Origin of the sequence: Shinella sp. BE166 (genome assembly GCF_051201095.1) — a bacterium.
GTDB lineage: Bacteria > Pseudomonadota > Alphaproteobacteria > Rhizobiales > Rhizobiaceae > Shinella > Shinella lacus.
In genome coordinates this window covers 1-48,948 of record NZ_JBPEHL010000025.1, presented here as the reverse complement: position 1 = coordinate 48,948, position 48,948 = coordinate 1, and the positions used below count along the sequence as shown (strand labels likewise).

The 48,948-nt window shown below is 61.9% G+C and carries 47 protein-coding genes and 1 pseudogene; 37 read left to right on the top strand and 11 right to left on the bottom strand.

Annotated elements, in window-relative coordinates:
• Positions 1-204 (top strand): electron transfer flavoprotein subunit alpha/FixB family protein (locus J2Y63_RS32580; RefSeq protein WP_435269433.1); only part of this gene is annotated, 204 nt, incomplete at its 5' end.
• Between the two features lie 85 nt (positions 205-289).
• Here J2Y63_RS32580 and J2Y63_RS32575 read toward each other — a convergent pair.
• Together J2Y63_RS32575 and J2Y63_RS32570 are read right to left on the bottom strand one after the other, a co-directional pair.
• The gene (locus tag J2Y63_RS32575; protein WP_435269432.1) at positions 290-1,669 is read right to left on the bottom strand and encodes an MmgE/PrpD family protein; all 1,380 of its coding nucleotides are present in this window, start codon (positions 1,667-1,669) and stop codon (positions 290-292) included.
• Positions 1,666-2,838, bottom strand: a complete 1,173-nt coding sequence (locus J2Y63_RS32570; RefSeq protein WP_435269431.1) for a mandelate racemase/muconate lactonizing enzyme family protein — start codon at positions 2,836-2,838, stop codon at positions 1,666-1,668. The genes J2Y63_RS32575 and J2Y63_RS32570 overlap by 4 nt, the downstream gene beginning before the upstream one ends.
• A gap of 144 nt (positions 2,839-2,982) precedes the next feature.
• On the opposite strand from J2Y63_RS32570, the gene J2Y63_RS32565 reads away from it, so the two are divergent.
• The 9 genes and pseudogenes from J2Y63_RS32565 to J2Y63_RS32525 all read left to right on the top strand — a co-directional run bounded on the left by J2Y63_RS32565 (position 2,983) and on the right by J2Y63_RS32525 (position 10,950).
• Positions 2,983-4,089, top strand: a complete 1,107-nt coding sequence (locus tag J2Y63_RS32565; protein ID WP_435269430.1) for a hypothetical protein — start codon at positions 2,983-2,985, stop codon at positions 4,087-4,089.
• 97 nt (positions 4,090-4,186) lie between these two features.
• Positions 4,187-4,468: pseudogene (locus J2Y63_RS32560) on the top strand (glutathione ABC transporter ATP-binding protein GsiA); the annotation flags it as partial.
• Positions 4,469-4,864: 396 nt separating this feature from the next.
• Positions 4,865-6,223 carry an NAD(P)H-dependent oxidoreductase gene (locus tag J2Y63_RS32555; RefSeq protein WP_435269429.1) on the top strand — a complete coding sequence of 453 codons (1,359 nt, stop codon included), beginning with the start codon at positions 4,865-4,867 and terminating at the stop codon, positions 6,221-6,223.
• Positions 6,224-6,246: 23 nt separating this feature from the next.
• Positions 6,247-6,546, top strand: coding sequence for a putative quinol monooxygenase (locus J2Y63_RS32550; protein WP_435269428.1), 300 nt, complete (start codon positions 6,247-6,249; stop codon positions 6,544-6,546).
• A 12-nt stretch (positions 6,547-6,558) separates the two neighbouring features.
• Positions 6,559-7,464, top strand: a complete 906-nt coding sequence (locus J2Y63_RS32545) for an NAD(P)-dependent oxidoreductase (protein ID WP_435269427.1) — start codon at positions 6,559-6,561, stop codon at positions 7,462-7,464.
• Between the two features lie 25 nt (positions 7,465-7,489).
• Positions 7,490-8,485 carry a DctP family TRAP transporter solute-binding subunit gene (locus tag J2Y63_RS32540; RefSeq protein ID WP_435269426.1) on the top strand — a complete coding sequence of 332 codons (996 nt, stop codon included), beginning with the start codon at positions 7,490-7,492 and terminating at the stop codon, positions 8,483-8,485.
• Between the two features lie 75 nt (positions 8,486-8,560).
• A complete protein-coding gene (locus J2Y63_RS32535) occupies positions 8,561-9,112 on the top strand; it encodes a TRAP transporter small permease (protein WP_256120100.1) in 552 nt (183 codons plus the stop codon).
• 3 nt (positions 9,113-9,115) lie between these two features.
• Positions 9,116-10,396, top strand: a complete 1,281-nt coding sequence (locus J2Y63_RS32530) for a TRAP transporter large permease (RefSeq protein WP_435269425.1) — start codon at positions 9,116-9,118, stop codon at positions 10,394-10,396.
• Positions 10,397-10,398: 2 nt separating this feature from the next.
• Positions 10,399-10,950: a gluconokinase gene (locus J2Y63_RS32525; RefSeq protein WP_435269424.1), complete on the top strand. Its 552-nt coding sequence runs from the start codon at positions 10,399-10,401 to the stop codon at positions 10,948-10,950.
• A gap of 3 nt (positions 10,951-10,953) precedes the next feature.
• Here the strand turns inward: J2Y63_RS32525 and J2Y63_RS32520 are convergent, their stop codons facing one another.
• The 4 genes from J2Y63_RS32520 to J2Y63_RS32505 form a co-directional block, all read right to left on the bottom strand.
• Positions 10,954-11,844 (bottom strand): LysR substrate-binding domain-containing protein, encoded by an 891-nt coding sequence (locus J2Y63_RS32520; protein WP_256120103.1) that lies wholly within the window; start codon positions 11,842-11,844, stop codon positions 10,954-10,956.
• Between the two features lie 409 nt (positions 11,845-12,253).
• Positions 12,254-13,759, bottom strand: a complete 1,506-nt coding sequence (locus J2Y63_RS32515; RefSeq protein WP_435269423.1) for a DegQ family serine endoprotease — start codon at positions 13,757-13,759, stop codon at positions 12,254-12,256.
• A gap of 147 nt (positions 13,760-13,906) precedes the next feature.
• A complete protein-coding gene (locus tag J2Y63_RS32510) occupies positions 13,907-14,320 on the bottom strand; it encodes a hypothetical protein (RefSeq protein ID WP_435269422.1) in 414 nt (137 codons plus the stop codon).
• A 562-nt stretch (positions 14,321-14,882) separates the two neighbouring features.
• A complete protein-coding gene (locus J2Y63_RS32505; protein ID WP_256120106.1) occupies positions 14,883-15,563 on the bottom strand; it encodes a GntR family transcriptional regulator in 681 nt (226 codons plus the stop codon).
• Between the two features lie 137 nt (positions 15,564-15,700).
• Here J2Y63_RS32505 and J2Y63_RS32500 point away from each other — a divergent pair, with 137 nt between their 5' ends.
• The 11 genes from J2Y63_RS32500 to J2Y63_RS32450 all read left to right on the top strand — a co-directional run bounded on the left by J2Y63_RS32500 (position 15,701) and on the right by J2Y63_RS32450 (position 26,755).
• A complete protein-coding gene (locus J2Y63_RS32500; RefSeq protein WP_435269434.1) occupies positions 15,701-17,866 on the top strand; it encodes a N,N-dimethylformamidase beta subunit family domain-containing protein in 2,166 nt (721 codons plus the stop codon).
• Positions 17,859-18,893 (top strand): Ldh family oxidoreductase, encoded by a 1,035-nt coding sequence (locus J2Y63_RS32495; RefSeq protein ID WP_435269421.1) that lies wholly within the window; start codon positions 17,859-17,861, stop codon positions 18,891-18,893. The genes J2Y63_RS32500 and J2Y63_RS32495 overlap by 8 nt, the downstream gene beginning before the upstream one ends.
• Before the next feature lie 38 nt (positions 18,894-18,931).
• Entirely contained in the window at positions 18,932-19,360 is a 429-nt protein-coding gene (locus J2Y63_RS32490) for a GNAT family N-acetyltransferase (protein WP_435269420.1), read from the top strand.
• A 28-nt stretch (positions 19,361-19,388) separates the two neighbouring features.
• Positions 19,389-20,555: an N-methyl-L-tryptophan oxidase gene (gene solA, locus J2Y63_RS32485; protein ID WP_435269419.1), complete on the top strand. Its 1,167-nt coding sequence runs from the start codon at positions 19,389-19,391 to the stop codon at positions 20,553-20,555.
• Positions 20,556-20,669: 114 nt separating this feature from the next.
• Positions 20,670-21,677, top strand: a complete 1,008-nt coding sequence (gene lhpH, locus J2Y63_RS32480) for a trans-3-hydroxy-L-proline dehydratase (RefSeq protein WP_435269418.1) — start codon at positions 20,670-20,672, stop codon at positions 21,675-21,677.
• 2 nt (positions 21,678-21,679) lie between these two features.
• A complete protein-coding gene (gene lhpI / locus J2Y63_RS32475; RefSeq protein ID WP_435269417.1) occupies positions 21,680-22,603 on the top strand; it encodes a bifunctional Delta(1)-pyrroline-2-carboxylate/Delta(1)-piperideine-2-carboxylate reductase in 924 nt (307 codons plus the stop codon).
• A gap of 126 nt (positions 22,604-22,729) precedes the next feature.
• Positions 22,730-23,551 carry a transporter substrate-binding domain-containing protein gene (locus J2Y63_RS32470; RefSeq protein ID WP_435269416.1) on the top strand — a complete coding sequence of 274 codons (822 nt, stop codon included), beginning with the start codon at positions 22,730-22,732 and terminating at the stop codon, positions 23,549-23,551.
• Positions 23,552-23,662: 111 nt separating this feature from the next.
• Positions 23,663-24,325: an amino acid ABC transporter permease gene (locus tag J2Y63_RS32465; protein ID WP_435269415.1), complete on the top strand. Its 663-nt coding sequence runs from the start codon at positions 23,663-23,665 to the stop codon at positions 24,323-24,325.
• Positions 24,326-24,334: 9 nt separating this feature from the next.
• Positions 24,335-24,988, top strand: coding sequence for an amino acid ABC transporter permease (locus J2Y63_RS32460; protein ID WP_435269414.1), 654 nt, complete (start codon positions 24,335-24,337; stop codon positions 24,986-24,988).
• Positions 24,985-25,704, top strand: coding sequence for an amino acid ABC transporter ATP-binding protein (locus J2Y63_RS32455; protein WP_435269413.1), 720 nt, complete (start codon positions 24,985-24,987; stop codon positions 25,702-25,704). The genes J2Y63_RS32460 and J2Y63_RS32455 overlap by 4 nt, the downstream gene beginning before the upstream one ends.
• A 22-nt stretch (positions 25,705-25,726) precedes the next feature.
• The gene (locus J2Y63_RS32450) at positions 25,727-26,755 is read left to right on the top strand and encodes a trans-3-hydroxy-L-proline dehydratase (RefSeq protein ID WP_435269412.1); all 1,029 of its coding nucleotides are present in this window, start codon (positions 25,727-25,729) and stop codon (positions 26,753-26,755) included.
• Between the two features lie 211 nt (positions 26,756-26,966).
• On the opposite strand, the gene J2Y63_RS32445 is transcribed toward J2Y63_RS32450, so the two are convergent.
• The 3 genes from J2Y63_RS32445 to J2Y63_RS32435 form a co-directional block, all read right to left on the bottom strand.
• Complete coding sequence (locus J2Y63_RS32445; protein ID WP_256120116.1) at positions 26,967-28,007, bottom strand: glutamine synthetase beta-grasp domain-containing protein; 1,041 nt, start codon at positions 28,005-28,007, stop codon at positions 26,967-26,969.
• Positions 28,008-28,466: 459 nt separating this feature from the next.
• A complete protein-coding gene (locus J2Y63_RS32440; RefSeq protein ID WP_435269411.1) occupies positions 28,467-29,642 on the bottom strand; it encodes a CaiB/BaiF CoA transferase family protein in 1,176 nt (391 codons plus the stop codon).
• Positions 29,643-29,654: 12 nt separating this feature from the next.
• The gene (locus tag J2Y63_RS32435) at positions 29,655-30,797 is read right to left on the bottom strand and encodes a LacI family DNA-binding transcriptional regulator (RefSeq protein WP_435269410.1); all 1,143 of its coding nucleotides are present in this window, start codon (positions 30,795-30,797) and stop codon (positions 29,655-29,657) included.
• Between the two features lie 204 nt (positions 30,798-31,001).
• On the opposite strand from J2Y63_RS32435, the gene J2Y63_RS32430 reads away from it, so the two are divergent.
• The 4 genes from J2Y63_RS32430 to J2Y63_RS32415 are packed head-to-tail and all read left to right on the top strand — an operon-like array spanning position 31,002 to position 34,710.
• Positions 31,002-31,925, top strand: a complete 924-nt coding sequence (locus tag J2Y63_RS32430; protein WP_435269409.1) for a MaoC family dehydratase — start codon at positions 31,002-31,004, stop codon at positions 31,923-31,925.
• 10 nt (positions 31,926-31,935) lie between these two features.
• Positions 31,936-32,943, top strand: a complete 1,008-nt coding sequence (locus J2Y63_RS32425) for an ABC transporter permease (protein WP_435269408.1) — start codon at positions 31,936-31,938, stop codon at positions 32,941-32,943.
• 49 nt (positions 32,944-32,992) lie between these two features.
• The gene (locus J2Y63_RS32420; RefSeq protein ID WP_435269407.1) at positions 32,993-33,910 is read left to right on the top strand and encodes a substrate-binding domain-containing protein; all 918 of its coding nucleotides are present in this window, start codon (positions 32,993-32,995) and stop codon (positions 33,908-33,910) included.
• A 50-nt stretch (positions 33,911-33,960) separates the two neighbouring features.
• A complete protein-coding gene (locus J2Y63_RS32415; protein ID WP_435269406.1) occupies positions 33,961-34,710 on the top strand; it encodes an ATP-binding cassette domain-containing protein in 750 nt (249 codons plus the stop codon).
• 14 nt (positions 34,711-34,724) lie between these two features.
• Here the strand turns inward: J2Y63_RS32415 and J2Y63_RS32410 are convergent, their stop codons facing one another.
• Positions 34,725-35,516, bottom strand: coding sequence for a shikimate dehydrogenase family protein (locus J2Y63_RS32410; protein ID WP_435269405.1), 792 nt, complete (start codon positions 35,514-35,516; stop codon positions 34,725-34,727).
• Between the two features lie 23 nt (positions 35,517-35,539).
• On the opposite strand from J2Y63_RS32410, the gene J2Y63_RS32405 reads away from it, so the two are divergent.
• The 6 genes from J2Y63_RS32405 to J2Y63_RS32380 are packed head-to-tail and all read left to right on the top strand — an operon-like array spanning position 35,540 to position 41,938.
• Positions 35,540-36,547, top strand: a complete 1,008-nt coding sequence (locus tag J2Y63_RS32405; protein ID WP_435269404.1) for a CoA transferase subunit A — start codon at positions 35,540-35,542, stop codon at positions 36,545-36,547.
• Positions 36,548-36,550: 3 nt separating this feature from the next.
• The gene (locus J2Y63_RS32400) at positions 36,551-37,351 is read left to right on the top strand and encodes a CoA-transferase subunit beta (RefSeq protein WP_435269403.1); all 801 of its coding nucleotides are present in this window, start codon (positions 36,551-36,553) and stop codon (positions 37,349-37,351) included.
• 2 nt (positions 37,352-37,353) lie between these two features.
• Complete coding sequence (locus tag J2Y63_RS32395; protein WP_435269402.1) at positions 37,354-38,565, top strand: CaiB/BaiF CoA transferase family protein; 1,212 nt, start codon at positions 37,354-37,356, stop codon at positions 38,563-38,565.
• A gap of 43 nt (positions 38,566-38,608) precedes the next feature.
• A complete protein-coding gene (locus J2Y63_RS32390) occupies positions 38,609-40,321 on the top strand; it encodes an acetolactate synthase catalytic subunit (RefSeq protein ID WP_435269401.1) in 1,713 nt (570 codons plus the stop codon).
• Between the two features lie 13 nt (positions 40,322-40,334).
• Positions 40,335-41,336 (top strand): dihydroxyacetone kinase subunit DhaK, encoded by a 1,002-nt coding sequence (locus J2Y63_RS32385; RefSeq protein WP_256120128.1) that lies wholly within the window; start codon positions 40,335-40,337, stop codon positions 41,334-41,336.
• The gene (locus tag J2Y63_RS32380) at positions 41,333-41,938 is read left to right on the top strand and encodes a dihydroxyacetone kinase subunit L (protein ID WP_435269400.1); all 606 of its coding nucleotides are present in this window, start codon (positions 41,333-41,335) and stop codon (positions 41,936-41,938) included. Before J2Y63_RS32385 ends, J2Y63_RS32380 begins: the two co-directional genes overlap by 4 nt.
• A gap of 7 nt (positions 41,939-41,945) precedes the next feature.
• Here J2Y63_RS32380 and J2Y63_RS32375 read toward each other — a convergent pair whose 3' ends face one another.
• Positions 41,946-43,019 carry a LacI family DNA-binding transcriptional regulator gene (locus J2Y63_RS32375; protein ID WP_435269399.1) on the bottom strand — a complete coding sequence of 358 codons (1,074 nt, stop codon included), beginning with the start codon at positions 43,017-43,019 and terminating at the stop codon, positions 41,946-41,948.
• Positions 43,020-43,224: 205 nt separating this feature from the next.
• On the opposite strand from J2Y63_RS32375, the gene J2Y63_RS32370 reads away from it, so the two are divergent.
• The 6 genes from J2Y63_RS32370 (at position 43,225) to J2Y63_RS32345 (ending at position 48,816) form a co-directional block, all read left to right on the top strand.
• A complete protein-coding gene (locus tag J2Y63_RS32370; protein WP_435269398.1) occupies positions 43,225-44,292 on the top strand; it encodes a Gfo/Idh/MocA family oxidoreductase in 1,068 nt (355 codons plus the stop codon).
• Entirely contained in the window at positions 44,276-45,022 is a 747-nt protein-coding gene (locus tag J2Y63_RS32365) for an SDR family NAD(P)-dependent oxidoreductase (RefSeq protein WP_435269397.1), read from the top strand. The genes J2Y63_RS32370 and J2Y63_RS32365 overlap by 17 nt, the downstream gene beginning before the upstream one ends.
• Complete coding sequence (locus J2Y63_RS32360; protein WP_435269396.1) at positions 45,022-45,537, top strand: TRAP transporter small permease; 516 nt, start codon at positions 45,022-45,024, stop codon at positions 45,535-45,537. The genes J2Y63_RS32365 and J2Y63_RS32360 overlap by 1 nt, the downstream gene beginning before the upstream one ends.
• Positions 45,534-46,808 carry a TRAP transporter large permease gene (locus tag J2Y63_RS32355; protein WP_435269395.1) on the top strand — a complete coding sequence of 425 codons (1,275 nt, stop codon included), beginning with the start codon at positions 45,534-45,536 and terminating at the stop codon, positions 46,806-46,808. The genes J2Y63_RS32360 and J2Y63_RS32355 overlap by 4 nt, the downstream gene beginning before the upstream one ends.
• A gap of 32 nt (positions 46,809-46,840) precedes the next feature.
• On the top strand, positions 46,841-47,827 hold the full coding sequence (locus tag J2Y63_RS32350) for a TRAP transporter substrate-binding protein (protein ID WP_256120135.1): 987 nt from the start codon (positions 46,841-46,843) through the stop codon (positions 47,825-47,827).
• 62 nt (positions 47,828-47,889) lie between these two features.
• A complete protein-coding gene (locus J2Y63_RS32345) occupies positions 47,890-48,816 on the top strand; it encodes a MaoC/PaaZ C-terminal domain-containing protein (protein ID WP_435269394.1) in 927 nt (308 codons plus the stop codon).
• Positions 48,817-48,948: the final 132 nt, after the last annotated feature.

Here is a 48,948-nt window from a genome sequence, read left to right as displayed (position 1 = left end):
GGTCAGACGGGCAAGGTTGTCGCGCCGCAGCTCTACATCGCCTGCGGCATTTCCGGGGCCATCCAGCATCTGGCCGGCATGAAGGACTCCAAGGTCATCGTGGCGATCAACAAGGACGAGGAGGCGCCGATCTTCCAGGTCGCCGACTATGGCCTCGTCGCCGATCTCTTCGAGGCACTGCCGGAGTTGCAGAAGGCGCTCTGAACGGGCACGCATCGACTTTACCGTCATCACCCTGAGGCTTGAACCGAGGATGACGACGGTGAGGGAGCCCGCGAGTCGGCTCAGGCTAATGGGTAGCGGAGAGATGCCGGCCAAGTTCACGGAGGGTGGCCTGGGCATCCATCGTGGCAATCGTGGAGGCGATCGCGTGGGCTTGAGCGGGTGGCACGATGCCATCGCAGAGCGAGAAAAACTTCTGTTCAATCCTTTGCCGCCCGACAGGGCGTTCCGCGCTGCCCGTGCGATGGGGCACGTCCGTCTCGAGGACCCGGCCGTCCGTCATGCGTGCGACGGCGGTGACGCGATGACGGTTCGCGGCGCCGCCGGCGTCGAGCTCCGGCTCATGCCTGAATTCCATCTTCGCGATGAGCGTGAGCACGTCGGGATCGGCGAGGCGATCCTGCCTGTACTGCTTCACGAAGGCATCGCCTTCGAGCAGCTGAATCGCCGCGGCAAAAGATCCGTTCATCTGCGCTGAGACGATATCCACCGGCTGGTAGGGCCAGCCGACATTCATGGCGCCCTTCTTGCTGAGGCTGATGGTAAGGTGCTGGAGGTTATCGGCGCGAAGGCCTGCTGCTGTCAGCTCCCTGACCGCGTCTATCGTCGTGTGTGCGCTTGCGCATGCCGCGTAGAGCTTGAAGCCGACACGTCGGCATTCCCAGTTTTCCCCCAATCCTTCGAGTATTGTCTCGGGATCGAACTGTCCCTTCATCGTGCTCATGAAACCGCCGGACTGCGCCTCGATCCCATTGAGTGCGCCGGTAAATCCCTTGCGGGCCAAGAGGGCGGCGAGAACACCGCTTTCGGCGGCGCGGCCGGCGTGGAAGCGTTTGGCCATCGCGCCCTTGCGCGCCGCATAGAGGCCGCTTGCCTGCGTGGCGCCAAGCGCAATCGCATGTGCGCTCGCAGTCGCGTCGAGCTTGAGACAGGATGCGGCGGCCGCGGCCGCGGCGAACGTCCCGACCGTCCCAGTGACATGGAAGCCGCTGGTCGAGTGGCTGACGCCGGCGCAGATGCCAACGCGTATACCGATCTCATAGCCGGCCGCAAGTGCCAGGAGCAGGTCGCGTCCGCTGCGTCCTTCGGCTTCGGCCACTGCCAGGGCTGCGGGAATGGTGACGGCTGCCGGGTGCAGGGAGGACGAGACGTGCACGTCATCGATCTCGTAGCCATGTATGGCCGTGCCGTTTGCGAGCGCCGCATTGGGCGGGCTCGCCGTCTCGCCACGCCCGAAGAGTGTTACGCCGGGCCTGCCGCCGAGCTCCGAGGCGAGTCCCGACACCATCGACCCCCAGGGCTGGCGAGCGCCGAAGAGGCCGCAGCCGATGCCATCAAGCAGGCACAGCTTCATGTGCTCCACGACGTCGGACGGAAGATCCTCATAACGCAGTGAGCTCAGCCACGCGCCGAGCCGGGCGATAACCGTCGTTGACATGGTGTTCATGCGAGTACCTCGCGCCGCAGCGTCAGGCGCTCCAGCGCCGTCTCGTCGATGGTGATGCCGAAGCCGGGTCCGTTCGGCGCGCGGACGTGACCATCCCGGATCTGGAAGTCGTTTTCTGCAGCGATCGGATCCGGACCCATGACGCCGAGCCCGAAAATGAACTCGCCGGCGGGCATGACCTGCCGCGCGGGCCGGCTGGCATAGAAATGCGCGCCGGCGGCGGCCTCGAGCTGTGAGAGAACAGCAAGCCCCCCACAATTGATCTTGAGGTTTGCCGCTTCGGCGAGTGCCGCAATCTTGCGGGCCGGCGTGATGCCACCATGCTTGTAGAGCTTGATGCACAGCACATCGGCGGCGCCCGCAGCGATGATCGCATGCGCGTCCTTGATCGTCCCGCAGGCCTCGTCCGCCATCAGCGGCACGCCGCTTGCCGCGGCCCTGATCGCCGCCATGCCTCGCAGGTCATGCCGGTCGATTGGCTGTTCGAGGTAATCGAGGCGATAATCCTTCAGCGCCTCAAGGACGCTGAACGTGTCGCTACAACTCCAGCCGGTATTGGGATCCATGCCGAGCACGATGTCGAGCCCGATCGCCTCGCGGATCTTGCGGAAGGTTCGCACGTCCTCGCGCCAGCCGTTCGGATGGCCGGCCTTCATACATAGTACGGTGATGCCGAACTGCGAAACCGCGCGCTGTGCATCCTCGACCACGCGCGCAATGTCGCTTGCCATGCTGATCGACCATTCGAGCGGGATGAGCTCCTGACAGAGACCGCCGATCAGGTTGTAGACCGGCTGGCCGAGCGCCTTGCCCATGGCGTCGTATAGGGCGTGGTCGATGAGGGCGCGGGCATTGACGTTCTGCGGGCCGCGATTGTCGAACATCGCGTGGATCGCTTCCACGTCGAAAATCGACCGGCCGATCAAGTGAGGCCCGTACACCTCCTGGATCGCGGTAATGATGCTGGCATAGGTGTCGGGTATCGAGTGATGCGGCGAAAGCGGGCGGATCTGGCCGTAGCCGACAACACCTTCTGCAAAGATTTTCACCAGAACCGGCTTACCGAGCAGGTCGCCCGAGCGTCCCGTATCATAGGAGCCGGTGGAACGCATACGCTGCAGGCGCTGGGTCAGGTCGCTGACAATGATTTCGATCCGCTCGATTTTCATGATTCCCCCGTTTTTGAACACCGGGAGAACCCGGACGACGCTATGTGTAGCGCTTGAAATGCTATTCCATGGTGTGAAACATATTGATTTGACTCCCGGTGCGCAACCCAACTACGATAAATTTGTGGAACAACATTTCACATCATGAAACGGGAGGAGTTTATGAAACCTATCAAGAGTTTGGGTCGACTCATGGTCGCGGCTGCGGCCATGTGGGCGAGTGCAGCCTATGCGCAGTCAGCCGATTTCGGCGGAAAGCGTGTCGAGATCATCGTGCCCTACGAGGCTGGCGGGGGAACCGACCTTTATGCGCGCTATCTCGCCCCCTTTCTTTCGGCGAAGCTGCCCGGCAACCCCACGGTCATCGTCACGAATGTGGAAGGCGCTGGCGCGATTGCCGGCAGCAACCAGTTCCAGGAGCGTGCCAAGCCGGATGGGTTGTCGCTCATTGCGGTCGCGGCGTCGGTTACGTCAAACTATGTGTTCCGGGATGAACGGGTTCGCTACAAGCTCGACACCTGGATTCCGATCATCAGTTCGCCCGCCGGCACGGTGGTCTATGCTCGGCCGGATATTGGGCCGAAAACGCTCGGAGACATGGCGTCTCTCAAGGGCAAGCAACTGGTTATGGGGGCGAACAACCCTTCGGGCGGCGACATGCGCGTGCTGCTGAGCCTGGATCTGCTGGATCTCGACCTGAAGCCGATCTACGGCATCAACCGCGGCGATGCCCGGCCCGCTTTCGAGCGCGGCGAGTTCAACGTCAACTTCGACTCGACCCAAGCCTATCCGACACAGGTCAAGCCGCTGATCGAGGCGGGCGAGGCCGTGCCGCTCTTTGCCTTCGGCATTGCCGACGAAAACGGAAAGATCGTGCGTGATCCCACGGTCCCCGACCTGCCGACCTTTGTCGAAGTGTATCGCTCGATGTTCGGCAAGGACCCGGAAGGACCAGGCTTCGAGGCATGGAGAGCCGTCTTTAACCTCAATGTCATGGCCTCGAAGGCACTTGCGCTGCCAGCGGACACGCCGAGCGAAATCGTGGAGGCCTATAATACCGCGATGAAGGAGGTGCTCGTCGACCTGCGCAAGCCGGAAAACGTCGAGAAGTCCGACGAGATCGTCGGTCCTTATCCGCAAGCGCTCGGCGCACAAGCCGGCAGGATCCTGCGCGGCGCCGTGGCCTTCGACGACGCGACCTTTACTTGGCTTCAAGAATGGATCGCGAAGGAAACTGCGGGCCGGCAGTAATGGCTCGGGGTGCCGCACCGACAAAGCGCGGCACCCCTTGCATTTCGCTGATGCATAAAACCAAAGGCGTTGAAACGTGCTGATACGCGAATGCCCCGTCGCCGTGGTGGAGAAGGTGAGCCATCGGGTGGTAGTTATGCATCTCGCTGAGATCGTCGAGATTGGTCCGCGCCAGGCCGTGTTCGAGAATCCGCAGCATGCCTATACGCAAAAGCGGATGGCGGCAGTCCCTGTACCGAACCCGTCGCGGCGTAACATCAAACGGCCTGTGTCAACCGACGAGATTCGGAGCCCAATCCATCACATCGGCTACGAGCCGCCAAAGCGCTTGTACCAAGAGGTCTCAAAGGGGCACTTTGTGCAGGCGGGATCTCATTGAGCGTCCTCGCTGCCAGCAAGTTGCTATCGTCACCCTTGCCGCGTCGGTTCGTCCATAGTTGCGTCTGCGAAGCGCTGGCTGAATTTTCACCGGCAGGCGAAGCGGCGGCGCGCTTGGCGCGTTTGAACTGACCATATGCGGCATCGGATTGCTTAGAAAATCTAACAAATTCGCTCGACTTTCTAAATTGAGCTAAGCGCTTATCGGCCGTACCTTCCTTCCGAAGCTGCTCGGGAGGCGGCTGGGAGTGGCGGCGAATTCGCCCTCCTCGGAGGAGACCAAGCTCATTGCGACGATTGTGGCCGGTGAAGCGCATGCGCTTTGCCGTTCACTCGACGATGCGCGGACTTCGGCGGGGCACTCCTCACAATCATCCCCAAGCTGAGGACCCTGTCGATGAACCTTTATTCCCTTCTTTCCCTGCGTGCGGCCGAGGGCCGTCCCGTTCGTGTGGCACTGATCGGCGCCGGCAAGTTCGGTTCGATGGTCCTTGCTCAGGCCCAGCGCATTGACGGCTTGCACATGGTTGCCGTCGCCGACCTTGACGTCGCCAAGGCACGCGAATCCATGGAGCGGGTCGGCTGGACCAAGGAGCGCTACCAGGCACGGAGCTGCGGCGAGGCGCTGAAAACCGGCCAGACCTTCGTAACCAACGACGTCAACGCGATCTACGGCTGCGACGAGATCGAATGCGTCATCGAGGCAACCGGCCATCCGATCGCCGGTACGCGCCATGCGCTTGCTGCTATCGAAAGCCGCAAGCATGTTGTGATGGTCAATGTCGAGGCCGACGTCATGGTCGGTCCGATTCTGGCGGAGAAGGCCCGCGCGGCCGGCGTGATCTATTCCATGGCCTATGGCGACCAGCCGGCCTTGATCTGCGAGCTTGTCGACTGGGCTCGCGCCACCGGCTTCGAGGTCACCTCTGCCGGCAAGGGCATGAATTTCGAGCCGCGCTACCGTTATTCCACGCCGGACACGGTATGGGGACTGTTCGGCTGGACTGAAGAACAGGTTGCCGCAGACAATCTCAACCCGAAGCTCTACAACTCCTTCACGGACGGCACCAAGGCTGCAATCGAGATGGCCGCCGTTGCAAACGGCACGGGTCTCGATTGCCCGGATGATGGTCTTGCGTTTCCGCCCGCTGGTCTCCACGATCTCGCCCGCGTTTTCCGTCCGGTGAGCGACGGCGGTCGCATGGCCCGGTCCGGCCTCGTCGACATCGCGGCCAGCCAGGAGCCTGATGGCCGCGAGGTCTTCAACAATATCCGCTACGGCGTCTTCGTGACTTTCAAGGCGCACGACGAATATGCCCGCGCCTGCTTCAAGCAATATGGCCTCCTTACCGATCCGTCGGGCTGGTATGCCTCCATGTGGCGCCCCTTCCACATCATTGGCCTCGAAACTTCCATTAGCGTTTTGTCCGCAGTGCTCCGCAATGAACCGACCGGCACATCCAAGGAGTTCCGCGGCGACGCGGTTGCGACTGCCAAGAAGGACATGCAGCCCGGCGAAATGCTGGACGGTGAGGGCGGGTACGCCGTCTGGGCCAACGCCATCCCGGCGACGCGCAGCCTCGACCTGAAGGCTCTGCCGATCGGCCTTGCTCATAACGTCAAGCTCAAGCGGCCGATCAAGAAGGACCAGATCGTCAGCTTTGATGATGTCGAGATCGTCAACGACCTCGATGTCGTCACACTGCGCCAGGACATGGAAGCACGCTTCCGCCCCGGCCAGGAAGCGGCAGCCTGATCGCGCGGTAAGAGGACGGGAAGATGGAAGCTTTCGTCGTTGTTGCCGAGTTTCGCGTGTGGCCGGAGAGGCTTGCGGACTTTCTGGAGGCCGCGCGCGACGATGCGCAGCATTCGTTGGCGGATGAACCGGGATGCCGCCAGTTCGACGTCGCCCAGCCGCAAGGAGAAGACGGCACTGTCGTCTTCTACGAAGTCTACGACAGCCGCGCAGCGTTCGATGTCCATCTGCAAACGCCACATCTCAAGCGTTTCCGGGCGGCCTTCCCATCCTTCATCCTGGAGGAGCGGCCTGTCCGCTTCCTTCACCGCCACTATCCGTGAAGAGGGTGTGCCATGGCCGAAAGTGTGAAACGGATCGCCGTTATCGGAACGGGCATCATGGGCGGGCACATGGCCGGCCGGCTGGCTGATGCGGGTTTTCAGGTGGCTGCCTGGAACCGGACGCGGGACAAGGCCGATGTGCTGTCGTCCCGCGGCATCGCCGTCTCGGGCTCGGCGGCGGAGGCCGCCGCCGGCGCCGATGTGGTGATCTGCATGCTCAGCTCCGGCCCGGTCTGCGAGGACGTGCTTTTGGGCGCCGGCGGTGTCGTGGCCGCGATGAAAACGGCCGCCGCGCTCGTCGTGATGAGTTCCATTCCGGTGGAAACAGCGGTGCACATCGGCGAGCAGGTGGTCGGTCGCGGCCTTACCTATAGCGATGCCCCGGTTTCCGGCGGTGAGAAAGGCGCGCGGGATGGCACGCTTGCCATCATGGCGGGGGGCGTCGAGGCGGATGTTGCGGCACTTGCCGCCGTCTTCGCCTGCCTCGGACGGGTTACGCACGTCGGCCCTGCCGGCAGCGGCGCACTGACGAAACTCGCCAACCAGCTCATCGTCGCTTCGACAATCTGTGCGGTTGCCGAGGCTCTGACACTCGTAGAACGGGGCGGGGCAAATCCAGCCCGCGTTCGCGAGGCCTTGCTCGGTGGTTTCGCCGATTCCACCATCTTCCGTCAACACGGCCTGAGAATGGTCATGGGCGATTTCCAGCCGGGCGGTTCGGCGAAATACCAAGTGAAGGATACATCCACGGCCCTGGCATTTGCACATAGCCGGGGATTGAGGCTACCGGTCGGCGAGGAGGTCGACCGGCTCTACCAGGCCATGGTCGACAACGGCGATGGCGATCTGGATCATAGCGGCATCATTCTTGAACTTCGGCGCATGAACGATACCGCGCAACCGACGGCTTGTACCTGACATCAAATTCTTTGGGAGGAATGACATGAAACTCTTTACCATTCGCGGCCTCGTCGCGGCAGCAACGCTCTTCTCGGCCTCGTTCGCCGCGGCCGAAACCCTGACGCTTTCAACACCGGATGCCGATACGTCGGAAATCACCCTTGCCGCCAACAAATTCGCCGAGCTGGTCTCTGCCAAGACGAATGGCGAGCTGACAATCAAGGTATTTGCCAATGGCACGCTCTACGGCGGCGATCCATCGGCTGGCGTCAAGCAGCTTGCGGGTGGTTCGCTGGATATGCTCTTGAACTCCACATCGCTTTACGCAACTTTCAATCCAAAGTTCACGGCAATCGCTATCCCCTACCAGTTCCGGGACATTGAGCAGCTGCGCGCCTATCTTGACAGTGATCTCGGCAAGGAGCTCCAAGGCGATCTTAGCAATATCGGCATTCTCGGTCTTGATCTCTGGTCCCGACCACTGCGCCAGATTACCAATTCGAAGCTTCCGATCACCGCACCGACTGACCTCAAGGGCATGAAGCTACGCGTGCCGAACAATCCGCTCTGGGTTGAGTTCTTTGGCGCGATGGGTGCTGCGCCGACGCCAATGGCTTTCGCTGAAGTCTACAATGCGTTGCAGTTGAAGGTGGTCGACGGGCAAGAGAATCCGATCAACGTTCCAGTCAGCGCCCGCCTGTTCGAAGTGCAGAAATACGCAACGATCAGCAACCACATCGCCGACGCTTGGGTGCTGGGCATGAACCCGGCACGCTATGAAGGCTTGAGTGATGCCTTCAAGTCCGCGTTGCAGGATGCTGCCAAGGAAACCGAGGCCTGGAAGGCCGAGAACGACGCTGCGGATATCGCAAAGTCGCTGGAGACCCTCAAGGCAAAGGGCATGGAGGTCAACGAACTGACGGAAGAGCAGCGTCAGGAGTTCGTTGACGTCGCAGCCGGGCTGTCGGAGACGTTTGCCGCTCTCGTGAAGGACCAGTCCTTCTTCGATCGCACCCAGTCTTTCGCCAAGACGAACTGACGTTTGGGCCGACACCTTGTCTTGGGACAGGTGTCGGCCCAGGCTTCTGTTTCACTCCCGCGGAAAGGTATTTCCATGCGTGCTCCCCTGCGCTCCCCGCTCGGCACCTTCGTGAAGATCATCGCCGATGTCGCCGCCGGTGCTGCGTGCGCCGGCATCCTGGTCGTCGTGCTGATCCAAGTCGTCGGCCGTCTTGCCGGGCACCCGTTTCCGTGGACCGAGGAAGCGACGCGCTTTCTTTTCATCTGGATGGTGTTTCTCGGTCTCGCCGCCGGCTTCAGGACCGTCGAGAGTGCTCGCGTCGTTATTTTCCTCGTGCTTGCGCGCCGGCTCTTCCAGAATCTCGCCGTGCCGATCTATGTCCTGTCTTCCGTCCTTTTCTTTGCTTTGATGGGATGGACCGGGCTGACGCTGGTGCGTCAGCAGATCATGATGAACGAGACCGCCGCGACGCTGCCCATTCCCATGTGGGTGATCGGCATGGTGATGCCCGTCTCCGCGGCGATCGCGATCCTGGCGATCTTCGATTCCCTGCGCCGCCGCCGCGACCTCATCGCACTTCCAGAACTCGGCCTGCCGGCGGGTGAAAGTGCCCATGCCGACATCTCCATATCAGCGGGACATTGACCCATGTCGCTCTTTCTCCTCCTTTCCTTCTTCGGGCTGAGCATGCTCGGCATACCGCTTGCGGTAGCTCTAGCGCTCGCCGGTATCGCTACGCTCTGGCTGTTCACGTCCATGCCGATGGATCTCCTGTCACAGACGATGTTCTCGTCGATGAATTCGTTCCTGCTGGTGGCGGTGCCGCTCTTCATTCTGGTCGGGGCCGTGATGGAGCGCGGCCGGGTCGCCGAGCGCATTTTTGACTTCGCCGAGGCGATCGTCGGCTGGCTTCCGGGTGGTCTCGGCCATGTCAACGTGATTTCGTCGGTGATCTTTTCAGGCGTGTCCGGCTCCTCCGTCGCCGACATTGCCTCCGTTGGCGCCATCGAGATCAAGGCGATGGAGCGGCACGGCTTTCCGAAGGGTTATGCCGTCGGCATGACGCTCTGCACCGCCACGCTCTCCTCGATCATCCCACCGTCCATCCTCGTTGTCATCGCCGGCTCTATCGCCAACGTGTCGATCGGCACACTGCTGGTCGCCGGTCTCGTGCCGGGCCTGTTCATCGCCTTCGCCTTCCTGGTCTTCAACCATTTCTATTCGGTCTACTACGGCTACAATCCGCCGAAGCCCTTCAATTTTCGCCTCTTGGTGGTGACGGGCCTGCGCGCCATCCTGCCGATGCTGACGCCGCTGATCCTCATCATCGGTATTGCGAGCGGTCTGTTCACGCCCACCGAGGCGGCGGCAATCGCCGTGGTCTATGTCGCGGTCCTCGGCCTTCTGGTCTACCGGACCCTTCCGCTCCGCGAGATTCCGGAAATCCTGATCTCGACGGCGCGCATCTCCGGCACCATCCTCTTCATCGCCGCCACCTCGCAGCTTGCCGCCTGGATCTTCACCTATGATGGCCTGCCGGAGAAGGTGGCCGAGCTGATGCAGGTCATGAGCCTCGGCCCGCTGACAGGCATGCTTGTCATCTTCTTTTTCCTTTTGATCATCGGCATCTTCATGGAGGCGATCCCCGCCATGTTCATTCTTATCCCCGTGTTGATGCCGCCGGTGCAGGCGCTGGGTATCGACCCGATCCACTTCCTGATCGTCACCGTCATGACGCTGACACTCGGCCTCGTGACTCCGCCCATCGGTGTCTGCCTCTTTGCGGCGGCGCAGGTGGCCAACATGAAAGTGGAGGATGTCATCCGCGGCTCGCTGGCGCCGATGGCGGTATTGACGCTGGCCATTTTCGCGCTGGTGCTCTTCCCGATCCTCACTCTCGGCCCGATCCGTCTTTTGGGAATGTATTGACGATGGCTAAGGCAGTTCAAAGTCTGCGCCCTGAAATGATGCAGGCGGCTTACATTCTCGTCATGGGCATTGCGGGCACGGGAAAAAGCGTGATCGCCAGCCGTCTCGTGAACTCCCTTCGCGGTACCTTCGTTGAAGCGGATGCTTATCATAGCCCCGAGAATGTCGAACGCATGCGCCAGGGTATCGGTCTCACAGATAACGACCGTTGGCCGTGGCTGACGGCTGTGGCGGAAGCCGCGATTGGCGCGGAAGGCCGGCCCGTCATCATTGCCTGCTCCGCCCTCAAGCGCAGCTACCGTGACGTCCTCCGCGCGAAGATCGGAGCGTTCCCGATCCTCTTTCTCACCGGCGCCCCGGAATTGATCGGCGAGCGGCTCGCCGACCGTCAGAATCATTTTGCCAGTGCCTCGCTGCTCGAAAGCCAGTTGCAGACCTTGGAGCCACCGGCAGAAGACGAGGATGTCGTGTACCTCGATATCCGCATGTCGCCCGATGAAATCGTCGTGTTCGCGCTTGCCCAGCTCGATGGGCGGACCTCGACCGGCGGCTGATCCTCAGCGCCTTGCCGCCCAGGCATCCCGTTCTTCACGCAGCCAGTCTAGGAAGGTGCGCACCTTCTTTCGCCGCAGATGATCGAACGGGCAGACGATCCACTGGGTCACCAGCCGGATTGCCGGGTAGGACGCGACGGGGCAAACGAGGCGGCCGGAAGCGAGTTCCTCCTCCATCATCAGCGTGCTTTCCAAGGCAATGCCCATGCCGCGTGCGGCGGCGTCGATTGCCATATGGCTGCGGTCGAACAATACGCGCTGCCAACGGTCTGTGGATGTCACTCCCGCCAAAGGAAACCATGTCGTCCATTGAGCCTGAGACTTGGCGGAATGGATGAGGCGGAACTTCGGCAAATCCTCCGGAGAAAGACTATCGGCTGCGGCGTAGCCCGGCGAGCAGACCGGCATGAACTCTTCTTCTACCACACCCTCGACAAACAGGCCTGGCCAGCGCCCGTCGCCGTGGCGAAGCTCGATATCGACGATCTCCTGGCTGAAATCAGTCGGCTCGTTCGTGCCATCGAGGCGCACTTCCAGGTCGGGCTGCTGGTCGAGAAACGAGGCCAACCTCGGAAGCAGCCATTTGTTGGAAAGCGTCGGCGTCGCGCGAATGGTGAGGCTGGTGACGGAGCGGAAACCCTTGATGGTCGCAGTCGCCTCGGCGATGTGCTCGACCTGGTCTGCTATCATCGAAAAATAGCGTTCGCCGGCCTCTGTCAGCACAATGCCGCGACCCGCCTTGGCCAATAGGGAGACGCCGAGCTGCAGTTCAAGCGCCTGGATTTGCTGACTGACGGCTGATGGTGTGACGCTGAGCTCTTTAGCGGCGCGCGAAATGCTGCCCGCGCGAGCCGCTGTATGGAAGACAAAAATCGGCTTGATGGGGATGTGCATCAGGGATTGTCCGCATAAGGTTCGCTTTCTTAAATCATCTACCTTCCGTTCCGCCAAGCGTCGAGCAAGCTGCAACGCTGCAATGCGCAATCTGCACGGCGTCGCTGACACGGCAGGTTGTAGATTCACGCCGGAAAGCGAGGACAGTACGATGCGTTCGACAGACAAAGCGAAATCACAGAGCACTGCCCGCCGCCTCTGGGCGGTATTCATGTCGGTTCGCGCCTATCAGGCGCGACAGTTGCTCAAGAATCGCTGCAATTAACTTTTCGTTCCCGCGCATAACGTAAGTCGCTCGAGGGGAGCCGGCTCTCGCACCTATTTCGCCTCAGGAATGTGACTAGCCGACAGATGCCGTCAAAAAGCAGCCGCCCAGCAGCGCTGGACGGCTGTTGAAAGGCTGAAACACTCAACCCTGGGCGAAGGGGACCGTCACGAAGGTTTGCTGGTCCTGCCGCTGTACCAGAAGCAGGACGGCCTTGCGGCCTGCCTTGCCCGCTTCAGAAACTGCGGTTTTGGCTTCACCGGCCGAGCCAACCGGCTTCTGATTCACCGAAAGGATGACGTCGCCCGGCTGGAGGCCGGCGTCGGCGGCGGGCTTGTCTGGGTTGACACCCTCGACGACCGCGCCGTTTTCATCCTTCGGCAGGCCGAGCGATTGCCGCATGTCCGCCGTCAGGTCACCAAGCTGGACGCCGATGGTCGGCACATGTTGTGCCGCCTTGCCCGATTTGCCGCCAGCATCGGCTATGATCTGCCCACTGCCGTCCTCATTGTTGCCGATGGTAATCGAAAGGTCCTTGTCGCCGCCATCGCGCCAGACCGTCAGGCTTTCCTTCGCGCCGGGGTTGAGATCGGCAACCATGCGTGAGAGATCGCGCGGCGAGGTCACTGCCTTGCCTCCGAGCGCGGTGATGATGTCGCCGGAACGGATACCGGCTTTGCCGGCCGGTGTGCCGTCATCGACCTTCGCCACCAGTGCACCCGTCGGTTTGGCAAGCCCGATTGCATCGGCGATGTCGGCGGTCACGGGCTGAATCTGCACACCGATGAAGCCGTGCTCGATCGAGCCGTCCTTCATCAGCTTGGCGACGACCGCCTGCGCCTGGTTGGAAGGTATGGCGAAACCGACGCCCACACTGCCGCCATTCGGCGAATAAATCGCCGTGTTGATGCCGACGACCTTGCCGTCGGCGCCGACAAGCGGACCGCCCGAATTGCCGTGGTTGATCGGTGCATCGATCTGGATGAAATCGTCATAAGGTCCACTGTGCAGGTCGCGGCCGCGGGCCGAGACGATGCCGGCCGTTACCGTCGTGCCGATGCCGAAGGGGTTGCCGATGGCGAGGATCGGATCGCCGGCGCGCAAGTTATCCGATTCGCCCCAGCCAATCGTGGCCAGCGGCTTGTCGCTGTCGATTTTCAACACGGCGAGGTCCGACTTCGGGTCCGCACCGATGAGCTTCGCCGACAGTTCCGTGCCGTCGTCGAGCGTTACCTTGATGGTGTTCGCCTTGTCGATGACGTGGTTGTTGGTGACGATGTAACCGTCACTCGTCAGCACGAAGCCGGAGCCGAGCGCCTGGGCCTTTTCGGCAGACCGCGGCTGCGGCATCTGCCGCTGGCCGAAGAAGTCGCGGAACTGCTGGTCGAAGGGCGAACCGCCGCCGAAGGTGGAGGTGCCATCGGCACTGGCATCTTCCGCATTGAGGGTTGTCGTAATGGTGACGACGGCTGGCTTGTCGGCCGATACGACCGAGGCGAAGGAACCCTCGGCGAGCGGTGAGCCGAAGCTTTGCGGTGCAGCAGCTTGCGCGGTTTTCGTGCCGAGAAGGCCGGAGGCAGCCATCGGCAGCACCAGCAGGGCGACGCCGAAGAGCGCTGCGACACGATGTTTTTCAAGAATTCTGGTCATGGTCGTCTTCCTTTGTTCGGTGCTCCGGTGCCTGCGAGACAGGCGCCGGAGCGTACGAGACCGGACCGCAGGTGCAGGGCGGCCGCTCTCATGTTCAGGGCTGGGGGGGGGGGAATGTGGTCGAACGTCGCCGACGGGTACCGAAGGTCAGCTCAACCGTACGATATCCTGGTCGAGCTTGCGGATGTCGCTCTTGAGGCGTTTGTAAGTGGTGTTCGGGATCGCGCCGGCATGGGAGTTGGCGGCGGTCATTGCCTGGTTGTGGATGCTACCGGTTTCGCTTTCTAGTTTGCGCACGGCGCTTGCCGACAACCGATGCATGGCCTCTTCTTGTTGTATCTTCTCGTCGGCCGAACGTAGCCTGATGAGAACCTGGTTGAGGCGCGGCTTGTAGAGAAGCGCTGGCATATACTGCGATGATGCCTGGGGATCGGTAGAGTCGTGATCATGGGTCGAAACACGCCCCGAGGGAGGCTCGTGCCGGCTGGCGGCGAAGGCGCCGCCTACGGCAAGCGAAAGAGCGATAGTGGCAAAGGTGATGGTTTTCAATGTCGAGCGCATGACGCGTATCCTCGAAGAAGGAGGGAAGACGTACCCTCCACCCGGCTGTCCGGTGTCGTCGCGTCGCGGTTCCTTCCCGCCGGCGGCATCCAGCCTGTCATCATCTATAGGCCCGCCCGCCCAGTCTGGTCATGTTACAATTAAATAAAGTTTCGGGCGCCTTTTTCGCCAAATTAATGCCCGGATTGAGGAGCTTGCCCGGTAAGTGTTCTCGAATTACCGTTTCTTGTCAATGGTTTGCTTTTCTCTGTGTTGCGCCGGGCGCAGGCACCAAACATGGCCGATCTGTAATCTTTCTCTCAGGCATCGAGTGGGGGTTTACTGCCGGGGCCAGCCGCGCCTTCAGCCCATATATGATGCGGTCGGCAAGGCCTTCGTATTCGAAATGATGCTTGCCTTCGACGTCGTCGACCTGGTGGGACATACGGATATCGTCGGCCGTCTAATACGGATTACGCTCGGGCGGAAGCAGCGCACAGTGGGAGACGGGGCGCACTCATGCTCGTCCATTTTACGGGTCGGCAGTCAAGATCCTTTCAACGGCAAATACAGCCGCAAATGACTATTTGTTCCCTCTAACTTTGGGCAGATTGCTCAGCAGAGACTCGCATGCCTTGGTGATGTGAGTAACGAGCAGGTCTGTCGCGAGCGCGACATCGCGCTGCCGGCAGGCGGCAAGAATCTGGCGGTGTTCTCGATCATCGACGCCGGTTCCGCCCGATAGTGTCAGCTGAATGCGAAGATATCGTTCGATCCGGTCGTTCACCGATCGGATGAGGTTGAGCAGGAAGGGCTTGTCTGCGTCTTCGTAGAGACAGGAGTGAAATTGCCAGTTCAGTTCTGCCCATCGCGCGACATCTGTCTCGCGGGCGAACTCGTCGCAATAGCCTTCAGCACGCTCGAATGTGCGCTCGGTCATTCTCGGAACCGAAAGTTTCAGCGCGTTGGCTTCCAGCATGGCCCGCACTTCGAAGATCTCGGCGATTTCCGGTTCGGTGATGCTCGTTACGACAGCGCCGCGGTTGCGTTGAAACTCGACAAGCCCTTCGGCTTCGAGACGTTTAAGCGCTTCGCGGACGGGAATCTTGCTGACGTCGAAGAGCTTGGCAATGTCGTCCTGGCGGATAGGCTCGCCCTCGTCCAGGACGCCGGTGACAATCGCTTCGCGAATGTATTTCGCGATGATATCCGAGGTCGGGGGCGTGCTGCCGAGCGACGGCAGGTTCTGGGCTTTCAGCGGCAACTTTCACTCCATGTTCGCTCGGCGCGGTCGCGTGGGGCGCTTCGAATACCGTAGCGTATATACGATCGGTGCTTGTCTGTCTTGACTCGTAATCGTATACGATATCCTATACAAGGAAAGAAGGAGAGCTGCGCGTGATGGACGGGCAAAAAACACCGGGATTGATCGGCTACGTTGCGCCCCTCAGCGCTACGCCCGGTGGCACTCTGGAATTCAAGGTTTCCTCTCAAGGCAATCGGTCGGTTGCTGCGCGGGGACTTCGTCTCATCTGCTGCGATCCGAATCCGGCAGGACCTGGCGTCAAGACCGAGGCTGCTGACTTCGGCCTCGCGGAAAGCTATCCGGCTTCAGAGCAGCATGCGCATCTCGGTTCCTGCGCGTTTGGTCAGATTCCGGATCTGAGCGACTATGTGTCGGTCGAGATCGAGCTGGTAATACAGCCGACTCTCTTTTCCGATAGCGCACAAACAGTCTTTTCCTTGCAGAACGCCAAAGGAACCACAGGCGTGGCAATGATTGTTCGCGGCGGCATGCTATTTCTCCAGCAGTTGCGAACGGATCGGGTATTCGATGTCGGCCTCGCTCTGCCGCTGAATCGTTGGTCTCGTCTTGACGTGACTTTCAAGCCCGATGGTTTCTCGGTTGTGATCGTGGAGGAGAGCCCCCGCGGCGTCGAAGGGAAGCAGGCCGGTTCTTCCCACGTTACGAGTGCGGCGCTGACTGGCGCTGATCACATCTGTATTGCCGCTGTGTGGCGAGGTCATCCCACACAGGCGTTCAACGGAGCCCTAGAAGGTCCTCTAGCGAGCGCAAGGCGACTGGAAACGTCCGCATGGGAAATCATTGCCAGCTGGAATTTCGGCGGGGACGCGCGTGACACCTGGGTGGCGGATGCGACGGGAGGCGAAGCGCGCCTTTCCCTGATCAACATGCCGATGCGTGCCGTCCGGTCATCGGCCTGGTCCGGGCGCAATCAGGATTGGAAGCAGGCGCCGCAAGACTATGCCGCGATCCGTTTTCATTCCGACGACCTCAGCGATTGTGCCTGGGAAACAACGATCCGCATGGTGGTACCCGAGGGCATGCAATCCGGTGTCTACGGGCTTGAGATCGACAACGGCGCCGGCAAGGACACGATTCCGTTCTATGTCATTCCGGGAGAGAGGACCAAGCGGCGGCGGATCGTCTTCCTGGCACCGACCTTCACCTACATGGCCTATGCGAATTTTGCGCGAGGCAACTTCGCCGGCGATCTCGCGGCAAGGGCCGCCGCCTGGAACGCCTATCCGCACAATCCCGATGAGGTCGGCGCCTACGGCTATTCCACATATAGCCGCCATCCCGACGGAACCGGGGTCACCCTGTCATCGCGCCTGCGGCCCATTCTGACCATGCGCCCGAACTATCTCACCTACTTCGATGCGAACGGATCGGGTATGCGCCATTTCCCGGCAGATTCGCATCTGACGGATTGGCTTGAGAAAAAGGGTTTCTCCTTTGACGTCATCACCGATGAGGACCTGGATCGAGATAGCCTTGCCGCCTTGTCACCCTATGACGTCGTGCTGACCGGCACGCACCCCGAATACCACACCCGACGCACCATGGAGGCGCTGATCGCGTATCGGGAAGCCGGCGGCAATCTCATGTATCTAGGGGGCAACGGCTTCTATTGGAAGATTGGCCGCAACGACGACATGCCGCATCTGATCGAGGTCCGGCGTGCCGAGGGCGGCATGCGGGTATGGGCGAGCCAGCCGGGCGAGTATTACCACCAGCTCGATGGAGACTATGGCGGCCTTTGGCGTCGCAACGGAATTCCGCCCCAGGCCGTTGCCGGCGTAGGCTTTACCGCCGAAGGCGGGTTTGAGGGCTCGTATTATGTCCGCACCGCTGCCTCCTACGCTGAGGACCTTGCCTTTCTTTTTGACGGCATATCGCCCGATGAGCGCATCGGCGATTTTGGATTGTCCGGTGGTGGGGCGGCGGGTTTCGAGATCGACCAGGCCGCAACCGATCTCGGCACGCCGGAATTCGCGACGATCGTCGCCTTCTCCGAAGGGCATGGGCCTTCGTTTCACACGACGTTCGAGGAGCTTCTTCTGCCTGATGTGTTCGACGGCGCGCCGCGGGCGCATGGCGGCATCAGCGCCAACATCGTCTACGGAAAGTCCGAAACGGGCGGCGGGCTCTTCGCCGTCGGCTCGATCACCTTTTGCGGGAGCCTGTCGCACAACAACTACGACAACAATGTCTCGCGGCTTCTCGAAAATTGCCTGAGGAGGTTTCTCGCTTATGGTTGAGAGAAACGAAACCCGAGACACCCGCCTTCGCTTTCACGAGCTGAAATCGCTCCTGAAGACGGTTTTCGTCAACGATGGCACAGCCGCGGAGACCGCCGAAATCCTTGCGGAAAACTGCGCCGGATGCGAAAGGGACGGTGCGCTGAGCCATGGCATCTTCCGCATGCCGGGCTATGTCGGTTCCCTCCGGTCGGGATGGGTGGACGGTCTCGCAGTGCCCGATGCCACGCGCCTTGGACCGTCCTTCATCCGCGTCGATGCGCGGAACGGTTTTGCCCAGCGGGCGCTTGCGGCCGCAGACCCGCTCGTCAGAAACGCGCTTCGCGAGACTGGAATAGCCATCGCCGCGATCCGCAATTCCCACCATTTCAGCGCATTGTGGCCGGATGTCGAACCTTTTGCGCTTTCGGGCTACATCGCCCTCACGGCGGTGAACGGTCTCGCGAATGTGGTTCCCCATGGCGGCAGGCAGGCGATCTATGGGACCAATCCCATTGCCTTTGCCGCGCCGGTGGAAGGTGCCCCGCCGCTCGTCGTCGATCAGGCCACCAGCGTCATGGCGAATGGCGAAGTCCGCCTGCAGGCTCTCGCCGGCAAGCCGGTGCCTTTGGGAACAGGTGTCGACCGCGACGGCAATGCCACGACGGATCCTCATGCGATCCTGACGGGCGGGGCATTGAACACCTTCGGCGGCTACAAGGGGTCTTCGATCGCCCTGTTCGTCGAAATTCTCGCGAGCGCCGTCACAGGGGGGCAGTTCTCCTTCGAAAACGACTTTACCGGTTATCCCGGCGCGCAAACGCCGAAAGCGGGGCAGTTCCTCGTCGTGATCGATCCGAACTGGGGTGGCTCTACCGGATTTGAAACGCGCCTTGCGCATCTGTGCACCCGGCTGATCGATGCCGGCCAGGATCGGCTCCCCGGCGCGCGGCGATTTGCGAACCGTGCGGCGGCCGAGCAGTCCGGCATCCCGATCGCACAGGGCGAACTCCAGCGGCTTCGAACGCTGGCGGGGGAGGCGCCGTGAAACCCGGAACGGATCGGCTCAAACAGGAAGGCCATGACATGACGCTCGACAAGAAGAGACTTGAACTTCGACGGGACCTCACGCCCGAGCAGGTGGACCAGTTGGTCGACCTCTTTCAGCAGGAGTGGTGGACCAAAGGCCGGGAGAAACCGGATGTCGAACGATTGATGAAGAATGCCGGGCCGGTGTTCGCCTTCATCGATCCGCTGAACGGAGAACTGGTCGCCTTCGCGCGCGCCATGACGGACGGCGTCTACAAGGCGATGATCTTCGACATCATCGTCAAGGAGACCTGGCGGAACACCGGGCTCGGCCGGCTGCTGATGGAGACCGTCATGACGGATCCCGTGCTCGCGGGCGTCAAGCATCGCGAACTCTATTGCCTCGAAGAAATGCGGCCCTTTTACGAAAAGTGGGGATTCACGGCCAACCTGCCCGGTCTTTTCTTCATGCGCCAGTCGTCCTGAGGCACGGCAAGTGGGGTTTCGAGCTATCATGGCTACCCATCAAACCATTCTCGACGTTGACTGTGCCGTTGTCGGCCTTGGCGTCATGGGCGCTTCAACGCTGTATTTCCTGGCCCAGTCGGGCGGGAAGGTCGTCGGTATCGACATATACAGCCCCCCGCATGGCCATGGCGCAAGCCATGGCGGCTACAAGGTGACGAGAGAAGCCGTTGCCGAAGGCCCCGCCTATCTGCATTTTGTCCGGCGCTCGAATGCGCTGCTGCGTGACCTCGAACACCGCTACGGCGTCAGCCTGATGCAGCGCACGGGAACTTTGATCATCGGGTCGGAGGCGACGAGCAGCGCCAGCGGTTTCCTGCGCGATACCATTGGGATTGCCCAGGCGAATGGCATTGTGCACGAAGTTCTACCGTCAAGGGAGTTGCGCAGACGCTATCCGCAGCTCATCGGCATAGCCGAAGAGGACACGGGTTATCTTGAGCCTGACGCCGGGTTCATCCGCCCCGAGCCGCTGTTGGATCTGCAGATCGCCCTTGCCGAACACGCGGGCGCCGAGATTTTGAGGAATACTGCCATCAAACGGATCACGTCGGTCTCCGGCGGTGTCGAGATCGAGGCCGAGGGGGTGCGGATCCGCGCCCGGCAGGTCGTCGTTGCTGCAGGGCGGTGGATGGGCGAACTCCTTGGCGACCAGCTTGCGAGCCTGCTGACTGTCGGCCGGCAGCGGACCTTTACGTTCAAAGTGCGTGATGCGGCTGCCTACCGCGCGGAGCGATTCCCGACCTTGATGTGGTTTCGCGAGCGTGTCGGTGGTGATTGCGCGACGGTTTTCCCGCTCGAAGGATCGGAGGAGGGGCTCAAGTTCTTTGTCGCGGACACGGAGGTCGATGCCCGCATCGGCCAGTCGAGCGATCGGTTTTTCGAGCAGCATGTCGCGCCGTTCTTCTCCGGGATTTCCCCGGAATTGCAGGCGACGGAGGCCTGCTACTACACGTCGACCTCCGATCATGGATTCCTGCTGGATTGGCATCCGGACATTGCGGGGATGTTCCTCGTGTCCGCCTGTTCGGGTCATGGGTTCAAACATGCATTGGGGATTGGCGAGACGGTATCGGCCGTGCTGACGGGAAGGCCTACTCCTGATCTTTCGGCATTCAGCCTGGAGCGATTTTTCGCCGGCCTGCCAGGCCACTGAACATATCGTCGATGCAAGGCGGTAAACGGCCTTGACACATTTGGTAGATCGTATACGATATCTGAAATAGAAGAATGAACGACGACGAACGGGTCGTCGGTGAGAGGAAGACACATGAAATTCGATCGCTTCCTGACCACAGTGGAGCTGCACACCTGCGGCGAGACTTTTCGCCTGGTCACCCAGGGCCTGCCCAAGATCCCCGGCAAGACGATTGTCGAGCGCATCACCTGGCTCGAACAGAACGCAGATCACTATCGACGCGCCGTGCTGCTGGAGCCCCGCGGCCACAAGGATCTCTACGGCGGCTATCTGACCGAGCCGGTTCATCCCGAGGCCGATTTCGGCGTGATCTTCCTCAACAACATGGGATACAGCCCCCATTGCGGTCACGGTGTCATCGCTCTTGCGACCGCCGCCGTGGAGCTCGGCTGGATCGAGCGGAAAGCGCCGGAAACGAAGGTTGGCATCGATGCGCCATGCGGCTTCATCGAAGCCTATGTCCAATGGGATGGCGAGCGCACCGGCGCGGTTCGTTTCGTCAATGTGCCCTCGTTCATCTTCAGCCGCGACGTAACCGTTGAGACGCCGAGCTTCGGCGAGGTCACCGGCGATGTCGCCTATGGTGGTGCGACGTATTTCTACGTCGACGGCCGCAAGCACGGCGTCGAAATTCGCGAATTCGATGCGCAGCGCGTCATGCAGCTCGGATACGAGATCAAGAAGGCGGTGAATGCCAAGATGCCGTTCGTGCATCCGGAAATCCCGGAATTCAACAATGTCTACGGCGTGATGGTTTATGGCGACCCCCGCCATGCGGGCTCCACACAGGCAAATTGCTGCGTCTATGCCGACCGCGCCGTCGACCGCTCGCCGACCGGTTCGGGTACGGCGGGCCGCGTTGCCCAGCTTTATCTTCGCGGCGAGATGACCGGTGCCGAGACGCTGGTCAATGAATCGATCATTGGTACGATCTTCAAAGGACGTGTGCTTTTCGAAACCAAGGTCGGCGACTTCGACGCCGTCGTCCCGGAAGTGGAAGGCAGCGCCCATATTTGCGGCTTTGCCAACTGGGTGATCGATGAAGCCGATCCGCTCAAATACGGCTTCCTGGTGAACTGACGATGGTCCAGCACTTCGATGCATCCTTCACCGAGACATTGCTGCCCTTCGACCTGTTGGTCGGGGAGCTGGAAAGAACCGTGGCCGCGTATGCCGACGGAAAGATCGTCAGTCCGGAGCGGCTGGTCATACCTCTGGCGGCCGGCGGTGTCATGCTTTCCATGCCCGCGAGCGCCGAGGACATTGCGAGCCACAAGCTCGTCAATGTCTGCCCGTCGAACCTTTCGCGTAATCTTGCGACGATCAACGGTGAGGTCGTTGCCTACGATGCCGTCACCGGCGTTTCCCTCTTCGCCCTCGACGGTCCGACCGTCACCGGACGGCGAACGGCGGCGGTGACGCTGCTGGCCATCAGCCGGCTTCGGAAAACGCCGCCGAAGACCATCGCGATCATCGGAACAGGCAAGCAGGCGTCCACACATGCACAGGCATTCGCCTCCTTCTTTCCCGGCGCAAACCTGGTCGTCGCTGGGATTTCCCGGGAAGTTGAAGACCAATTTTGTGCAAGGCATACCGCCTGCGCCGTCAGGCCCTTTGCGGATCGCGACTGGTCTCGCGTTGACGTCGTGGTGACGCTCACCACCAGCAAGACGCCGGTCTATGCGGAAGTCGCGACGCGGGATCGGCTTGTCGTGGGGGTAGGGGCCTTTACGCCGGATGCAGCCGAGGTTGGAAGGGAAACAGTGCTGGCCAGCACTCTGATCGTCGATGATGCCGCCGGTGCGCGGCACGAGGCGGGTGATCTCATCCAGGCCGGCGCCGATTGGTCCAAGGTGCTTTCCTTGTCTGACGTTCTGAAGGGAATGGCGGATGTCGCTGGCCCGATCTTCTTCAAGAGCGTCGGCTGTGCGGCGTGGGACCTCGCGGCATGCCGCGTGGCGCGTGCAATGATCGCTACGGACACTTCGGACCGGCCGTCGCGGTGAATTGGGAAGGTCATCGGATTCGTGTCAAGGCGCCTCTTACCTCTCTCCTTGCGGGGAATAGCGGCACTTTAGAGCGTATACGATAGCCAATATGCGAAATAATCCATAACAAGAGAGGAACTGCAAATGAAGAAAATGATCCCACTTATGGCGCTCGCCGCTGTGGCAATATGTGGTTCGGCTGCACAGGCAGACCAGCTTGACGACATCATCAGTGCCGGCAAGCTTCGCTGCGCCGTGCAGCTCGACTTCCCGCCGAATGGCTCGCGCGACGCGAACAATAACCCAATCGGTTTCGACGTCGACTACTGCAACGATCTCGGCGCGGCGCTTGGCGTCGAAGTGGAAATCGTCGATACGCCGGAAAATGACCGCATCCCGGCGATCTTGTCGGGTCGGGCCGACGTTGCGGTCGCCGTCGCTTCCGACACGCTGGAGCGTGCGAAGACCATAGGCTTCTCGATCCCCTATTTCGTGTTCGAGACGATCGTGCTGGCACGCGAGGATTCGGGCATCAAGGCGCCTGACGACATCAAGGGTCATACGGTCGGCGGTCCGGCCGGCGCCTATGAAACGCTCGCACTTGCCAAGGAAATCGAGAAGAAGAGCGATCCGGCGTCGAAGATGCTGACGTTCCAGACCCAGTCGGACACCTTCCTGGCACTTGGCCAGAAGCGCATCGACGCGACCTACACCACGTCGACGATCGCCGCAGCGATCATCGAATCCGGCAAATATCCGGGACTCAAGGTTGTCGGCCCCGCGCCGGTCGATGCCGACTACTGCGCACTGATCGTCAAGCGACAGGAACAGGGTTGGCTCAATTACGTCAACCTGTTCCTGAACCGCCAGGTGCGTTCGGGCCGCTATGCCGAACTCTACAAGAAGTGGATCGGTGAGGACGTCGGCGCAGCACCCGACCTCACCGTCCCCGGCGTCTACCGATAACCAGCATTCGTCTCATCGCAAGAAGGCACCCGGTCGCAATCGATCGGGCGCCACCTTGGGCGCGCATATGCGTCCGCGACAACCGAGCGCTGACAAAGAATGAGGTCGCAAATGGACTATGAATTTCAGTGGAGGCCGGTCCTGCGTTCGCTTCCCGAGATGCTGTGGGGCGCTCTGCAAACGATCGAGATCGCGGGCCTCGCCATGATGCTCGGAACGGTCCTCGCCATTTTCCTGGCCCTCGCCAAACGATCCGGCAAAAAATACCTGTCCTTGCCAGCCGACATGTGGATTGAGACGGCGAGAAACACGCCCGCACTCTTCCAGATATACATGTTGTATTTCGGCCTGGGCTCGCTCGGCTTGCAGGTCGGATCCTACGCCGCGCTGTTGCTCGGTATCACGTTCAACAATGCCGGTTATCTCGCCGAGACGTTCCGCGGTGGCTTTGCAGCCGTTCCAGAGACGCAGACACGGGCGGCACGCTCCCTTGGACTGGGGGCGGTGCAGACCCAGTGGCACATCGTGATCCCGCAGATGCTGCGCGCGGTTTTCCACGCCATGACCAACCAGATGGTGTGGTCCGTCCTGATGAGTTCGCTCGGGGTCATTGTCGGCCTGACTACGGACCTGACCGGCGTTACCCAGAAACTCAACGTCGTGACCTACAGGACCTTCGAGTACTTCTTCGTCGCGGCGTGCCTCTACTACCTCATTTCCAAGGCTTTCACGCTATCGGCGCGCGTCGTGGCCTGGCGCCTGTTCCGCTATTAGGAGGTCGCGATGTATTTCGGTGGATCATTTTCGTGGGGCGACTTCTTCTTCCTTCTGTCGGGAGCCGTGACCACGCTTTCAATCACCCTTGTCGCCGTCGTCATCGGTACCGTCCTCGGTGTCCTGTTCGGCCTGATCCGGGCCGGCGCGCCCTGGTGGATCGGCAACACGCTCGGCGCGGTCCTCGATGTCTTCCGGTCCGTGCCGCTCCTCATCCAGCTCGTGCTGTTCAACTCGTTCAACAGCATGCTCAAGCTGAACTGGCCGACCTTCACCGTCGGCTGCATCTGCCTGGGAATTTACGCCTCAGCCTTTTGCACCGAGATCGTCAGAAGCGGTGTCGGCGCAGTCCCTCAGACGACACGCCGCGCTGCCCGTTCTCTCGGCCTCACCTGGCGGCAGGAATTGACGTCGATCACGCTGCCGATCGCCACCCGGATCGTCTTTCCGAGCTGGATCGGGCTGACGCTCGGCGTGATGAAGGACACGGCGCTCGTCTTGTGGATCGGCATCGTCGAACTCCTGCGCAGCTCGCAGATCGTCACGTCGCGGGTTCAGGAACCGCTGCTGATCCTCGGCATCACCGGGCTGATCTACTTCGTGATGAGCTTTCCAATCGCGAGACTCGGTAATCAACTTGAAAAGAAGTGGGGCACGCAATGATCGCCATCGAGAACGTTCACAAGCAATTCGGCGCGCTGCATGTGCTGAAAGGTGTCGATCTGTCGGTGCAGAAGGGCGAGGTCCTTTCGATGATCGGCGGGTCGGGATCCGGTAAATCGACGATGCTGATGTGTATTAACGGCCTCGAAGGCATCCAGCAGGGCCGCATCACGGTCGATGGCGTGGAGGTTCACGCCAAGGCCACCGACCTCAACAAACTGCGCCGCCGCATTGGAATCGTCTTCCAGCAGTGGAATGCCTTTCCGCATCTCACGGTGCTGGAGAATGTCACGCTTGCGCCGAGAAAAGTTCTCGGCAAATCCAGGGAAGAGGCGGAGGCGATCGCGGTCGAGCAACTGTCTCATGTCGGGTTGAAGGAAAAGCTCGCCGTGTTTCCGTCCCGGCTTTCCGGCGGCCAGCAGCAACGCATGGCCATCGCAAGAGCGCTTGCGATGTCACCCGACTACATGCTGTTCGACGAGGTCACATCGGCGCTCGATCCGCAGCTCGTCGGCGAGGTGCTTGATACAATGCGCATGCTGTCGAAGGAGGGCATGACGATGATCGTCGTCACCCACGAAATGCGTTTCGCACGCGAAGTGTCGGATCGCGTCGCCTTCTTCCGCGAGGGGCGCATTCACGAGATCGGCTCGCCGGATCAGATCTTCGAAGACCCCCAGCAGCCGGAAACCGCGGCTTTCCTCAAATCCATTTGACCTCCATCTAGGAACCTGAACAGTGCGCTCATCCAAGATAGTCCATGTCGTGAGCTGCCATGCCGAAGGCGAAGTCGGCGACGTCATCGTCGGCGGTGTCGCGCCGCCTCCCGGTGCGACGATCTGGGACCAGGCACGCTGGATCGCGGAAGACGAAACACTCCGCAACTTCGTCCTCAACGAGCCACGCGGCGGCGTGTTCCGTCATGTCAACCTGCTGGTGCCGCCGAAGGACCCGAAGGCACAGATGGGCTGGATCATCATGGAGCCCGCCGATACGCCGCCCATGTCCGGCTCGAATTCGATGTGCGTGGCGACAGTCCTGCTCGACACCGGCATCATCCCCATGCAGGAGCCGGTCACACGCCTGACCCTGGAAGCGCCTGGCGGCCTGATCGATGTCGAGGCGGAATGCCGAAACGGCAAGGCCGAGCGTATCCGCGTGCGCAACGTGCCCTCATTCGCCGACAAGCTCGACGTGACGCTCGAAGTGGAAGGGATCGGCACGATCACCGTCGATACCGCCTATGGCGGCGACAGCTTCGTCATCGTCGATGCCGCGTCGCTCGGCTTGAGCCTCCGCCCCGAGCAGGCGCGCGACATTGCGCGCATGGGTGTGAAGATCACGGAGGCCGCCAACGAGCAGATCGGCTTCAAGCACCCGACAAATGGCTGGAGTGGGATTTCCTTCTGCCAGATGACCGATCCCGTGTTTATGAAAGACGGCGTCCTGCACGGTAAGAACGCCGTCTCGATCCGCCCCGGCAAGGTCGATCGTTCGCCCTGTGGCACAGGCTGCTCCGCCCGCCTGGCCGTTCTCTACGCCAGGGGCTTGATGAAGGCCGGCGACGGGTTCGTCGGCATCTCGTTGCTCGACAGCGAGTTCCATTGCAGCCTCGGCGAGGCGCTTGAGCTCAACGGTTTGCCAGCAATCCGGCCGACCCTTTCAGGCCGCGCCTGGATCGTCGGAACGAAACAACTGATGGTCGATCCCGCTGACCCGTTCCAGGGTGGCTATCGGGTCTCCGACACCTGGCCGATGCACAGGTGATCATTGCAATCCGGCTTTCGGAGCAGCAGTTTCTGCGCCACGGCGACGGACTGAACCGGCGGTGTGCGCATATTGCGATATCCACCTTGCGCGTGAGCAGGTCGCCCACCGACAGAGGCGTTAAGGTTGGTAACCAACTCCGGTAAACCACTTTGCCGCCCGCGGGACACCGTTCGGGGTCGCGCGGGTGGCGCGTGATTTTGTTCTGCCGTCAGGCTGCTTCACGGTTTTCCAAGTTTGTCGGCACCGTTGAAATCGTCTTCAGAATTTGGGATGCGATCTGATAGGGGTCGCCCTGTGAGTTCGGGCGGCGGTCTTCGAGGTAGCCACGGTAGCCATTGTTAACGAAGCTGTGCGGAACACGGATCGAAGCACCGCGGTCGGCCACTCCATAGCTGAACTGGTGGATCGAGGCGGTCTCGTGCTTGCCGGTGAGGCGCATGTGGTTGTCGGGGCCGTAAACGGCGATGTGGTCCGCACGGGCTTCGGCGAACGCATCCATCAGGCCCTCGAAATACATCTTGCCGCCAATTTCGCGCATGTATTTGGTCGAGAAGTTGGCGTGCATGCCCGACCCGTTCCAGTCGGTGTCCCCAAGAGGCTTGCAATGGTACTCGACGTCGATGCCGTACTTTTCCGTCAGGCGCTGCAGCAGGTAACGGGCAAGCCAGATTTCGTCGGCCGCCTTGCGTGAGCCTTTGCCGAAGACCTGGAATTCCCACTGGCCCTTGGCGACTTCGGCATTGATGCCCTCGTGGTTGATACCGGCTGCAAGGCAGATATCGAGATGTTCTTCGACGATCTTACGGGCGACGCCGCCGACATTGCTGTACCCGACGCCGCAATAGTACGGACCCTGCGGGGCGGGGAAGCCCGCATCCGGGAAGCCAAGCGGGCGGCCGTTCTGGTAGAAGAAATATTCTTGCTCGAAGCCGAACCAGGCGTCGTCGTCGTCAAGGATTCCGGCGCGAGTGTTGGACGGGTGCGGCGTCTTGGCGTCCGGCATCATTACTTCGCAAAGCACGAGGGCGCCGTTGTTGCGCTCCGGGTCGGGATAGACGGCGACGGGCTTGAGCACGCAGTCCGAACTGTTGCCTTCGGCCTGCATGGTCGAGGAACCGTCGAAGCCCCAGAAGGGGAGCTGCTCTAGCGTCGGGAAGGCGTCGAATTCCTTGATGAGGGTCTTGCCGCGAAGGTTCGGGGTTGGTTTGTAGCCATCGAGCCAGACATATTCGAGTTTAAACTTTGTCATACGAATTCCTTCACGCATGGGACCAAACTGAAGTCGACCCTCATCGACATTCGCGAGTTCAGAAGCAGGTATCGTGCCAATCTGGCCTGCCGCTCAACGCGCAGGAAATTGGGCGCATGTTGCGGCGAATTGGATAACCCCGCGTGTGCGGAATGAATGCGAATTAGGCACTCTGCACAAAATGTCGGCAAGCCTATTGCTCGGCAGTTCACGTTGCTCCGGCAGAAAAGCAATATGTTAATCTGGTGCTTTTTGCCGGACGCCTAAGCCCTCATAGGGGCGCTGGCGAGCTTGTGTACATGACTATTCTACCGCGGTGGATAGCATCTTCGTCTGGGCTGGCGCTCCGGCTTTGCAACAAACTGTTCCTCGGCCGTTTTGCAAGTGAGCTCAAAAGCTCCTCCGCTTCTGATAATGCTTCCTCTTGCCTGGCAAAAATATGTAAAGTTTGGACATTCCTTATATTTCCCTATCGCCCAACCACTCCGCCAGCACCTCGTCCGTATGCTCTCCAAGCAGGGGCGCGGGGCGGGTGATGCGGCCGGGCGTGTCGTGCAACGTCACGGTCACGCCGTGGGTCGTGTACGTGCCGACGGTTGGGTGTTCGATATCGACGATCTGGCCCCGGTGGCGAAGCTGCGGGTTTTCCGTCACCTCGCCAATGCTGGCGACCTTGGCGCAGGGCACGCCTGCCTTTTCCATCGCCTCAACGACGGCGCTTGAGGGATGCAGGCCAACCCATTGCTGGACGATCGCTTCGATCGCCTCCTGGTTGGCGAGGCGGGCGTCGGCCGTGGCAAAACGTGGATCGTCGAGCAGGTGCATCAGGTCGGCGGTTGCGGCGAAGCGGCGGAAGAGCGAGTCGGTGCCGGCTGAGAGGTAGACCCATTCGTCGTCGCTGCACCGGAAGCTGTTGACGGGTGCGGTGTAACGGTCGCGGCTTCCCATGCGCGTCATCGACTGGCCGAGCTGCCTGAAATCCGGGATGGCGCTCATCAGCAGGCTGGCGCTCGTTTCGAGCAGGCTTGCTTCGACGAGCTGGCCCTTGCCGGTCTGGCGGCGGGCCTCCAGCGCGCAGAGCGTGCCGATCGTCGCGTAGAGCGCCGTCGAGTAATCGACCATGAAGGTGCCGGCCATGGTGGGCGGTCCGTCCGGCTGGCCCGTTAGGTTCATGATGCCACCCATCGCCTGGGCGATCACATCGAAACAGGCGCGGCTGGCGAAAGGGCCATTCTGGCCGAAGCCGGAAATGCGCACGACGATGAGGCGCGGGTTGATCGCCGACAGGACATCCCAGCCGCAGCCCATCTTTTCGAGCGTTCCAGGTCGAAAATTCTCGATGAGGATATCGGCCGTGGCGGCAAGCTGGCGCAAAGTTTCCTGGTCCTTCGGGTCGCGAAAATCGAGTTCGACGCTGCGCTTGTTGCGGTTGAACGACAGGAAATAGGTGCTCTCGCCAGCAATCTTCGGATGGTTGAGCCGCGTGTCGTCGCCGCTGCCGCGCTTTTCGATCTTCACGACATCAGCGCCCATGTCGCCGAGCTGCATGGCGCAGAAGGGGCCGGCGATGAAACGGGAAAGGTCGAGAACGCGCAGGCCATCAAGGGGCGCGGCGAGGGGCGGGGTAAGCGACATGTCTGCTCCAGTCTATGCAACGATGATGGTTGATGGTTTCCAGCGGCTTGCGAGGTAAGCCTCCAGATTGTCAGTCGAAAGGGGGCTGCCGGGGTCGACCCGGCTCGGGGCCTCCGCCGTGGAATGGCGCACGATGATTTCGACCGGCAGCGTTACTGCGATCGGCGACAGGGCCTCGTCGGTAAAGCGTTCCAGCAGGCGCTCGCCGACGCTTTCGCCGATTTCGGTCGCCGGCTGGCGGGCGGTGGTCAGCGAGATCATCGGGAAGGCCGAGAAGAAGACGTCATCGACGCCGACGATAGACAGGTCCTTCGGCACGGAAAGCCCCATCTGCTGCGCCACGTCCATGGTGCCGAAGGCCATAAGGTCGTTGGCTGCGATCACGGCCGTCGGACGCTGTGGCAGCGACAGAAGTTCGCGCGCCCCGCGCATGCCGGCGATGAAATCGTAGCTGCCGTCCGCAACCAGTTCGGGGGCGGCGTCGAGGCCGAGGGCCGCCACGCCATCGCGAAAGCCTCGGGTGCGCTCGCAGGCGGCAGAGGATTGCTTGGGGCCGGTGATGAAGCCGATACGCCGGTGACCGAGATCGGCGAGGTGGCGGACGAGGGCGTAAACACCGCCGGTATTGTCCATGCCGACATAGTCGAAGGTCGAGCTCGGCGCATGCGTGGTCTGCCAGTCGGCGGGCGTGCGGTGGACGAGCACGACCGGCAACCCGCAGCCGGCAAGCTGGGCGGTCTCCTCGATGTCGAGACTCTGTGAAATGACGACGATGGCGTCGACGTCGCGCTTGACGAAGGCATGGATCGCCGCCTTGCAGGTCCGCCCGTCATTCGCGGTGCTGGCGACGAGCGTTGCGTAGCCGGCGGGCACGAGGATCGAATTCAGCCCACTGATGATCTCGTTGAACACCGGGTTGGCGAAATCCGGCAAGATCACGCCGACCGAGGAGGACTGGCGGGTGACGAGCGCGCGGGCGGCCGCGGATGCCTCGTAGTTCATGGCCTTCGCCATGGCCATGATGCGCGCCTTCGTGCGCGGCGCCACGATGTCCTTGTCGTGCAGGGCGTTCGACACCGTGGATGGCGCCACACCCAGTGCCTCTGCCACATCGACGATGGTGACGCCGCGTTTTGCTCGTCGTCTCGCTCCCATCCCTTGCTCCTCCGCCTGATGGTTTTTGTACTATGACCAATAAAAACGTTTGCAGAAACGTTTTTATATGAAAGTCTTTGTGTCGGGAGAAGATTTGCCAGGGAAACGGTATGTCCGGTGATGCGCCTTGATCGGCGTTCACGACATGCGTGCGGCTGTCTTGAAAACGCCGGCAGGGCCGGCGCCATACCGGTGAGGAGTTCTATGCACTACAAGGATCCGACCTTCGAATCCGTCGAACTGGGTGAAACATTCGGCCCCCAGGTTCTGGACATGGACGAGCATTACCTGCGCTCGGCCTGCTTTGCTTTGTCCGATTATTCCGACTGCTATTTTCATGCAGACCCGGCATTCGGATACCGCATCGCGCCTTCCGCAGCGCTGGTTCGCGACGGTGTTGCGCTGTTTTTGACCAAGTACAATCCGAACACCGTCGTCGGTCTGCACCAATCGGAAGAGCTCTGGTACCACGCCCCCGTTCCCTTCGGCGGCAAGGTGACGCTGACCGGCGAATATGTCGATAAATACGAACGGCGTGGCAAGGGTTACTGCGTACTCGACGTCGACGTGCGCGACGAGGCCGGCCGCCTTCTGGTGCGCCAGAAATCGACGGAGATCATGCGCATTCCCGAAGGCATCCGCATGGGCGAGGGCAGTTCCACGCCGGGGGCGGGGCGCGTTTCCGGCACGGTTTCCGAAAACGTTTCTCCAATCGGCCGCGCCCGTCTGGATATCCCCGCTGGCACACCGATCCCGTCGCTAAGGAAGACGGCGCACAACGACGAGATGGCCGTGTTCTCGGGCATCCACTTCAACCGGCACAATATTCACACGGACGACCACGTCTCAAGCGCTGCCGGCTTCCGCGCCCGCCTTGCGCAGGGCGTCCAGACGACGTGCTGGATGTCGGAAATGCTGGCGAATTTCTTCGGTCCCGCCGCCTGGTTCACCTCCGGCTGGATGAAGAACGTCTACCTGCAACCGGTCTATGCCGGCGACGAGCTGACGGCGCATGGCGTCGTCACCGGCCGCACGGATGACGGCCGGCTCGAACTCGAAATCTGGACGCGCAACCAGGATGGTCTCATGACCGCCGCCGGCTGGGCGTCTGCCAAGGTCGAGGTTTGAGGAGGCTGACGTGTCGAACGGAACTAACCTCAGCGAAAGGACACCCATGTTCGCCAAAGACAATCTCTCGGCGACCGTCAAGGACCTGCTGCTGCGCAACATCGCGGTCACCGGTCTTCTGGTGCTCATCATCATCTCGGCCTTCCTGTCACCCTATTTCCTGACGGCTGACAACCTGTTCAACGTGCTGCGGCAATGGACTATGGTGGGGTTGATCGCGATCGGCCTGACCTTCGTGATCATTTCCGGCGGCATCGACCTTTCGGGCGGCGCCGTGCTGGCGCTGGCGACTGTCGTCGGCGCTCTGTCCGCTCCGCTGGTCGGATCGGCCGGCATGATCGCCGTCGTCATTCTCGTCGGTGCGGCTTGCGGCTATATCAACGGCGCCCTCATCACCTGGGGCAAGGTGCCGCCTTTCGTCGCCACGCTCGGCATGATGACTGCCGCGCGTGGGCTTGCGCTCATCCTCAGCGAGGGACGCACGGTGACGGCCGATCTCGCGCCGGAATTCGTCTTCGCCTTCGGCCGCGGTTATCTAGGGCCGATCCCGATGCCGGTGCTGCTGACGGCAATCGTCTTCATCGTCGCAGCGGTGACGCTGAAATACACGGTCTATGGCCGGCATGTCTGCCTCGTCGGTGATAATCCGGTCGGCGCGCACCGCTCCGGGATTCAGGTCCAGGGCGTCATCCGCAGTGTCTACACGCTGCATGGTGTGCTGGCGGCGATGGCGGGCCTCTTGTTTCTCGGACGCCTTGGCGTCGGTGAGCCGACCGGCGGCATGCTGTTCGAACTCTCCGGCATTGCAGCTGTCGTCATCGGCGGCACGCCCTTCGTTGGCGGCGTCGGCAGCATCTTGCTCACCTTCGTCGGCCTGATGGTGATCGGGCTGACCTACAACATCCTGAACCTTCTCTCCGTCTCACCCTACGCACAGGACTTCGCACGCGGCGTCATCATCGTCGTCGCCGTGATGTTCAGCATACGCCGTGAGGCCAGGAGCCGGGTGAGGAAATAGCGCAGCAAACCCCGGCGCAGGCCGGATCAAGTCAAAACGGGAGGAAACCATGACTTACAGACAGACACTCCAAATCGCCATGCTGGCCGGCACGATCCTCGCCGCACCGGCGGCAGCGACTGCCCAGACGGTGGAAATCGGCGTCGCCCAGCCGAACCTCGAACATCCCTACCGCGTCGGCGGCATCGAGCGGGCAAAGACCTGGGGCGCCGAGCACCCAGACGTAAAGCTGACGATTGTTGACGGCCGGCGTGACAGCGCGACGCAGTTGTCCGGCATCGAGGATCTGATCACTCGCCACGTCTCGGCCGTCGTCATGTCGCCGAACGATTCCAAGGCGCTGGCGCCGATCGCCGACGCCGCCAAGCGCGCCAACGTTCCGCTGATCATCTTCGACCGTAAGCTCGACGTACCGGAAACGGATTTCGCCGCCTTCATCGGCTCGGACAATGTCGAGATGGGTCGCGTCGCCGCGCGCTTCGTCGTCGAGAAGATCGGCGAGGAGGGCAAGGTCATCCAGCTCGAAGGCACGCCTGGCGCGTCCGCGACCGTCGACCGAAAGACGGGCTTCGAAGAGGAAATCGCCAAGCATCCGGGCATCACGGTGGTCTCCTATGTCGGCCATTATCGTCTGCAGGAAGCCGTGGCGGCAATGGAAGACGCCGTCACCGCACATCGCGATGTGAAGGCGGTCTTCGCGCATAACGACACGATGGCGCTGGGTGCGGCTCAGGTGCTGGAGGAGCAGAAGATCGAAGGTGTCGCCACCGTCGGCATGGATGGGGCGAAGGAAGGCTGCGACGGCGTTGCCGCCGGCCGCCTGACGGGCTCGGTCTATTACCCCACCATGTTCCCGGAATCGCTGGAACTCGCGATGAAGGTGCTTGCCGGCGAAAAGGTCGAGAAGATGACCTTCCTCGATACGCCGATGATCACCAAGGAAACGCACGACACCTATTGCAAGTAATCGGCTGCGGTCGAGGGGCCATCCCCTCGACCGCCCAGAGGATATGCGTGATGACCCCATTGCTGAAACTGAACAATATCTGCAAGTCGTTCGGCGCCGTGCGCGCGCTGACCGATATCGATTTCGAACTCTACGATTCCGAGGTCGTGGCGCTGGCCGGCGACAATGGTGCCGGCAAATCCACCCTCATCAAGATCATCTCCGGCGCGCAGCCGGCCGATAGCGGCCAGATCTGGTTCGAGGGCCGCGAAGTGACGGTGCGCAAGCCCGAGGATGCCCGGCATCTCGGCATCGAGACGGTCTATCAGGATCTGGCGCTCTTCGACGATTCCAACGTCGCGGAAAACATCTTTGCCGGACGCGAGGCCGTGCGCAACGTGCTCGGCGCGAAGTTTCTCAAGGCCGAAGAGATGCACAGCCGCTCGAAGGATCTGTTGAAGTCGCTCAACATCCACATCCAGTCGACGCATTTTACCGTGAAGGGCATGTCCGGCGGCCAGCGCCAGAGCGTCGCCATCGCACGCGCCGTCGCCTTCGGCCGCAAGGTCGTCATCCTCGACGAGCCGACGGCGGCACTCGGCGTGCCAGAGCAGGAGAAGGTCCTGTCGCTGATCAAGGACCTGCGCTCGCGCGGCTTCTCGATCATCCTGATCAGCCACAACCTGCACCATATTTTCGAGGTTTGCGACCGCATCCATGTGCTGCGTCAGGGCCAGACGGCAGGGGTGCGTAAAAAGGCCGAAACCAGTCCCGACGACATCGTCAAGCTCATCACCGGTGGCAATCTGGTCGTGCATTGAGCACGACCAGGACGTCACAGACCGTTTTCGTAGAAGCGGAGCGCCAGCGGGATCTGTGGGCCGAACATCGCCTTGCCATGCTGCGTGCGGCAGCCGCGCGCCTCGGCCACCTCCAGAAAGGGCGTCATATGCGGGACGTTCACCACATCGCCGACGAAGATGCCGTGCCGCGTCGCCGAAAGGTCGACGGGCAGCGGATCGTCGGCCGAAAGACCGAGACTGGTGGCGTTTACGACGATGTCGATCTCTGCGCCGGGCGCAGCAGTCGTCACAGTGAAGACGGTCGCCGGGAAGGCGCTGCGAAGCCGGTTCGCAAGTGTTTCCGCGCGTTCTCGGTTGCGGTTTGCGATCGCGATGCGGCCGATGCCGGCTTCGGCGAGTGCACAGCAGATACCGGCGCTGACGCCGCCCGCACCGGCCACATGGGCCGAGGCACCGGCAATGGTGATGCCTGCGGCCGTCATGGCACCGACAAAACCGGCACCGTCGAGCTGGTGGCCGAAGAGCTGGCCATCCGGCGTGCGGCGGACGATGTTCACAGCGCCGGCAATGCGCGCCGTTTCACTGGCATCATCGAGAAGTGGCAGGATGCTCTCCTTGAACGGCATTGTGACGAAGAAGCCTGCGAGGTTTTCCACATGCCGCAAGCCGGTGAGGGCGGCGTCCAGCGATTCCGGCTTTACACCGAACGGGATCATGCGGCCCGGCAGCCCATGTTCGGCGAGATAGGTATTCAGAATGCCCGGCGAGCGGACGAAGCCTATTGGGTAACCGATCAGTCCATAGAGTCGATGTTCATCCGCCATCCGGCGTGTCCTCCTGCCAATGAGTGGTGTCTGTCGAGCTCCGGCCTAACAGAAAAATACCAAGCAAGAAACGTTTTTTGTTGCCAATATCCAGAAACGTTTTTATATCCGGTTCTACCTATCGGGAGGACCGCATTTTGAAAGAGAAACTGACGACCCTGGAGAGCGCGTTGTCTCCGATCGTGTCCGGCTCGTCCGTGGCGATCGGCGGCAGTCTGCTGCGCCGCCAGCCGAACGCCGCCGTGCGCCAGCTGATCCGCGCTGGGGTGCGCGACCTGACCGTGATGAGCTGGGCCGGCACGACGGCTATCGATCTGCTGGCTGCCGCGGATGCCATTCGCCGCTGGGAGGGCATCTATGTCGGCCTGTTCAACTACGGGCTGGCGCCGAATTTCCGCCGCGCTGTCGAGAGCGGGCGCATCGAGGTGCGCGATTTCTCCGAAACGGCAATGGTGGCGCGCCTGCGCGCGGCCGCCCAAGGCATGCCCTTCCTGCCGATCCGCACGCTGTTCGGCTCCGATATCGCCAAGGTGAATCCCGAGCAGATCCGCACCTTCGACTGCCCGTTCACCGGACAGAAGCTGCAGGCGATTGCCGCCGCCGAGCCGGACTTCACTCTCATCCACGGTTATGCCGGCGACAAATACGGCAATGTGCAATGGCCGGTCGTGCGCGATACTGACGATATGGACCAGCCGTTCGCTTCCGGCGCCAAGCGCCTGATCGTGACGGTCGAAAAGATCGTGCCGCACGAGGAGATCAAGAAGCAGCCGTCGCTGACCTACATTCCCGGCAATTGGGTGGAGGCAATCGTCGAGGTGCCCTATGGCGCGCATCCCGCGGCCTGCGACACGCTTTATGACGAGGACGACGCGCATCTGCGCGACTACATCGCTCGCTCGAAGACCGCCGACGGCGTGAAGGCCTATCTCGACGAATTCGCAAACGCTCTTCCGGATCACGCTGCCTATCTGGAAAAATGCGGGGGCCTCGCTGCGCTCGCCGCCCTCGACGTCAAGGGGAGGGCGTAAGCCATGGCCGACTTCACCAATAACGAACTCATCACCGCCTATCTCTCCCGCCAGATCCGCGACGACGATCTCTGCTTCGTCGGCGTCGGCACCAATGGACGCGCCTTCACGCTCGCCGTCGGCATGCCGCTGGCCGCCGTGCGGCTCGCGCAGCTGCACCATGCGCCGGGTGCCGCCGTCTACTGGGGCAACCTGCTGGAGCCAGACCTTTCGGTGATCCCGGAACACTTCACGCAGGATACGTTCACGCAATGGCAGGCCGCCGCCTGCCCGCCGGATACGGGCGTGAAATGCGACATGCTGGCGCGCGGACGGTTCGACGTGTCGTTCAATTCCGCCGCCCAGCTCGATCGCTACGGCAACATGAACATCACGGCGATCGGTGACTACCGCAATCCGAAGGTGCGCCTTGTCGGCAGCCTGGCGCAGCCGGAGCATTTCGCCTTCGTGCGCCGGCCCCTGCTGCTAATGGACCTCGATGCGCGCAGCTTCGTCGAGAAGGTCGATTTCATTACCAGCGCCGGCCATCTCTCGGGCGGCAACAGTCGCCGCGAGGCCGGGCTGAGCGAGGGTGGTCCGGCGCTTGTCGTCACCGACAAAGCGGTCTTCGACTTTGCCGAAGACACGCGCGAGATGCGGCTGAAATCGCTGCATCCGGGCGTGACGAAGGATGCGGTGCTCGCCGCCATGTCTTTTGTTCCGCTGGTTCCAGAAACGATTCCGGAGACCGAGCCGCCGACGGTGAAGGAACTCGCCCACATCCGCACCGATATCGACCCCAACCGCATCCTGCTCAAAGTCTGATCATGTCTTCAAACGCACAGTCCACGGTTTCGTCCCTCTCCGGCATCAAGGTGCTGGATCTCTCACGCTTCATCGCCGGCCCGCATTGCGCCATGCTGCTCGGCGATCTCGGTGCGGATGTCGTGAAGGTCGAACGCACGCGCGCCGGCGACGACACCCGTTCGCTCGGCCCCTACATTGCGGGCGAGAGCATCTACTTCATGATGTTCAACCGCAACAAGCGCAGCCTGACGCTCAATTTCCGCAATCCGGAGGCGCAGGACCTGCTGCGCCGCCTCGTGCTGGAGGCCGACGTGCTGGTCGAGAATTTCCGACCCGGTACGATGGAGAAAATGGGCTGCGGCTGGGAGGATCTGCGCAAGATCAACCCCAAGCTGATCATGGCCCGGCTTTCCGGCTTCGGCCAGAACAACAGCCTATCCGCCGAACCCTGCTTCGATGGCATCGCCCAGGCGATCACGGGCTTCATGGACCTCACTGGCGATCCGAAGGGCGGCCCGATGATGGCAGGCACCTTCCTCGTCGACTATGCCACTGCGCTGCATGCCACGATCGGCATTCTCGCCGCATTGAACCATCGCAACCGGACGGGCGAGGGGCAGGTCGTCGATGTCAGCTTGATCGGCGGCGCGACCTCCATGCTGATGACTGCCATTCCGGAATTCCTGGTCAACGGCCGCCGCATGACACGCGCCGGCAACCGCGACCGGTATGCCGCGCCCGCCAACACTTTCCGCGCCAAGGACGACGTCTGGATCCACATGGTCGCCGGCAACAATGCGCATTTCCCGCGTTTTGCGGCGATGATCGGCCGACCCGACCTGTTGGACGATCCACGCTTCTCGACGCTCGAGCAGCGCATGGTGAATGTCGAGGCGATCGAGGCGATCGCGGCCGCATGGATTGCGGAGCACACGGCGGACGAGGTGCTCGCGGTGTTGCGCGTTGCAGAACTTCCTTCGGCCCGCATCCGCACCGTCGAGGAGGTCGCGAACGACCCCTACATGCGCGAAGCCGGTCATATCGTCGATGTCGTGCATCCCAAGGCTGGCGTGGTGCCGATGCAGGGGCCGCCCGTCGGTCTCGGCACCACGCCGACCGCCGTGCGGCGTCCGCCGCCGATGCTCGGCGAACATTCCGACGACGTGTTGCACGAGTGGCTTTCCATGCCGGACGAGGAGATCGCCGAGCTTCGCTCGGCAACGGTCATCTGACAGAATTCATCCGCATTTTCAAAGGTTTCGAGGAGGATAGAACGTGAGCAAGGGTAACAGGAGCGGGGCGCATGTGATGGCGCAGGCGCTGAAGCGGCATGGTGTAGAGGTGATCTTCGGCCAGGCTATTCCGGCAGCGCTTTTCCTCGCGGCGCCGCATTACGGCATCCGGCAGATCGGCTATCGCACGGAAAATGCCGGCGCGGTGATGGCCGACGCCTATGCGCGCATTTCGCACAAGGTGGCGGTCGTAACGGCGCAGAACGGGCCGGCCGCGACGCTGCTGGTGGCCGGTCTGGCAGAAGCCTACAAGGCCTCGATCCCGATCGTCGCCATCGTGCAGGACGTGGCGCGCCCCTTCGCCGACAAGAACGCCTTCCAGGAACTCGATCATCTCGACCTCTTCAAGGGCGTGGCCAAGTGGATCAAGCGCGTCGCCGACGTCAACCGCATCGACGACTATATCGACATGGCCTTCACGGCCGCTGCCTCCGGTCGACCCGGCCCCGCAGTGCTGATCGCGCCGATCGACATGTTCGTCGATACGGCGGAAAGCCGTACCGAGGGGCGCATGGCATCGCTCGGTACTTTCCCGCTCGATCGCAGCGGACCGGATCCGGACCGCATCGCGGAAGCCGCCAAGCTGCTCGCCTCCGCCGAGCGCCCGCTGATCATCGCCGGCGGCGGCGTGCATGTGTCTGATGCTGCCGATGAGCTTGCAGCTCTTCAGGAACGCTTCTCTATTCCGGTGGCGACCACCGTAATGGGTAAGGGCGCCGTCGACGAGGGCCATCCGCTCTCCGTCGGCATCGTCGGCTATTTCATGGCGACGCGCAGCCGCACCAAGCACCTGCGCGCGCTGGTCACCGAGGCGGATGTCATCATGCTGATCGGCAACCGTACCAACCAAAATGGCACGGATAGCTGGTCGCTCTTCCCGAAGGGCGCAAAATACATCCACCTCGACGTGGACGGTCAGGAAATCGGCCGCAACTACGAGGCGCTGCGCCTCGTCGGCGATGCGAAACTCGGCATCAAGGCGCTCTCGGCAGCGCTCGATGCGGAAGATGGGGCGAAGCGCAAGGCGGCCCGTCCGGCGCTTGAAAAGACCATTGCTGAAGGCCTTGCCAAAGGCCGCCAAGATGCCGCCGCTGTCGAAACGTCGAATGCCAGCCCGCTTCGCCCGGAGCGGTTGATGCGGGATCTCGACAGCCTGCTGACGCCGAACCACATCGTCGTCTCGGATGCCAGCTATTCCTCGATCTGGATCGGCAACCACCTGACCGCGCGCAAGCCCGGCATGCGCTTCCTCACGCCGCGTGGCCTTGCCGGCCTCGGCTGGGGTCTGCCCTATGCGCTCGGCGCCAAATGCGCCCGGCCGGATGCGCCGGTCTTCGCGCTCGTCGGCGATGGCGGTTTCGCGCATGTCTGGTCGGAGCTGGAGACGGCTCGCCGCATGGGGCTGAACGTCGTGGTCGCGGTGCTCAACAACTCGATCCTCGGTTATGAGAAACACGCGGAAAAGGTGATCTTCAACGAATATTCTGATGCCTGCGATTTCACGCCAGTCGACCACGCGGCGATTGCTCGCGGGGCGGGTTGCGCGGGCGTGCGCATCGAGAAGGCGGAGGATTTCCTGCCGGCGCTGAAGGCGGCCTTCGCGGCCAACACCACGACCGTTCTCGACGTCTTGACCGACGAGCGCGCCTATCCGCCGATCACCATGTTCAACGACAATTCCGCGCTGAATTACTGAGGGAGGCGACGTCATGAAGAAATTGATGAACAAGCCCTCGGGCTTTGTCGATGAAATGCTCGACGGTCTCGTTGCCGCCAATCCCTCGCTGGCGCTCGGCGGCGACACCGGCCGCGTCGTGCACCGCGCAAAGCCTATCCGCAGCGGCAAGGTCGGTGTCGTTTCCGGCGGCGGCTCCGGCCACCTGCCGCTCTTCACCGGCTATGTCGGGGAGGGGCTGCTCGACAGCTGCTCGATCGGCAACGTCTTCGAAGGGCCGACGGTCGGCTCCTGCATGGAGGCGATCAAGCTTGCCGATGGCGGCAAGGGCGTGCTGCGCCTCTATGGCAACTACGGTGGCGACCGGATGAACTTCGACATGGCCGGCGAAATGCTGGAGGACGAGGGCATCCGCACGACGACCGTGCTCGGAAATGACGATGTCGCAAGCGCCGGCCCGGCCGAGCGGCAGAAACGCCGCGGCGTTGCGGGCATCATCTATGCCTACAAGACGGCCGGCGCGCTTGCGGAAACCGGCGCCGATCTCGATGCCGTGACGGCGATCGCGCAGAAGACGGTGGATCGCACGCGCACCATTGGCGTTGCACTTGCGCCCTGCCAGGTGCCGGGCTCCGACAAGCCGTCCTTCACGCTCGGCGAAAACGAGATCGAGATGGGCATGGGCATCCATGGCGAGCCGGGCATCTGGCGCGACACGCTGCGCGAAGCCGACGCCATTGCCGACGAGATGATTGAGCGCCTGCTCGCCGACAAGCCGGAGGGGGCGGGCAAGCGCGTCTCCATCCTCGTCAATAGCCTTGGTGCCACGCCGCTGGAAGAGCTATTCATCCTCTACCGCCGAGCGAGGGCGACGCTCGAAGCAGCAGGCATCGAGATCGTCCGGCCGCTCGTGGGCCACTATGCGACGTCGATGGAAATGGCCGGCGCCTCCATCTCGCTCTGCTTCGTCGACGACGAGATCGAGGCGCTGCTGGCCGCCCCCGCCCACTGCCCATTCTGGACGGTGACGGCATGAGCATTACGGTCGCCTCCATCGCCGCTGCCGTCACCCGCGCCGATAAGGCGATGGGCGGGCTGGAGCAGATATTGAACGACGCCGATGCAAAACTCGGCGACGGCGACACGGGCGGCATGCTCGCCCGGGTCATCGGCAAGATGGCCGAGGTCGACCTGTCTTCCACCGCCGATCCGGGCGCTGCCTTGAGCCAGCTCGCCAAAGCGGCGACGGTTGCGACGGGATCGAGCCTGGGCACTTTGTTCGCGACGGGATTGCTTGCCGCGGGCCGCGAGGCAAAGGGCCGGGCGACACTCGACGTTGGCGACCTTTCCAGCCTCTTTGCGACGGCGCGCGATGCGATGATTGCGCGCGGCGGCGCGTCGCTTGGCGACAAGACCGTGCTCGATTCGCTCGATGCCATTGCCGAGGCGCTAAAGGGCGCCGAAACGCCGGAGCAGGCGACACGGGATGCAGCGAAGGCGGCATCCGAGGCGCTCGAAACATTCCGTTCGCGGCCGAACCGCATCGGCCGCGCACGTATGTTCGGTGACCAGACGATCGGCATCGATGATCCCGGCATGCTGGCGATCAAGGAGCTTTCGGCCGCAATCGCGGTCTGACCCGCTATCAGCCCGGAGAGACGAGAGGCCGGCGTTCTGCCGGCCTCTTTGCGTTCCCGCCATCGGCAGGGGCCGCACAGGATGCGCGCAGGACCAACTCCGTCGGTATGATGACTTCACGTGGCGTCGGCGGGCGCTTGGAGTGGATGCGGCGCATCAGCAGTTCCGCGGCGGCAGCGCCCATTTCGCGCTTGGGCAGGTGAAGCGTGCTGAGATTGATGCGGCGCAGCCGTGCTAGATCGATATCGTCGCAGCCAAGCAGCGATAGGTCTTCCGGAATCGACAGGCCGAGTTCGCTTGCCGCATCCTGCACACCGAGCGCGCAGACATCGTTGCTGGCGATCACCGCCGTTGGCCGCTTCGAGAGTGTGGCGAAGTAGTGCATGGCGTCATAGCCGGCCTCGACGGTGTAGTCGCCGCGATAGATCAGGTCGGGGTCCTCGTCGCAGCCGAGGTCGGCGATGGTCGCCTCGAAGGCTTCGAAACGTTCCTGCGCCGTGCTGGAGGTTCCTGGGCCGGTCACGAGGCCGATCCGGCGGTGGCCGAGCCCGTGCAGGTAGGTCACGCTGTCGCGCATGCCCTGAAGATTGTCAGAGCCAACGTAGTCGTCGCGAAAACGTGAAGAACGGCGCTGGATGAGCACGAAGGGCGTCTTGCCGTCGAGCAGCTTGCGCACCTCCGGCGTGTCGCAGTGCTGGGAGATCAGGATCATGCCGTCCACCTGGCGATCCAGCAGCGTCTGCATCTGGCTGACCTGGCGCTCGACGAGCTCGTCGGTGTTGCAGAGCAGGATTGTACAGCCCTCGCGCACGGCGATGTCGTCGATGCCGCGGATAAATTCCGGGATGGCGGGATTGCTGACATCGGGCACCAGCACGCCGATGGTTGAACTCAGCTTCATGCGCAGCGAGCGCGCCACGGCGGAGGGTCGATAACCCAGCCGTTCGGCGGCTTCCTTCACCTGGCGGCGGGTTTCCTCGTTAACGTGCCGCTTGCCGGCCAACGCATTCGAGACCGTCGAAACCGCATGTCCGGTCGCCGCAGCCACATCCCTGATTGTAATCCGGCCATTGTCGGGCACGCTTCAAACTCCAGTTGCAGAACCGATTTTATCATGGCGCTATTTTCACGGCGCCAAGCGACATTAGCTGAGAATCGCCGACGGAAATAGTCAAATACTAACATTGACAGGTCGCGGGCAGGGGGCTAATCAAAACGACGAAAACCGTTTTTCGAAAAACGTTTTCTGAGGCGTGGAGGCCTCTTTCCGGTGGAGGAGTTTCAGGATGCAGCAGGACCGTCTGCGAACGGCGCTAGTAGGATGCGGGGCGTTTGCCAATGCCGCGCTGCTTCCAGCGATGCGCATAGCTGATATCGACATCGTGGCAGTCTGCGACCCTGATGCTGCGCGCGCTGAAGCTACGATGCGGGCCGCCGGCGCCAGCGCCTGCTACGCCGACATGTCCGCTATGCTCGACGCGGAAAAGGTGGATGCGGTCGTCATGGCGGTCGGCCCGACGATCTATCCCACACTCGCCGTGCAAGCCTTTGCCCACCGCGTTCATGTTTTCGTCGAGAAGCCGCCGGCGATCACGCTTGCCGAGGGCGAGGCGATGGCGCTGGCCGCAAGAAAGGCCGGCCGGCAACTCACCGTCGGCTTCATGAAGCGCTTCGCGACCGGCTACCGCATGGCGAAGGACATTTCCGAGACGGCGGATTTCGGCGCGGTACAGATGGTGAGCGCGCGCATCACCTCCGGCGTCTGGACGCCGGCCTGGTCGAAGACCTTGACGCCGTTCTCCTTCGTGCTCGATCACAGCGTGCACTTTCTCGATCTGATGCGCTTCTTCGGCGGCCCGGTCGATTGGGTCTCGGCCGTCAAGACACAGGCATCCGATGAGCGGTTCGGTTTCGCGGTGCTGCTCGGTTATGCCAGCGGGGCGGCCGGGCTGCTTGAAATATCGAATTACGAAAGCCGTGGCGTGCCGAACGAGCGCGTGCAGATCGCCGGCTCGAAGGGCGCCAGCGTCACGGTCGAAAACGTCACGCGCGTCACCTATACACGGGATGCCGAACCCATGGTGTCCGGTCGCGCCTTCTCGCCGGAGCGCGAGCGCTTGATCTGGGAACCGAACATGACGAACATTTCCGGCGAGAACGCGTCGCTCGTCCACATGGGTTATGTCGGCGAGATGCGCAATCTCGCGGCCGGTCTTGCGGCGGGCAGCGCGGTCACCCCGTCCATCGAGGATGGCATCGCGGCGCTGGCTCTTGCCCATGCGGTCGTCGAAAGCGATGGCCGCCGTATCAATCTTCAAAATGCAGGTGAGTTTCAACATGTCGCTGTCCATTGATCTGAAAGGCCGTATCGCACTCGTCACGGGTGGCGGAACGGGGCTTGGGCGGGCCGGTGCGGATGCATTGGTGGCGGCAGGTGCAACCGTCATCATCGCCGGCCGGCGTCAGGATGTGCTCGAAAAGGCTGCGACCGAGGCGGGAGCGCAGGCGATGACCTGCGATGTCAGCGATGCAACGGAAACACGCGCGCTCGTCGAGCGTATGGTCGCCGAACACGGCAAGCTGGACATCCTCGTCAACGCCGCCGGCCTCAACATCCGCGGCGATTCGTTCGACTATGGCGTCGAGGACTGGGACAGGGTACATGCGATCAACACGCGCGGCCTGTTCTTCATGTCGCAGGCGGCCGGCCGCGTCATGCGCAGCAATGGTTATGGCAAGATCATCAACATCGCCTCGATGGCAAGCGAGATCGGCATGCCGGCCATCGTCGCCTACGGGTCTTCGAAGGGCGGCGTCAAGCAGATCACGCAGGGCCTCGCCGTCGAATGGGCCAAGGCCGGCATCCGGGTGAATGCCATCGAGCCGGGCTGGTTCCGCACCGAACTCACCGAGCCGCTCTTCCACAACAAGGAATGGCTGGCGAAGGTGGAAAACCGCGTTCCGATGGGGCGTGCGGGAAATCCAGAAGAAGTCGGCGGCGCCATCGCTTTCCTTGCCAGCGCGCTCTCGGACTATATATCCGGCGCCGTTATCAAGGTCGACGGGGGAGCACTGGCAGCCTGATGCAAGAACAATCCGAAATCGTCGAAGCCCCAGAAAATCCGACGCTGCTCGAGCGTATCGGGGAAGCCGTCATCGTTCCGTTGATGCTCGCCATCATCGCCATAGGCTTTGCGTCCGTCTGCCTGCGTTATGTCTTCAACGGTCACTACGCGCTGTTCTGGTCGGAAGAGGTCATCCGCTATGCCTTCATCTGGCTGTTCTGGCTGGCCGCGCCGATCCTCGTCTGGCGGCGCGCCATGTTCACGGTCGACCTGTTCACCAACATGCTGCCAAAGCGCATACAGCGCGTCATCGCGATCCTTCTCGATCTTGCCGTCATCGTGCTGATGGGGACCTTCGTCTACTACGGCTGGCTGATGGCGCGCGTGAATGCGCCGCAATTGTCGTCGGCGCTGTCGCTGTCGCTCTTCTGGATCTATCTCGCCATTCCCGTCGGCGCGGCCCTCATCATATTTGCTACGATCGCACGCATGTTGCGCGACGTGCGTAACGGTGCACAGGAGGCAGGCCGATGACGCTCACACTCTTCGGCTGCTTCTTCCTCTTTCTGCTGCTCGGCCTGCCGGTAGCCTTCTCCACCGGTCTTGCGGCGCTCGTCGTCGTACTCAACTATCCCATCGTGCAGGAACGCCTGCTGATCACGAAAACCTTCGGCGGCATGGATTCTTTCACGCTGATGGCGATCCCGTTCTTCGTGCTGGCCGGCGAGGTCATGTCGCGCTCAGGCCTCACGCAACGCATCGTTGATTTGGCGATCGCCCTCGTCGGGCATTTTCGAGCCGGCCTTGCCTATGTCACGGTCATTTCCAATGTCATGATGGCGGGCGTTTCTGGCTCTGCGTCGGCCGACTGCGCTGCCACCGGCTCGATCCTGATCCCGGCCATGAAGGAGCAGGGCTACAAGCCGGAGTTCGCGGCGTTGATGGTGGCATTCTCGGCAATGATGGCGCCGCTTATCCCGCCGTCGATCTTCCTGATCATCTATGGCTCGATGTCCGGCGTTTCGATCGGACGGCTGTTCCTCGCTGGTATCATCCCGGGCCTGCTTGTCGGCCTTTCGCTGCTCATCCTCGCCTTTATCCTGACACGCTTCACGTCGTTCAAGGTGGAGACGGTAAAATTCTCCGGTCAACGCTTGAAGGAATCCGCTATGAAGGCGGGTTTTGCATTGGTCATGCCCTTCGTCATCATCGGCGGCATCCGGTTCGGCATCTTCACGCCGACGGAAGCCGGCATCGTGGCGGTGGTTTATGCGCTGTTCTACGGCTTCGTCATCGAACGCTCGCTGAACCTCAAGAACCTGCGCGAACTCACCATGTCGGCGGCCCTCTCGTCCGCCAACATCATGATGATCGTCGGCTTTTCGGCGGTCTTCGGCACCATTCTGGCCCTTGGCCGCTTCGAGCAGCAGATCACCTCGGTGCTGTTCTCGATCACCACAGAACCGCTGCTCGTCGTCACCATCCTGATCATCGTGCTGACACTGATCGGCGGCCTGATGGACGAAGTATCGACCGCCGTGCTGTTCGTGCCCACGCTTGCCGCCATCGGCCTGCAGATGGGCTTCGATCCGGTGCAGTTCGGCGTCGTCATGGTGCTTGCCATCATGATGGGCGCGGTCATGCCGCCGGTCGGCACGCTGCTGTTCATCGGGGTCAGCATCGCGCGCATACCGCTGTCGCGCATCCTCGTGCTGGTCTGGGTGTTCCTGATCCCGCTGCTGCTGGTCAACCTGCTGATCGCATTCGTCCCGTTCTTCACAACCTATCTGCCGTCCTTCATGTGACGGTGCATCAAGGCTCAACGGAGGAGTAGAGCATGTTCGTAGAAAAACGTTTCTTGATGGGTGCGCTGACCGCACTCGCACTTGCCGCCAGCACCGCGCTGGCCCAGGCCGAAACAACGCTGACGCTTGGCGACATCTATGCGGCCGACCACAGCAACACGCTGGCCGACAAGCGCTTTGCCGAGCTGGTCGCCGAGCGCACCAATGGCGAGGTGAAGATCGAGGTCTATGGCGACGCCACGCTCGGCAATGAGCGCGAACTGGCGGAAAGCGTCGTTTCCGGCTCGGTCGACATCGCGCCGAGCGGCATGTCGGGCATCGGTCGCTTCTTCCCGGAATTGCAGGTCCTGGAGCTTCCTTATCTTTATAAGGACCTCGACCACATGCAGCGCGTTGCCGCGGTAATTGCGCCAGACGTGCAGGAAGCCTTCCAGGCACAGGGCGTGCGCAATCTCGGTTTCCTCTACCTCGGCCCCCGGTCGATCGCCAGCAAGAAGGCAATCAACACGATCGAGGACATGGACGGGCTGCGGATCCGCGTGCCGGAATCGCCTCTTTATATCGGCTTTGCCAAGGCACTGAATGCGGTTCCGACGCCGATCCCGTTCCCGGAAGTCTATTCCGCCATTGAGACGGGTGTTGCGGATGCGACGGAAGGCGAGCCGGCGACGCTCTCGACCACCAAATGGTACGAGACGACGAAGAGCGTGAGCCTAACCAAGCACATCTGGCACTTCCGCTTCATCCCGGTGAATTCGGCGAAGTTCGATGCGCTCCCCAAGGAACAGCAGGACGTGTTGGTAAACGCGGCTGCCGAGGCGCAGGCCTATCAGGCAAGCCTCGTTAACGACTTCAATGACAAGGCGCTCGACGAGATGAAGAAGGCCGGCGTGACCATCATCGAGACCCAGGGTCTCGACAAGTTCGCAGCCCGTCTTGCCACCTTCCAGGACGAGTTCGCCGCCAGCCTCGGCGACAAGGCCGTCGCGCTTCTCGCCAAGGTCCGCAGCGTTCAGTAACCCGCATTCTGCCCGCTGCCGCAGGGTGGCGGGCTCCCATCTCGACAAGGATTCGATTGACGATGACGCCCCCGACCTTCAAGGACCCGACCTACGAAAACGTCTATATCGGCGAGACCTTCGGACCGGTCGACCTCGTGCTCGACGACTTTTTCCTGCGCAGCTACGCCTATGCCCTCGACGATTACAGCGGCATGCGGATCGTCGACGGCATGGTCCAGCCGGTCGGCGCGGTACCGTCCCACATGATCGTGTCGGATCTCATGCAGATCTTCCTGACGGTCTACGACCGCGACAAGGTGGTGGGCCTGCACCAGAAGGAAGAGGTCATCCACTACAAGCCCGTGCCGGTTGGTGCAAAGCTGACGCTCACCGGTACCTATGTCGACAAATACATGAAGCGCGGGAAGGGTTATACGGTGCTGGAAAGCATCGCGCGGGACGAAGAGGGCGACATCGTCATCCTGCAACGATCGACGGAAGTCATGCGCATGCCTGAAGGCGTCAAGGTCGGCACGGGCTCGGCCGAGCCGGAGCGGCGGGTCAGCCCGCGTGCGCTACCGGCCGAGCGGGCAGGACGTGTCACCGCGCAAACGCCGGTTGGCACGGCGCTGCGGTCGATGACGAAACAGGTGCGCCAGGCCCAGATGTCCGTCTTCACCGGTGCCGAATTCCACAAGCAGGGCATCCACACCAATCTGGAGATCGCAAAGAAGGCGGGCCTGCGTGAATGCATCGCCCAGGGCATGATGGAATCCTGCTGGGCGTCGCAATATCTCGCAGGTCTCTTCGGCGAAAGCTTTCTTTCCACCGGCCGGCATTTCTCCACCTACCTCATGCCGATCTATCCGAAAGACGTGATCACGATCGAGGGCATCGTGACGAGTAGGGAACCGTTAGATGGTGGGACCAGCGTTGAGATTGAATATTGGCTGATTAATCAGGACGGCCAAACGACCGCGGTCGGGTTTGGCGCGGCGGTACTGTGATCATTTCATGCGATGTCAATTAATGGACGTTCGGAGTCTAGGCTCAGGACCTATTAATTTGGTTTGAGCTGTGATTCACGGTTTCTGGAAGGAGACCGTGATGAGTGATTTGTTTCTGCTGAGCGAGAGCCA

Excerpts from the sequence above, each read along its gene's own strand:
- J2Y63_RS32520 (WP_256120103.1), bottom strand. The coding sequence starts at position 11,844 with ATGCACATCCCCATCAAGCCGATTTTTGTCTTCCATACAGCGGCTCGC.
- J2Y63_RS32525 (WP_435269424.1), top strand. The coding sequence starts at position 10,399 with ATGGCTAAGGCAGTTCAAAGTCTGCGCCCTGAAATGATGCAGGCGGCT.
- solA (WP_435269419.1), top strand. The coding sequence starts at position 19,389 with ATGGCTACCCATCAAACCATTCTCGACGTTGACTGTGCCGTTGTCGGC.
- J2Y63_RS32570 (WP_435269431.1), bottom strand. The coding sequence starts at position 2,838 with ATGAAAATCGAGCGGATCGAAATCATTGTCAGCGACCTGACCCAGCGC.
- J2Y63_RS32350 (WP_256120135.1), top strand. The coding sequence starts at position 46,841 with ATGTTCGTAGAAAAACGTTTCTTGATGGGTGCGCTGACCGCACTCGCA.
- J2Y63_RS32500 (WP_435269434.1), top strand. The coding sequence starts at position 15,701 with ATGGACGGGCAAAAAACACCGGGATTGATCGGCTACGTTGCGCCCCTC.
- J2Y63_RS32510 (WP_435269422.1), bottom strand. The coding sequence starts at position 14,320 with ATGCGCTCGACATTGAAAACCATCACCTTTGCCACTATCGCTCTTTCG.
- J2Y63_RS32515 (WP_435269423.1), bottom strand. The coding sequence starts at position 13,759 with ATGACCAGAATTCTTGAAAAACATCGTGTCGCAGCGCTCTTCGGCGTC.
- J2Y63_RS32445 (WP_256120116.1), bottom strand. The coding sequence starts at position 28,007 with ATGACAAAGTTTAAACTCGAATATGTCTGGCTCGATGGCTACAAACCA.
- J2Y63_RS32455 (WP_435269413.1), top strand. The coding sequence starts at position 24,985 with ATGATCGCCATCGAGAACGTTCACAAGCAATTCGGCGCGCTGCATGTG.
- J2Y63_RS32420 (WP_435269407.1), top strand. The coding sequence starts at position 32,993 with ATGACTTACAGACAGACACTCCAAATCGCCATGCTGGCCGGCACGATC.
- J2Y63_RS32565 (WP_435269430.1), top strand. The coding sequence starts at position 2,983 with ATGAAACGGGAGGAGTTTATGAAACCTATCAAGAGTTTGGGTCGACTC.
- lhpI (WP_435269417.1), top strand. The coding sequence starts at position 21,680 with ATGGTCCAGCACTTCGATGCATCCTTCACCGAGACATTGCTGCCCTTC.
- J2Y63_RS32415 (WP_435269406.1), top strand. The coding sequence starts at position 33,961 with ATGACCCCATTGCTGAAACTGAACAATATCTGCAAGTCGTTCGGCGCC.
- J2Y63_RS32380 (WP_435269400.1), top strand. The coding sequence starts at position 41,333 with ATGAGCATTACGGTCGCCTCCATCGCCGCTGCCGTCACCCGCGCCGAT.
- J2Y63_RS32360 (WP_435269396.1), top strand. The coding sequence starts at position 45,022 with ATGCAAGAACAATCCGAAATCGTCGAAGCCCCAGAAAATCCGACGCTG.
- J2Y63_RS32535 (WP_256120100.1), top strand. The coding sequence starts at position 8,561 with ATGCGTGCTCCCCTGCGCTCCCCGCTCGGCACCTTCGTGAAGATCATC.
- J2Y63_RS32495 (WP_435269421.1), top strand. The coding sequence starts at position 17,859 with ATGGTTGAGAGAAACGAAACCCGAGACACCCGCCTTCGCTTTCACGAG.
- J2Y63_RS32355 (WP_435269395.1), top strand. The coding sequence starts at position 45,534 with ATGACGCTCACACTCTTCGGCTGCTTCTTCCTCTTTCTGCTGCTCGGC.
- J2Y63_RS32540 (WP_435269426.1), top strand. The coding sequence starts at position 7,490 with ATGAAACTCTTTACCATTCGCGGCCTCGTCGCGGCAGCAACGCTCTTC.
- J2Y63_RS32490 (WP_435269420.1), top strand. The coding sequence starts at position 18,932 with ATGACGCTCGACAAGAAGAGACTTGAACTTCGACGGGACCTCACGCCC.
- J2Y63_RS32395 (WP_435269402.1), top strand. The coding sequence starts at position 37,354 with ATGTCTTCAAACGCACAGTCCACGGTTTCGTCCCTCTCCGGCATCAAG.
- J2Y63_RS32470 (WP_435269416.1), top strand. The coding sequence starts at position 22,730 with ATGAAGAAAATGATCCCACTTATGGCGCTCGCCGCTGTGGCAATATGT.
- J2Y63_RS32410 (WP_435269405.1), bottom strand. The coding sequence starts at position 35,516 with ATGGCGGATGAACATCGACTCTATGGACTGATCGGTTACCCAATAGGC.
- lhpH (WP_435269418.1), top strand. The coding sequence starts at position 20,670 with ATGAAATTCGATCGCTTCCTGACCACAGTGGAGCTGCACACCTGCGGC.
- J2Y63_RS32365 (WP_435269397.1), top strand. The coding sequence starts at position 44,276 with ATGTCGCTGTCCATTGATCTGAAAGGCCGTATCGCACTCGTCACGGGT.
- J2Y63_RS32400 (WP_435269403.1), top strand. The coding sequence starts at position 36,551 with ATGGCCGACTTCACCAATAACGAACTCATCACCGCCTATCTCTCCCGC.
- J2Y63_RS32435 (WP_435269410.1), bottom strand. The coding sequence starts at position 30,797 with ATGGGAGCGAGACGACGAGCAAAACGCGGCGTCACCATCGTCGATGTG.
- J2Y63_RS32575 (WP_435269432.1), bottom strand. The coding sequence starts at position 1,669 with ATGAACACCATGTCAACGACGGTTATCGCCCGGCTCGGCGCGTGGCTG.
- J2Y63_RS32370 (WP_435269398.1), top strand. The coding sequence starts at position 43,225 with ATGCAGCAGGACCGTCTGCGAACGGCGCTAGTAGGATGCGGGGCGTTT.
- J2Y63_RS32550 (WP_435269428.1), top strand. The coding sequence starts at position 6,247 with ATGGAAGCTTTCGTCGTTGTTGCCGAGTTTCGCGTGTGGCCGGAGAGG.
- J2Y63_RS32440 (WP_435269411.1), bottom strand. The coding sequence starts at position 29,642 with ATGTCGCTTACCCCGCCCCTCGCCGCGCCCCTTGATGGCCTGCGCGTT.
- J2Y63_RS32545 (WP_435269427.1), top strand. The coding sequence starts at position 6,559 with ATGGCCGAAAGTGTGAAACGGATCGCCGTTATCGGAACGGGCATCATG.
- J2Y63_RS32430 (WP_435269409.1), top strand. The coding sequence starts at position 31,002 with ATGCACTACAAGGATCCGACCTTCGAATCCGTCGAACTGGGTGAAACA.
- J2Y63_RS32345 (WP_435269394.1), top strand. The coding sequence starts at position 47,890 with ATGACGCCCCCGACCTTCAAGGACCCGACCTACGAAAACGTCTATATC.
- J2Y63_RS32530 (WP_435269425.1), top strand. The coding sequence starts at position 9,116 with ATGTCGCTCTTTCTCCTCCTTTCCTTCTTCGGGCTGAGCATGCTCGGC.
- J2Y63_RS32465 (WP_435269415.1), top strand. The coding sequence starts at position 23,663 with ATGGACTATGAATTTCAGTGGAGGCCGGTCCTGCGTTCGCTTCCCGAG.
- J2Y63_RS32460 (WP_435269414.1), top strand. The coding sequence starts at position 24,335 with ATGTATTTCGGTGGATCATTTTCGTGGGGCGACTTCTTCTTCCTTCTG.
- J2Y63_RS32555 (WP_435269429.1), top strand. The coding sequence starts at position 4,865 with ATGAACCTTTATTCCCTTCTTTCCCTGCGTGCGGCCGAGGGCCGTCCC.
- J2Y63_RS32385 (WP_256120128.1), top strand. The coding sequence starts at position 40,335 with ATGAAGAAATTGATGAACAAGCCCTCGGGCTTTGTCGATGAAATGCTC.